The organism is Alistipes onderdonkii (genome assembly GCF_025145285.1).
In the GTDB taxonomy this organism is placed as follows: domain Bacteria; phylum Bacteroidota; class Bacteroidia; order Bacteroidales; family Rikenellaceae; genus Alistipes; species Alistipes onderdonkii.
The window spans coordinates 1,322,968-1,380,638 of record NZ_CP102251.1 but is presented as its reverse complement, the minus strand read 5'-3'; the positions used below and the strand labels follow the sequence as shown (position 1 = coordinate 1,380,638).

At 58.9% G+C, this 57,671-nt stretch carries 47 protein-coding genes and 1 tRNA gene (2 of these 48 only partly in view); 16 read left to right on the top strand and 32 right to left on the bottom strand.

Features of this window, described 5'->3' with window-relative positions:
- The 6 genes from NQ559_RS05860 to NQ559_RS05835 form a co-directional block, all read left to right on the top strand.
- Positions 1-544, top strand: the 3' portion of a protein-coding gene (locus NQ559_RS05860; RefSeq protein ID WP_018695759.1) for a GDSL-type esterase/lipase family protein. 176 nt of this gene lie to the left of the window's left edge; only the last 544 of its 720 coding nucleotides appear in the window; its start codon lies beyond the left edge, outside the window; its stop codon occupies positions 542-544.
- A gap of 12 nt (positions 545-556) precedes the next feature.
- Positions 557-2,536 carry a sialate O-acetylesterase gene (locus tag NQ559_RS05855; protein ID WP_018695760.1) on the top strand — a complete coding sequence of 660 codons (1,980 nt, stop codon included), beginning with the start codon at positions 557-559 and terminating at the stop codon, positions 2,534-2,536.
- A 226-nt stretch (positions 2,537-2,762) separates the two neighbouring features.
- Positions 2,763-3,548 carry a ligand-binding sensor domain-containing protein gene (locus NQ559_RS05850; protein ID WP_026318338.1) on the top strand — a complete coding sequence of 262 codons (786 nt, stop codon included), beginning with the start codon at positions 2,763-2,765 and terminating at the stop codon, positions 3,546-3,548.
- Positions 3,472-6,783, top strand: a complete 3,312-nt coding sequence (locus NQ559_RS05845; RefSeq protein ID WP_169342435.1) for a hybrid sensor histidine kinase/response regulator transcription factor — start codon at positions 3,472-3,474, stop codon at positions 6,781-6,783. The genes NQ559_RS05850 and NQ559_RS05845 overlap by 77 nt, the downstream gene beginning before the upstream one ends.
- Positions 6,784-6,891: 108 nt before the next feature.
- Positions 6,892-8,178 (top strand): MFS transporter, encoded by a 1,287-nt coding sequence (locus tag NQ559_RS05840; protein WP_018695761.1) that lies wholly within the window; start codon positions 6,892-6,894, stop codon positions 8,176-8,178.
- A 176-nt stretch (positions 8,179-8,354) separates the two neighbouring features.
- Positions 8,355-9,686: a sulfatase-like hydrolase/transferase gene (locus tag NQ559_RS05835; protein WP_026318341.1), complete on the top strand. Its 1,332-nt coding sequence runs from the start codon at positions 8,355-8,357 to the stop codon at positions 9,684-9,686.
- Positions 9,687-9,799: 113 nt separating this feature from the next.
- On the opposite strand, the gene NQ559_RS05830 is transcribed toward NQ559_RS05835, so the two are convergent.
- The 21 genes from NQ559_RS05830 to NQ559_RS05730 form a co-directional block, all read right to left on the bottom strand.
- On the bottom strand, positions 9,800-11,179 hold the full coding sequence (locus tag NQ559_RS05830) for an SGNH/GDSL hydrolase family protein (protein ID WP_026318342.1): 1,380 nt from the start codon (positions 11,177-11,179) through the stop codon (positions 9,800-9,802).
- A 34-nt stretch (positions 11,180-11,213) separates the two neighbouring features.
- Positions 11,214-13,373 (bottom strand): GH92 family glycosyl hydrolase, encoded by a 2,160-nt coding sequence (locus tag NQ559_RS05825; protein ID WP_018695764.1) that lies wholly within the window; start codon positions 13,371-13,373, stop codon positions 11,214-11,216.
- Positions 13,374-13,402: 29 nt separating this feature from the next.
- Positions 13,403-15,727, bottom strand: coding sequence for a GH92 family glycosyl hydrolase (locus NQ559_RS05820; protein ID WP_018695765.1), 2,325 nt, complete (start codon positions 15,725-15,727; stop codon positions 13,403-13,405).
- A gap of 50 nt (positions 15,728-15,777) precedes the next feature.
- On the bottom strand, positions 15,778-18,117 hold the full coding sequence (locus NQ559_RS05815; protein WP_026318344.1) for a GH92 family glycosyl hydrolase: 2,340 nt from the start codon (positions 18,115-18,117) through the stop codon (positions 15,778-15,780).
- Positions 18,118-18,141: 24 nt separating this feature from the next.
- The gene (locus tag NQ559_RS05810) at positions 18,142-20,721 is read right to left on the bottom strand and encodes a glycoside hydrolase family 38 C-terminal domain-containing protein (protein WP_154654025.1); all 2,580 of its coding nucleotides are present in this window, start codon (positions 20,719-20,721) and stop codon (positions 18,142-18,144) included.
- Positions 20,722-20,946: 225 nt separating this feature from the next.
- On the bottom strand, positions 20,947-21,195 hold the full coding sequence (locus NQ559_RS05805; RefSeq protein WP_018695768.1) for a hypothetical protein: 249 nt from the start codon (positions 21,193-21,195) through the stop codon (positions 20,947-20,949).
- Between the two features lie 1,098 nt (positions 21,196-22,293).
- The gene (locus tag NQ559_RS05800; protein ID WP_018695770.1) at positions 22,294-22,542 is read right to left on the bottom strand and encodes an HU family DNA-binding protein; all 249 of its coding nucleotides are present in this window, start codon (positions 22,540-22,542) and stop codon (positions 22,294-22,296) included.
- Positions 22,543-22,745: 203 nt separating this feature from the next.
- Positions 22,746-23,423 (bottom strand): aquaporin, encoded by a 678-nt coding sequence (locus NQ559_RS05795; RefSeq protein ID WP_026318346.1) that lies wholly within the window; start codon positions 23,421-23,423, stop codon positions 22,746-22,748.
- A 7-nt stretch (positions 23,424-23,430) separates the two neighbouring features.
- On the bottom strand, positions 23,431-23,595 hold the full coding sequence (locus tag NQ559_RS05790) for a hypothetical protein (RefSeq protein ID WP_154654017.1): 165 nt from the start codon (positions 23,593-23,595) through the stop codon (positions 23,431-23,433).
- 172 nt (positions 23,596-23,767) lie between these two features.
- The gene (locus NQ559_RS05785; protein ID WP_154654018.1) at positions 23,768-24,268 is read right to left on the bottom strand and encodes an META domain-containing protein; all 501 of its coding nucleotides are present in this window, start codon (positions 24,266-24,268) and stop codon (positions 23,768-23,770) included.
- A gap of 17 nt (positions 24,269-24,285) precedes the next feature.
- On the bottom strand, positions 24,286-24,810 hold the full coding sequence (locus NQ559_RS05780; protein WP_018695774.1) for an outer membrane beta-barrel protein: 525 nt from the start codon (positions 24,808-24,810) through the stop codon (positions 24,286-24,288).
- Between the two features lie 96 nt (positions 24,811-24,906).
- Positions 24,907-26,088: an OmpA family protein gene (locus NQ559_RS05775; protein WP_018695775.1), complete on the bottom strand. Its 1,182-nt coding sequence runs from the start codon at positions 26,086-26,088 to the stop codon at positions 24,907-24,909.
- Between the two features lie 51 nt (positions 26,089-26,139).
- Positions 26,140-26,370 (bottom strand): hypothetical protein, encoded by a 231-nt coding sequence (locus NQ559_RS05770; protein WP_018695776.1) that lies wholly within the window; start codon positions 26,368-26,370, stop codon positions 26,140-26,142.
- 4 nt (positions 26,371-26,374) lie between these two features.
- A complete protein-coding gene (locus NQ559_RS05765) occupies positions 26,375-26,689 on the bottom strand; it encodes a helix-turn-helix domain-containing protein (protein WP_018695777.1) in 315 nt (104 codons plus the stop codon).
- A 27-nt stretch (positions 26,690-26,716) separates the two neighbouring features.
- Positions 26,717-27,037 (bottom strand): HU family DNA-binding protein, encoded by a 321-nt coding sequence (locus NQ559_RS05760; protein ID WP_018695778.1) that lies wholly within the window; start codon positions 27,035-27,037, stop codon positions 26,717-26,719.
- A 385-nt stretch (positions 27,038-27,422) separates the two neighbouring features.
- Complete coding sequence (locus tag NQ559_RS05755; protein ID WP_244061944.1) at positions 27,423-28,634, bottom strand: clostripain-related cysteine peptidase; 1,212 nt, start codon at positions 28,632-28,634, stop codon at positions 27,423-27,425.
- Positions 28,635-28,687: 53 nt separating this feature from the next.
- Positions 28,688-31,825 carry a fimbrial protein gene (locus NQ559_RS05750; protein WP_018695781.1) on the bottom strand — a complete coding sequence of 1,046 codons (3,138 nt, stop codon included), beginning with the start codon at positions 31,823-31,825 and terminating at the stop codon, positions 28,688-28,690.
- Between the two features lie 22 nt (positions 31,826-31,847).
- A complete protein-coding gene (locus tag NQ559_RS05745; RefSeq protein WP_018695782.1) occupies positions 31,848-34,931 on the bottom strand; it encodes a fimbrial protein in 3,084 nt (1,027 codons plus the stop codon).
- 31 nt (positions 34,932-34,962) lie between these two features.
- Entirely contained in the window at positions 34,963-35,892 is a 930-nt protein-coding gene (locus tag NQ559_RS05740; protein WP_018695783.1) for a FimB/Mfa2 family fimbrial subunit, read from the bottom strand.
- Between the two features lie 69 nt (positions 35,893-35,961).
- Positions 35,962-37,065, bottom strand: a complete 1,104-nt coding sequence (locus tag NQ559_RS05735) for a hypothetical protein (RefSeq protein ID WP_154654019.1) — start codon at positions 37,063-37,065, stop codon at positions 35,962-35,964.
- Between the two features lie 65 nt (positions 37,066-37,130).
- Positions 37,131-38,069, bottom strand: a complete 939-nt coding sequence (locus tag NQ559_RS05730; RefSeq protein WP_154654020.1) for an OmpA family protein — start codon at positions 38,067-38,069, stop codon at positions 37,131-37,133.
- On the opposite strand from NQ559_RS05730, the gene NQ559_RS05725 reads away from it, so the two are divergent.
- On the top strand, positions 37,964-38,584 hold the full coding sequence (locus tag NQ559_RS05725; RefSeq protein ID WP_326929452.1) for a site-specific integrase: 621 nt from the start codon (positions 37,964-37,966) through the stop codon (positions 38,582-38,584). The two genes, NQ559_RS05730 and NQ559_RS05725, sit on opposite strands and share 106 nt — an antisense overlap.
- A 69-nt stretch (positions 38,585-38,653) precedes the next feature.
- Here NQ559_RS05725 and NQ559_RS05720 read toward each other — a convergent pair.
- The 11 genes from NQ559_RS05720 to NQ559_RS05670 form a co-directional block, all read right to left on the bottom strand.
- Positions 38,654-38,742 (bottom strand) — tRNA-Leu (locus NQ559_RS05720).
- 643 nt (positions 38,743-39,385) lie between these two features.
- The gene (locus NQ559_RS05715; RefSeq protein ID WP_018695788.1) at positions 39,386-41,212 is read right to left on the bottom strand and encodes a S41 family peptidase; all 1,827 of its coding nucleotides are present in this window, start codon (positions 41,210-41,212) and stop codon (positions 39,386-39,388) included.
- 54 nt (positions 41,213-41,266) lie between these two features.
- Positions 41,267-43,258: a S46 family peptidase gene (locus NQ559_RS05710; protein ID WP_018695789.1), complete on the bottom strand. Its 1,992-nt coding sequence runs from the start codon at positions 43,256-43,258 to the stop codon at positions 41,267-41,269.
- On the bottom strand, positions 43,259-43,852 hold the full coding sequence (locus NQ559_RS05705; protein ID WP_018695790.1) for a Maf family nucleotide pyrophosphatase: 594 nt from the start codon (positions 43,850-43,852) through the stop codon (positions 43,259-43,261).
- A 53-nt stretch (positions 43,853-43,905) separates the two neighbouring features.
- Positions 43,906-44,541, bottom strand: coding sequence for a fumarylacetoacetate hydrolase family protein (locus tag NQ559_RS05700; RefSeq protein ID WP_018695791.1), 636 nt, complete (start codon positions 44,539-44,541; stop codon positions 43,906-43,908).
- A gap of 20 nt (positions 44,542-44,561) precedes the next feature.
- Positions 44,562-44,873 (bottom strand): DUF3784 domain-containing protein, encoded by a 312-nt coding sequence (locus NQ559_RS05695; protein ID WP_018695792.1) that lies wholly within the window; start codon positions 44,871-44,873, stop codon positions 44,562-44,564.
- Positions 44,874-44,882: 9 nt separating this feature from the next.
- Entirely contained in the window at positions 44,883-46,022 is a 1,140-nt protein-coding gene (lpxB, locus tag NQ559_RS05690; protein WP_018695793.1) for a lipid-A-disaccharide synthase, read from the bottom strand.
- A complete protein-coding gene (locus NQ559_RS05685; RefSeq protein ID WP_018695794.1) occupies positions 46,019-47,050 on the bottom strand; it encodes a S8 family serine peptidase in 1,032 nt (343 codons plus the stop codon). The genes lpxB and NQ559_RS05685 overlap by 4 nt, the downstream gene beginning before the upstream one ends.
- 9 nt (positions 47,051-47,059) lie before the next feature.
- Positions 47,060-47,737, bottom strand: coding sequence for a tRNA (guanosine(37)-N1)-methyltransferase TrmD (gene trmD, locus NQ559_RS05680; RefSeq protein ID WP_018695795.1), 678 nt, complete (start codon positions 47,735-47,737; stop codon positions 47,060-47,062).
- Positions 47,727-48,458: an FkbM family methyltransferase gene (locus tag NQ559_RS05675; protein WP_018695796.1), complete on the bottom strand. Its 732-nt coding sequence runs from the start codon at positions 48,456-48,458 to the stop codon at positions 47,727-47,729. The genes trmD and NQ559_RS05675 overlap by 11 nt, the downstream gene beginning before the upstream one ends.
- A 110-nt stretch (positions 48,459-48,568) precedes the next feature.
- On the bottom strand, positions 48,569-49,237 hold the full coding sequence (locus NQ559_RS05670) for an MBL fold metallo-hydrolase (RefSeq protein WP_018695797.1): 669 nt from the start codon (positions 49,235-49,237) through the stop codon (positions 48,569-48,571).
- A 152-nt stretch (positions 49,238-49,389) separates the two neighbouring features.
- Between NQ559_RS05670 and NQ559_RS05665 the strand changes: the two genes are divergently transcribed.
- The 9 genes from NQ559_RS05665 to mnmL form a co-directional block, all read left to right on the top strand.
- Complete coding sequence (locus NQ559_RS05665; RefSeq protein ID WP_026318351.1) at positions 49,390-50,214, top strand: alpha/beta hydrolase; 825 nt, start codon at positions 49,390-49,392, stop codon at positions 50,212-50,214.
- Between the two features lie 17 nt (positions 50,215-50,231).
- Positions 50,232-51,377 carry a hypothetical protein gene (locus tag NQ559_RS05660; RefSeq protein ID WP_026318352.1) on the top strand — a complete coding sequence of 382 codons (1,146 nt, stop codon included), beginning with the start codon at positions 50,232-50,234 and terminating at the stop codon, positions 51,375-51,377.
- Positions 51,378-51,948: 571 nt separating this feature from the next.
- Positions 51,949-53,358 (top strand): 23S rRNA (uracil(1939)-C(5))-methyltransferase RlmD, encoded by a 1,410-nt coding sequence (gene rlmD / locus NQ559_RS05655; RefSeq protein ID WP_018696547.1) that lies wholly within the window; start codon positions 51,949-51,951, stop codon positions 53,356-53,358.
- 186 nt (positions 53,359-53,544) lie between these two features.
- A complete protein-coding gene (locus NQ559_RS05650; RefSeq protein WP_018696546.1) occupies positions 53,545-54,234 on the top strand; it encodes an SIMPL domain-containing protein in 690 nt (229 codons plus the stop codon).
- Between the two features lie 156 nt (positions 54,235-54,390).
- Positions 54,391-54,846: a cytidine deaminase gene (locus NQ559_RS05645; RefSeq protein ID WP_018696545.1), complete on the top strand. Its 456-nt coding sequence runs from the start codon at positions 54,391-54,393 to the stop codon at positions 54,844-54,846.
- Positions 54,847-54,876: 30 nt separating this feature from the next.
- The gene (locus NQ559_RS05640) at positions 54,877-55,563 is read left to right on the top strand and encodes an RluA family pseudouridine synthase (protein ID WP_018696544.1); all 687 of its coding nucleotides are present in this window, start codon (positions 54,877-54,879) and stop codon (positions 55,561-55,563) included.
- A 12-nt stretch (positions 55,564-55,575) separates the two neighbouring features.
- Positions 55,576-56,031 carry a D-aminoacyl-tRNA deacylase gene (gene dtd / locus NQ559_RS05635; RefSeq protein WP_018696543.1) on the top strand — a complete coding sequence of 152 codons (456 nt, stop codon included), beginning with the start codon at positions 55,576-55,578 and terminating at the stop codon, positions 56,029-56,031.
- Between the two features lie 12 nt (positions 56,032-56,043).
- On the top strand, positions 56,044-57,546 hold the full coding sequence (locus NQ559_RS05630; RefSeq protein WP_018696542.1) for a DNA/RNA non-specific endonuclease: 1,503 nt from the start codon (positions 56,044-56,046) through the stop codon (positions 57,544-57,546).
- A 2-nt stretch (positions 57,547-57,548) separates the two neighbouring features.
- Positions 57,549-57,671: the beginning of a tRNA modification radical SAM protein MnmL/YtqA gene (mnmL, locus tag NQ559_RS05625; protein ID WP_018696541.1), read on the top strand. Its footprint extends 834 nt past the window's final position; the window shows 123 of its 957 coding nt (coding positions 1-123); it begins with the start codon at positions 57,549-57,551; its stop codon lies off the right edge, out of view.

Sequence of the window (57,671 nt, the reverse complement as noted above, 5' to 3'; positions counted from 1 at the left end):
CGAGGGGTGGTTCAACCAGCACCCGGAGTTCTTCCAGAAAAACAACTTCCTGGGACGCGGCATCGGCGGGCAGACCTCGTCGGAAATGCTGGTGCGCTTCCGCCAGGACGTGATCGAATTGCACCCGCAGTGCGTGGCGATCATGGCCGGGACGAACGACATTGCGATGAATAACGGATACATCGCCCTGGAAAATACCTACCAGAACATCGTTTCGATGTGCGAGCTGGCGCGCTTCAACGGGATAAAGGTGCTGCTGTGCTCCGTCACGCCGTGCGTGCGCTACAACTGGCGGCCGCAGGTGGAGCCCGGGAAGATCATCCCTAAGCTCAACGCGATGCTCAGGAAGTATGCGGACTCGGCCGAGGGCGTGGAGTATGTCGACTATTTCTCGGCGATGGCCGACAAGGACAACGCCATGCTCCCGGAATATTCGCCCGAGGGATGCCATCCCAACGGCGAGGGCTATAAGGTCATGGAGAAGATCATCGTGCCGGCCATCAACAAGGTGAACGGTACCGACAAAAACTATTTCGTCTACTAATCCGAAGCTGTCATGAATCTCAAACGAACCCTTTTCCTGCTGGCGGCCGTGCTGCCCCTGCAGCTCTCCGCCAAGGTCACGCTCCCGGCGATCTTCACCGACAACATGGTGTTGCAGCAACAGAGCGATGTGAAAATCTGGGGCAGGGCCAAACCCGGCAAGGCCGTGAAAGTCACCACCTCGTGGGACGGCAAGACCTACGCGGCGACGGCCTCCGCATCGGGCGGCTGGGAGGTGCGCGTGTCGACCCCCGTGGCCGGCGGCCCCTATACCGTCACGGTTTCGGACGGCAAACCCGTCGAACTGAAAAACGTATTGATCGGCGAGGTCTGGCTCTGTTCGGGGCAGTCCAACATGGAGATGCGCGTTGCCGACCGGGTGCTGAACTACGAACAGGAGATGAAGGAGGCCGATGCCTACGGGAATATCCGCCTGCTGCATATCGACAACACCACCAGCCCGGTGCCGCTCGACGAGGCTTCGGTTCGCCACGGCGGCTGGCAGGTGTGCTCGGGCGAAAACATCGCCGACTTTTCGGCGACGGGTTACTTCTTCGGCAAGGAGCTCTATAAAAACCTGGGCATACCCATCGGATTGATCGAGTCGTGCTGGGGCGGGACGTACGCCGAGTCGTGGACGAGCGCCGAAGCGCTGTCCGAGATGCCCTATTTCCGTCCCCGTGTCGAGAAGGTGAAGCAGATCCCCGAATCCCGGGAAGCGCGTAACAAGATGTTCCACGACGACATGGACGAGTGGCGCCTCCGGATGATGCAGGCCGACAAGGCGTTCGAGGACGGCCGCGCGGTGTGGGCCGAGAGTTCGTTCGACGATTCGTCGTGGGGCGAGATCGCGGTTCCGGGGTTCGTGCAGGATCAGGGCCTCGACGGGTTCAGCGGCTTTATGTGGGTGCGCAGGGACGTCGAGATCCCGGCCGGCTGGGCCGGTAAGGAGCTGACGCTCACGCTTGCGGCTATAGACGACAACGATTTCACCTATTTCAACGGCGTCGAAGTGGGGCATACCGAGGGCTGCATGGCTTTCCGGAGCTATAAGATTCCCGCGTCGCTGGTCAAGGCCGGCAAGGCGACCGTAGCCGTGCGTGTGATGGATACGGGCGGCAAGGGCGGCATCTTCGGCGATGCGAACAGCATCGCCCTCGCCAAATCGGACTCGGAGAAACTCCCGCTGGCCGGGCAATGGAAATACAAGGTCTCGATGGGCCTGGGCGACGCCCCCGACATGCCGGTCAACACCGCCACCGAACCCAACTACCCGACGTTCCTCTTCAATGCGATGATCCACCCGCTCGTGGACTATGCCATCCGCGGCGCCATCTGGTACCAGGGCGAGGCCAACGTGGCGCGCGCGGCGCAGTACCGCGACCTGCTGCCGCTGATGATCCATGACTGGCGGCAGCACTGGGGGTATGCCTTCCCCTTCTATATCGTGCAGCTTCCCAACTACATGAAGGCACAGGAAGGCCCCGAGGAGTCGGAGTGGGCCGAGTTGCGCGAGGCGCAGAAACACGCGCTCCGCCTCGAGAACACGGGGCTGGCCGTGTGCATCGACGTCGGTGACGGCGACGACCTCCATCCGAAAAACAAACCGGCGGTCGGCCGGCGCCTCTCGCTCGTGGCACGGGCATTGACCTATGGTGAGCAGATTCCCTATTCGGGGCCCGTATACGAGGGTTACCGCATCGAGGGGAACACGATCCGCATCGACTTTTCGCACACGGACAAGGGGCTCAAGACCTCCGACGGCGGCCCCGTCAGGGGGTTCTATATCGCCGGCCCCGACCATAAGTTCCATGCCGCCAAGGCCGTCATCGAAGGCAATACGGTCGTCGTCTCTTCGGACGGGGTGCGTTTCCCTGTCGGGGTGCGCTATGCCTGGGCCAACAACCCGGTCTGCAACCTCAGCAACGGCGCCGGGCTTCCGGCCGGGCCGTTCCGCACCGACGACTGGACGGACGGCGCGAAACGCTATTAAGGAAACCGTCCGCCCCGTTTCCGGGCCGGATTCGGCCTGCAGGGAGGCGGACTGCGCGGACGGAACATCCGCAGGGTCATGGCAGGGCGCGCCCTGCCATGGCTTTCCCGTTCTGTGGCGGGGCGGATGATCCGCCCCGGCTTCCCGCTTTTTTCGGGAAACGGCCTGCCGCGTGATTTTGCGGTTCCGGATAAAAACATATCTTTGTAACAACATGCGAAGCGTTATGTCGAAAAAGTTGATTTTCCTGTTGCTGGCGGCGGTTTGGGTTGCCATGCCTTCCGCCGTGGCCTCCCTCAAGTACGATACGCTGACCAGCGCGGACGGGTTGTCGAACAGTTCGGTCAACTGCATCTATCAGGATTCGACCCTGATGATGTGGTTCGGGACATGGGACGGCCTGAATGCCTACAACGGTTACGGCTTCAGGACTTACAAGTTCGCGCCGGACAATGCGAATACGATTTCGAACAACGTCATCCGCAACATCGTCGAGGAGGCGAAGGGCATCCTCTGGGTCGCCACCGACTACGGGATCAACCGCATCGACGTGGAAAACGACCGCATCGAACGCTTCTACCCCGGCTACGAGGACAACGGCCCCACGGCCGAGCAGGTATTCTCGGTCGCGGCCGCGGCCGACGGCACAATTTTCTGCGCCGCCACGGGGTGGGGCATCGCCTGCTACGACAAGGCGCTGGGCCGGCTTTCGGCACTCAATGTCCCGCAGTTCAACTCTTCGGAGATACGTGCCGTTTACTACGGCGGACAGAATACCCTGTTGCTGCATACCGTGCAGGAGGAGCTGGTTCGGATTCGTTACGGGCTGTCCGCGGCGGGGAGCATGGAGGTGCGGGAAAAGGTCGGGCTCTTCCCCGAAGGCGGGGTCAAGTCGGTGTTCGACAGCCGGACGGCGCTCTACCTGGTTACGGCCGATGCGGAAATTTACCGCTACGAACGCCGCGACGGGGAGCTGGCGGCGGTGGGCAAATTCCCCCCCCCCGGCCCGTGAGATACGCGCTGTCGCCCAATACGGCGACGATTACCTGCTGATAGCGACCGGGGCGCCGGACATGTATGTCTGCGACATGCCCGGGCGGACGTTCCACCGGATGTCGCAAATGCCCGACATCAACATCCTTTCGCTCTGCTACGGCAGCCAGGACATCCTGTGGGTCGGCAGCGACGGGCAGGGCGTTTTCCAGGTATACAACGACGGCATCCAGTTCGACAAGATTCCCAACAGCCGGATTTTCGGCGACAGGAACTGCCCCGTGCGCGCCTTCTGCGAGGACAGCCGCGGGAACGTCTATGTCGCCACGAAAGGCAACGGGATCGGCATGTTGCGTCCCGACGGGAGCCGGGGCGCGGTCTACGACGTATCCGGGGGACTGGGTAATAATTCCGTCTACGCCCTCGCCGGGGGATTCGGCGACGACCTGTTCATCGGGCACGACGGCGCCGGGCTCGATGTGCTTTCGTGTGCCACGGGGCGCATCTCGTCCATCAAACCTGTCCCGGGCACCTATTTCGGTTCGGTGTATGCGATTTACCGCGATCCGTCGGACGGCTGCGTGTGGCTCGGGACGAACGGCTACGGGCTGATCGGGCTGCAGCTGGCCGAGTCGGGCGGGCGTTACGAAATCAGGCGGCAGCGGGTCTATGTCAACGACAAGAAGGACGCCACCTCGCTGAGCAACAATACGGTGTTCGCGATCGTCCCGGCCGGCGGCGGAAAGCTGTGGGTCGGAACGCGCGGCGGCGGATTGAACCTCTTCGACACCCGCAGCGGCAAGTTTACCCATTACACGACCTCCTCGGGCGATTATCCGATCAGCAGCAACGACATCCTGTCGCTCTACGCCGGGCGCGACTCGACGCTCTGGATCGGGACGAGCTACGGTCTGAACCGGCTCAGCCCCACCGCAGGGGGACGGGGCGGTTTCCGCTGGTATATCGAAAAGGACGGGCTGCCGAACAACACCATCCACGGTATCCTGGAGGACGACTCGGGCAACCTTTGGCTCAGCACCAACAAGGGGCTGGCGCAGCTGAACCCCGGCGACAACCGGATAATCAGCTATTACAACAACGAGGAGTTGCAGAGCAACGAATTTTCCGACGGTGCCTATTACCGTTCGCGCGACGGCAGGATGTACTTCGGCGGAGTGGCCGGGTTCAACCGGTTCGATCCCCGCGACATCCGCGTGCGGACGTACGCCCCGGCCGTGCAGCTCAACAATTTCCTGATCAAGCAGACGCCCGTGCCCGGATTCCGTGCCGACCGCGAGATCGTCCTGTCGCACAGCGAAAACTTTTTCAGCATCCAGTTCTCCGCGCTGGAATACATCCGCAACGGCAACTGCGAATACGCCTACATCCTCAAGGGGTTCAACGACGACTGGGTGAATATCGGCACCGACAACACGGCGGTCTTCACCAACGTGCCGCCCGGAGCCTATGAATTCTACGTGCGCTGTACCAACGGCGACAAAATCTGGAGCGGCAATACCGCTTCGCTGCATATCCGGGTGCGTCCGCCGTGGTGGAACACGGTGTGGGCCTATATGGTCTACCTGCTGCTCTCGTTCGTGGTGCTGTACGTCGTCTGGTTCGTGGTCAACGACCGGATCGAGCAGCGGCGCAGGCTGCTGATGGAGTCGATGAGCCGGCAGCAGCAGAGCGACAACTACGAGGCCAAACTCCGCTTTTTCACCAGCATCGCCCACGAGTTCTGCACCCCTTTGACGCTGATCTACGGTTCGGGCGAGCAGTTGCTCAACAGTTACAGCCTCGCGCCCGACGTCGCCAAGCATGTCCGCATCGTGAAGAACAATGCGGCGCGTATGCAGCGCCTGATCGGCGAGTTGATGGAGTTCCGGCGGGTCGAGACCGGGCATTACACGCCCCGGTACGTGCTGGTCAACGTCACGGAGCTGATTTCGACCATCACCGACAATTTCAACGAGGTCAACGAGCAGCGGCGCATCGACCTGCGCATCGACTTCCCGGCGCAGGAGGTCATCCTCGTGAGCGACCAGGGGGCGCTGGAGAAGATTCTTTACAACCTGGTTTCCAATGCCTATAAATATACGCCCGCAGGCGGATTCATCAGCATCGAGCTGCGGGTGGAGGCCGGCCGTACGACCGTGAGGGTCAGGAACTCGGGCAAGGGCATCAAGCCCGAGGACATCGGCAATGTCTTCAACCGCTTCGAGATACTCGACAATTTCGAACGGCAGGCCAACGAGGGCAAGGTCATGCGCAACGGCATCGGGCTGGCGCTCGCCAAGAGCCTGGCCGACATGCTGTCGGGAAATATCACGGTGAGCAGCAACCCCGGCGAATATACCACCTTCACCCTGTCGTTGCCCGAGGTGAGCCGCGACCTGGTGACCGAACCCGAACAGAAGAGCGTGCCCGATTATCCGCTGCCCGACGTCGAGGACATGCGGACGGGGCAGGCCCGAGAGTCGCGTGCCGCGGGGGCCTCGATCCTGGTGGTGGACGACGAAAAGCAGATCCGCGACCTGATCGCCGAGATACTCTCCGACGAATATTCCGTCATCCAGGCCGCCGACGGGACGGAGGCCATCGAGATACTCAAACACAAGCGCCCCGACCTGATTATCAGCGATGTCAGCATGCCGAACGTGGACGGGCTCGAATTGCTCAAATACCTCAAGGGCAACGAGATCACCAAATATATTCCGTTCGTGTTCCTCTCCTTCAAGAGCGACGTCGAACAGGAAATCCGTGGCTACGAACTGGGCGGCGACGCCTATATCTCCAAGCCGTTCCATCCCAAGCACCTGCTGGCCGTCGTACACCAGATACTCAACAACCGCCTCTCGCTGAGGGATTACTACAATTCCGTGATCTCCTCGTCGGACGTCTACGAGGGGAATACGATCGACGCCGACGACAAGAAGTTCATCGTACAGCTGGCCGGGATCATCGAGGAGAACATGACCGACGAGAACCTGTCGCTGAATTTCCTGTGCGACAAGATGTGCGTGAGCCGCATGAGCCTCTACCGCAAGATCCGCGAGATCACGCAGATGACGCCGAGCGAATATATCCGCTCGGTGAAGATCAGCCATGCGACGCACCTGCTCCGGACGACCAATATGACCATCCAGGAAATCATGTTCTGCTCGGGTTTCAACAACAAGTCCTACTTCTACCGCGAGTTCGCCAAAATATACCACATGTCGCCCAAGGAGATGCGCGAAAAAGAGCGCTGAGCGGGCAAAAGCGCCGTTTTCCCGCGTGAAGATACGTTTCGGTTACAATAGTATACCTTGCAACGCCCCCGGGGGCTTATTTTTGTAGGGCAATACTAAACTACTGACATGAAAGAAACAACCGTCTCGACCTCGGGCAACGGCATTTTCAGCAAGGCTTTCTCGGAAATCCGGCATTTCGGAACCTATCCGTTCAACATGCGGATACTCCTGCTGACGAACATGCTGTATGCGTTCGTCCTCCCCGTCGTGGAACTTTTCGTCGGCACCTACATCATGCGCAACAGCTCGGAGCTGGCGTATGTGGTGGGCTACCAGCTGGCCGTCTACACGGGCATCCCGCTCACCTTCCTGGTGAACGGCTTTCTCATGCGCCGCATCCGGATTTCGCACCTCTATTCGTTCGGGATGCTGCTGAGCGGCGTTTCGATGGCCGTGATGATGTCGCTCGAAACGCTCGACCTGGCCGGGATCGTCGTGGCGGGGCTTATCATGGGGCTTTCGTACGGATTTTTCTGGGCCAACCGCGATTTCCTCGCCCTGAATTCCACCGACGACGGCAACCGCAACTATTACTACGGTCTGGAAAGTTTTTTCAACACCGTCGCCGGGGTCGTCGTACCCGGTATGATCGGGGCGTTTCTGGGCGCCACGGCCGACCACAACTGGCTCGGGGGAAATATCAACCTGGCCTATAAACTGGTGACCCTCTTCGTTTTCGTGCTTACGATCATCGCCTCGGCCGTCGTATTCCGCGGCAGGTTCTCCAATCCCCCGAAGGAGCGGTTCATCTATCTGCGCTTCGATGTGCTGTGGAACAGGATGATGCGCCTTGCCGTCCTGAAGGGGATCGCCCAGGGATACATCGTCACGGCGCCGTCGATGCTGGTCATGACGCTCGTCGGGAACGAATCCACGCTCGGGACGCTGCAATCGGTCAGCGCCATCGTTTCGGCCGTGCTGCTCTACCTGCTGGGGCGCTTCGCTTCGGCCAGGCACCGGGTGCTGATCTTCTCCTCGGGCCTGCTGCTCTTCGCACTGGGCGGGGCGTTCAACGCCGTGCTCTATTCGGCGACGGGCGCGATCGTATTCATGCTGTGCCTGGTGATGGGGCGCCCGCTGATGGATCTGGGCTATTTCCCGATCCAGCTGCGGGTCATCGACTACGTGAGCCGGAAGGAGAACCGCAACTCCTACGCCTATATTTTCGTCCACGAATTCGCTCTCTACCTCGGCCGTTTCTTCGGATGCGGGCTGTTCATCGTCCTGACGATCTGCCTGTCGGATACCTTTGCGATCCGCTATGCGCTGCTCATCATCGGAATCATCCAGCTCGTCTCGATCGGGATCTCCCGGAACATCATCCGGGCGCTCGACAGGGCCGAGGCGGAATAGGATACCCGGCACGGGGGCAAGAGGGACAGCCCCGGGCCGGGACGATGCGGAGGGGCTCCGTCGCTGCCGGAGGGCACAGGCCGGGCCTGTGCCCCGGGTATGGCGGCCCCGCCCGTATCGGGAATGCTGCCGCCGCGGAGCGGCTCCGGTTTGCCTTACTTTAAAAATTGACCGATATGGATAGGAGACAACTCATGCTGGGTGCCGGCGGCCTGCTGCTGGCCGGTGCGGCTTCGGCGCAGGCAGCGGCGCCCAACGTCATCGTCATCTACACGGACGACCACGGTACGCTGGACGTGAACTGCTACGGGGCGCCCGACCTTTGTACGCCCAACATGGATGCGCTGGCCGCGAGCGGCGTGCGCTTCACGCAGTTCTACGCCGCGCCCGTGAGCTCCGCCTCGCGCGCCGGCCTGATGACCGGGCAGTTCGCCGCGCGCGCCGGCCTGACCGGCAATGCGGGCTGGACGGGCTTCCCGCCCGAAAAGGAGACCGTCGCCCAGCGCATGAAGGCCAACGGCTACCGGACGGCCTGCATCGGCAAGTGGCACCTGGGCTCCCGTCCCGAATATGCCCCCAACAACCGGGGCTTCGACTATTTCTGGGGATTCCTGGGCGGGTGCATCGACAGCTACTCGCATTTCTATTACTGGGGCGGCCCCAATGTCCACGACCTCTGGCGCAACGGAGAGGAGATCCACTACGAGGGGCGGTTCTTCACCGAGGAGACCCTGCGCGAAGTCAAGGAGTTCATCCGGGCGGGGGATCGCAGGCAGCCCTTCTTCCTCTACTGGGCGGTCAACATCCCGCACTACCCGCTGCAACCCAAGGAGAAGTGGTTGGATTACTACGCCGGACTGCCCGATCCGCGGCGCATGTACGCCGCGTTCGTCTCCACGTTCGACGACTACCTGGGCGAATTGCGCACGTTCCTCGATGCGCAGGGACTGACCGACGATACGATCATCGTCTTCCAGTCCGACAACGGGCACAGCACCGAGGTGCGGACTTTCGGCGGGGGCGGTTACTGCGGGGACTACCGGGGCGGCAAGTTTTCGCTTTTCGAGGGCGGAATCCGCGTGCCGGCCGTCATCAGCTGGCCGGGGCACCTTCCGGCAGGGGAAGTCCGGGATCAGGTGGCGATGAATATCGACTGGTTCCCGACGCTGCTCGACCTGTGCGGGCTGGATGCCTCGGGGATCGACGTGGACGGGGCGAGCATCGTGCCGCTGATCCGCGACGGTGCCGCAGCTTCGCCGCACGACGTGCTGCACTTCGATTTCGAGAGGCAGTGGGCCGTGCGCCGGGGCGATTGGAAGCTGATCTGCAATGCGATCGACGTGTTGCCCAACGACAGGAACAAGACGCTCGAAGGGCTGTACCTGACCAACCTGAAGATCGACCGCACCGAATCGGAGAACCTGATCGACAGGTATCCCGAAAAGGCGCAGGAGCTGCTCGCGCTGCGCAGGGCCTACGAGGCTTCGCTGGGGAAGGACAAGGAGTAAATCCCGCCCCGCCCTCGGTCGTGGGGCGGATGCACGCCGCCACCGGGAGCATCCGGATAAAACAAGGGGAGGCCGCATCGGCCTCCCCTTCACTTGTTTGCAGCCTGCCCGGATCAGTTCGGGCGCAGTACGACCTTGCGCGTCTGCGGCTTGTTGATCTCGTAGATGGTCTCCACGAGCAGTTCCATCTGCTGCGCGCGTGCCTCGCGGACATGCGGGAGCATGAGCTTGGCGTAGTTTTCGCGGTGGATCTGGAGCCAGATGTTCTTTCCTTTTTCCGCGTCGAGCACGCTCACGGCATGTGCGTCGTTGGCGTCGAGCAGCCCCTTGTTCTGGAAGAAATCGTACTGCACCCAGGCGTAGTCGCGGAAGTTGCGTTCGATTTCCCAGCGGTATTCGTTCAGGTGCATCACCTCCATCGCCTGCCGGTACTGCGGCGTCTGCTGCTCCGCGAGGTTGATGCCTTCGCCTAGCTGTTTGCCGCTCCAGGTGCCGATCCGCTCGCCGTCGATGTAAAGCGTGTAGTCGCCTTTCAGCCCCTTGACGGTCAGCATTTCGCGGTTCATCTCCTCGATGAAGGGAACCAGCTTCGTGGCCTCGGCCTGGCTGCGCTTGGATCCCATCCCGTGCGTCAGGGTGTCGAGCGGGTAGGGCAGGGCTTCGGCCAGGTAGTCGAACGAGATTTCGCGGCCGTTCCTGCGCAGGCCGGTGATCTCGCAGTTGCCAGCCTTGAGAACCTTCGCCTTCGCCGCGTCGATTTGCACGTCGGCCACCTCCCTGCCGGCAAAGCCCTGTGCCTTGAGGTAGAGGTAGGCCATCACCATGTGCCCGTCGTTGTCCGGGTGGATGCGGTCGCCCATCGACAGCGAGAACGAAGGTTGTCCGGCCTGCACGCGCCGGCCGATTTCGACCATCGGGGCGCTGAAATCCACGAACTCCCAGCCGTTGGCTGCAGCCGACTCCTTCTGGAACCCGACGACGCGATCCATCACGGCGTTCTTGCCCCGCAGCGGGGCGTTGTTCTCGATTTGGGCCGTTTCGTCGTAGGGCGAACCCCCGAGCATCACCACCCGCACGCCGTCGAGGGTTTGCAGGCGCTTCTCCATCTTCTTGAAGTTGTCGTAGCACTCCCGGTACTTCTTTTCGCCGAATGCCCCAGCATCGTCGCCGTTGTATTCCATGTAGCCCGTGTCGTTCATGCCGAAGGTCACGGTCAGCACCGTGGGGCGTTTGCTGAGAACGTCGCCGTCCAGGCGCTTGTACATGTCGCCTGCGGTCTCGCCGCCGATGCCGGCGTTCATCACCCGCAGATCCATGTACGGGAAGCGGGTCATGTAATAGAGCCAGATGTAGGAGTGGTAGTGGCCGCCGTCGGTGATGCTGTTGCCGAGGAATACGGCGCGGTCGCCGTCCTTGAACGGCGCTACGGTCTGCGCCGCGGCGGAAGCGCTCATGCAGAGCGCCGCCGCAAGGGATAGAAGGATTCTTTTCATGGTTATGCGGTTTGTTGTGTTTTGGTGAGCGGATTTATTCGTACGAGGGCGGCAGTTGTGTCCGGCCCCAGTTTCCGGACGGTTTGGCCGAGGTCGTATATTCCAGCGTCGCGCCGTTGCGGAGCGCATCCCAGCCGATCCATGTGCTGCCGTAGGGTTTTCCGTCGAGTTTGAGCGCCGTGGTGTAGATTTGTTTCTCCGAGCCCCCGGTGATGGTGATGTCGCCGTGCTTGAGGTGGATGACCACCTTGTCGAAGACCGGGGTGCTGAGCGTGAAGCCGCCTACGCCGGGGATCATGGGGTAGAGCCCCGTGCATGCGAAGACGTACCAGGCTCCCATCGTGCCCAGGTCGTCGTTGCCCGGCAGCCCGTCGGGGGCGCTCGTGTACTGCTCGTTGAGGATGCGGTTGATGACCTTCGAGGTCTTGTCCGGCCGTCCGAGCCAGTTGTAGACCCACGGGATATGGAAGCTCGGCTCGTTGCCCGAGGCGAACCACGGGTCGTTGTACCCCGCGTCGAGGCGCACGAAGAATTCGTCGAGCCGCTTTTCGGCCGCGGCCTTGCCGCCCATCGTTTCGATCAGCCCCGCCAGGTCGTAGGGCACCATCCAGAAATAGTTTTTATAGGTCGATTCGCGCCAGTCTTCGCCGAGCGGTTTCCACGACCCGTCGGCATTGCGCGACTGCAGCCAGCCGGTCTGGGGGTTGTAGAGGTTTTTCCACGAGCGGGCGTAGTGGAAATAGCGCCAGCTGGCGAATTCGTCGCCGCAGGCGTGCAGCGCGAACTGCCCGATGGCGAAGTCCGACGAGGTGTATTCGAGCTGCTCCGAAGCGTTGTAGTACCCTTTTTCGAGGTATTGTTTCAAGCCCGGGCGCTCTTCCACGTCCTGCGATTTGGCACCCGGCACCTCGGCGTTCCTGCGCATGATCTGGAACAGCGGGAAGGGGTCGTAGTCCTGTGCGCCGAACGCCCAGGCGTTTGCGATCAGGATCGGCGTGGGGTCGCCCTGCATGATGCCGGTCTCGATGTTGGCCATCACCCAGCGGGGAAAGGCGCCGCCCGACTGCTCGGCGAAATGCTGGTGCGAGAGTACCACGTCGGACGCCACGTCGGGCGCCAGCATCGAGAGCAGCTGGATCTGCGTGCGGTAGGTATCCCAGTTGCTGAACGAGGTGTACTGCTTCGAACGGCTTCGGTGCACCCGGAAATCGGCGCCCATGTACTCGCCGTTCACGTCGCTGCATACGTTGGGGTGGATCAATACGCGGTAGAGGTGCGTGTAGAACTGGGTCGTGCGGTCGGGGTTGGTGCCTTCGGCCTCGATCAGCCCCAGGTAGTCGTTCCACCTCCGTTCGGCGGCGTGCTGCACGGCCGCGAAATCCCACCCGGCGTTTTCGGCCGCGAGGTTTGCGCGGGCGTTCTCCACCGAGACGTACGAAACGCCGATCTTGTACTGTACGTTGCGGTTCTCGGTGAGGTCGAACGTGAAGTAGACGCCCGATTCGCTCCCCTCGGCGAAACGTCCGCCGGGGGTGAGCCGATCCTCTTTCCAGATGCCCGTCGTGACGGCCCGCGTGTCGAACTCGGCGACGAAGTAGACCTTGTACGGGGTGCGTACGCCGCAGAAGCTGCCGCCTTCGGCATAGCCCTCGCAGCTGTTGGGGCCGGTGATGACGACGGCGGCCTGTTCGATCGGCGTGGCGGCGATGCCCGCGCCGATGATCACGGTGCCGAACGCCTCTCCCGCGGGGTATTCATAGCGGGCCATGCCCGTGCGCTCGGTGACGGTGAGCCGCGCCTTGACCGCCTCCTGCACGGTGGCTTCGTAGTAGCCGGCATGGCCTTGTTCGCCGCAGATGCCGACCCGGTAGTCGAGGATGTTTTCGGGCGAAGAGTCGAGTTTCCCCGTCACGGGGAAGGTCGGGAAATTACCCATGTGACTGCACCCGCCGCCGCTCAACTGGTTGATGACGAACCCGCCCCGCTTGGCGAAATAGGTCGGCGTGAACTGTACCATGCCGAACGGGTAGGTCGCCCCGGGATAGAGGTAACCCGAGGTCAGCCCCACGCCCCGGGTGCCGATCAGGGTGTTGACCTTGTGCGCGTAGCTGTCGCTTTGCTGCCCGCAGGCGCTGCCGGCCCCGAGTAAGAGGGCCGCCAGCGACAGGGATACTGTTTTCAGGGATTTGAACATGTCCTTCGGAATTTCGGTTGTCGATCGGTTCATTCGGGTTTGGAAAGCGAGAAGGGAGCCGCATCCTTGCCCGTGCCGCGCTCCTTGTTGGGCTCGGGGCCCATTACCAGGCGCATGACGCCGCCGTCGGCGATGTCCTTGTAGGTGATGTAATTCTTGTCGAGCGGCTTGCCGTTGAGCGTCGCGGACTGGATATAGACGTTCTGCTGCGAGTTGCCGTCGGCCTCGATGACGAACTTCCGGCCGTCCTCCATCGTGATGGTCGCCTTGCGGAACACGGGGCTGCCCAATACGTACTGGTCGGTGCCGGGGCAGACGCTGTAAATGCCCAGCGAGCTCAAAATATACCACGAGGACATGCCGCCCTGGTCTTCGTCGCCCGGATAGCCGCGCTCCGAGGAGTTGTAGAGCCGCCCGGTAATCTGCCGCGACCAGTATTGGGTCTTCCACGGCTGGCCGGCGTAGCTGTACAGGTAGATCATATGCTGGATGGGCTGGTTGCCGTGGGCGTACTGCCCCATGCCGGCCAGTTCCATCTCCTTCATCTCGTGGATCATGCCGCCGTAGGTGCCCGGACGGATGACGTTCGGCACGGTGAATACCGAGTCGATCTTGGCGGTGAACGCCTCGTCGCTGCCGTAGAGGTTGATGAGCCCCTGCACGTCGTGGAATACCGACCAGTTGTAGTGCCAGGCGTTGCCTTCGCAGTAGGGGCCGCCCCACTCGTAGGGGTCGAAGGGTGCGAGCCAGCTGCCGTCCTTGAGGCGGCCGCGCATGAAGCCCGACTCCTTGTCGAAGACGTTGCGGTAGTTATACATCACGCGCGAGAAGATCTCCTCGTAGAACTTGTTGCCGGTCATGCGCGCCAGCTGGTAGCCGCAGAAATCGTCGTAGGCGTATTCGAGCGTCTGTGCCGTCGAGCCCATCGACTCGGGGTAGGAGACGTATCCCAGCTGCCAGTACTCCTTCCATCCCGCGCGGCCGTTGGCACCGCCCCACGGGCCTTTGTTCATCGCCTCCTTGGCGTAGGCTTCCAGCGCCTTTTGGGGGTCGAACGTGCGGATGCCTTTGGCCCATGCGTCGGTCAGCAGCGAAATGGCGTGGTTGCCGATCATGCCGCCCGTCTCGCCGGGCGCCGACCACGATGGCAGCCAGCCGCACTGCTCCTGTGCCGCCAGCAGGGCGTTCATGTAGCGTCCCTGCATCGTCGGGTGCAGGATGTTGGTCAGCGGGAACTGCGAACGGAACGTATCCCAGAAACCGTTGTCGGTATACATGTAGCCGGCGTGTACCTTGCCGTCGTAGGGGCTGTAATAGTAGGGGTTGCCCTCGGCGTCGCGTTCGTAAAACTTGCGCGAGAAGAGGTTGGCGCGGAACAGGCACGAATAGAAGGTGCGGATTTCCTCGTCGGTGCCGCCTTCGACCGCGATGCGGCCCAGCAGGGCGTTCCACGTCTCGGCGCCGCGTTTTTTGGTCGCTTCGAGGTTCTTGTCGGCGCCCAGTTCGCGGTCGAGCGTGAGCAGCGCCTGCTCGGGGCTGATGTAGGACGAGGCGGCCTTGGCCTGCACTTTGGTGCCGGCCTTGAAGCGCACGTAGGCCCCGTAGCCCTTGCCTTCGCCCTCGGTCATGCCCGGGAAGCGTTCGTCATGCTCGTTCTCCCAGAGCCCGTACTCCTCGAACGGCCGGTCGAACTGGATGACGAAATAGTTGCGGAAGGTTTCGGGGTGGTTGACGAAACGCTGGTTGTTCACCCACCCCGAGATCTGCCGTTTGGCGGGGTCGATCTTCATTTCGCTCATGGCGAAATAGCCGTCCAGCACCAGGTAGGCGTCGCCTTTCCGGGGATAGGTGAAGCGCAGGTGCACGCCGCGCGTGGTGGGTGCCATTTCGGTGGTGATGCCGTTGTCGAGCGTCACCCGGTAATAGTGCGGTTTGGCGATCTCGTTTGCGTGGCTGAATTTCGACGCACGCGCGTCCTCGTTTACGACCAGCTCCCCGACCTCGGGCATGAGCGAATAGACCGCATAGTCGCTCATCCACGGGCTGCACTGGTGCGCCTGTTGGAATCCGCGGATCTTGTCGACCGAGTACTGGTATTTCCAGCCTTCGCCGTTGGGGCCGGTCTGTGCGCCCCAGGTGTGCATCCCGTAGGGCATGCCGGTCGTGGCGTAAGTGTTGCCGTAGCTCAGTTCGAATTTCGAGTCGGTGCCCTGCAGCGTGTTCACGTATTGCACGTAGTCCTGTTTCTGCGCGAAGGCGGCCGACAGCGAGCAGAGGCCGAAGAGGCCTGCCGCGGCGATCCGCCTGAGCGATGACCGCAGCCGGCTGCGGTCTTTGTTGACGGTGTTTTCCATAGGTTTGTCGTCTATTTTTAGTGATATGATTAGGTTCGTCCTGTTGTTGCCTATATGCCCCACCGGGTGTTGGGGGTGTCGCCCATGTAGAGTTCGAGCGTCCCTCCGGCCGCAATGTCGGCGAAGTCGATGTGGGATGCCGTGTGCTCCCTGCCGTTGAGCACCGCCCGCTGGATGTAGACGTTCGAGGAGCTGTTCCCGTGCGCCACGACGGTGAATGTCCCGCCCGGCGCGTAGGCCGGGTCGAGGCGCAGTTCGATGCGGTCGAAGACGGGGCTGGTGATCTCCATCCGCGTGTCGCCCGGGCAGGCGGGATGCAGGCCCGCGGCCGCGAGCACGTACCAGGCCGACATCTGTCCGGCGTCCTCGTTGCCCACGATCCCCTCGACCTTGTCGGCGTAGGCCTTTTCGCAGATGTGGCGCGTCCATTTCTGGGTCTGCCACGGCTGCCCGAGCCGGTTGAAGAGGAACGGCACGAGGTGGACGGGTTCGTTGGCGTGGTTGTAGTAGTCGTTCCAGAGCATGTCCGACGGGGTTTTGTCGAAGAACTCCGTGAGGTCGCGCAGGACGGCTTCGCGCCCGCCCATGAGCGATACCATGCCCTCGACGTCGTGCGGCACGAACCATCCCTGCTGATAGGGGTTCGACTCGATGCAGCCGTACCACTCGGTGGTGCGGGCGTTCTCGGGCCACGGCTCCCACCCTCCGTCGGCGCGGCGCGGGCGGAACCACCCCTTCTCCCGGTCGAAGATATTGCGGTAGGCCTGCCCTTTGGCGGCGTAGAGGGCGGCGTCTTCCCGCTTGCCCAGCTGCGTGGCCAGGCGCGAGATGCACCAGTCGGTATAGGCGTATTCGAGCGTGTGCGAAATGCACAGTTCCGAGGGGGTGTAGCCCAGCGGGTCGTTGCCGAAACGCTTCGAGGAGTTCACGGCATAGCGGTAGGCCTTCTCGACGTCGTAGCTGCGGATGCCCTTGGCATAGGCGTCGGCCAGTACCGACAGCGCCGGGTTGCCCAGCATGCAGCCCGAGTAGGCGTTGACGATCTCCCAGCGCTCGAAATAGCCGCGCCCGCTCTCATCGGCCATCGTGACGAGCGAATTCACGAGGTCGCTGACCAGTTGCGGGTTGATGATGGTCTGCAACGGCATCTGGCTGCGGAACACGTCCCAGCCGCTGAAGATCGTGCGTTTGGTGAACCTGCCTCCCGTGGTATGGATTCTGCCGTCCGCCCCCGGGTAGCGCCCGTCGGCGTCGGTGTAGATACGGGGGTCGATCATCGTGTGGTAGAGCGCCGTGTAGAAGATCGTCTTTTGCCGGTCGCTGCCGCCGTCGATGCGGATGCGCGCCAGCTCCCGGTTCCACAGCTCGCGCGCCTCGCGGGCAACCTGGTCGAACGCCTTGCCGGCGATCTCCGCCTCGAAATTCTTCCGGGCGCCCTCCATGTCGACGAACGAGATGCCCGCGCGGAGGACGACCTGCTCGTCCTGCCGCGTCCCGAATTCGGTGTAGAAACCGATGTGCCTGCCTTCGATGCGGTCGATGCCCGTGACGACGGGCGCCGCGGCTACGCGCTGCAGGTAGGGGACGCTGACCACCTCGTCGCGCTTGCGTACCCAGTCGTCGGGGATGTCGGCGCTCCAGAACCCGTAGTTTTCCATCGGCTTGTCCACCTGCGCGTAGAAATAGACCGTATAGTCGGCCTGTCCCTCGCCATTGCCCCAGCCGCCCGTGGCGGGGGTGCATTTCATCCACCCGGCGATGGTGTGCTTGTCCACCACCTCGATGTATTGCCGCTCGGCCGTGCCGCCGACGCGGCGCGCCAGGTCGATCTGGATGCGCGACTGTTCGCCCTCGGGAAAGGTGAAGCGCAGGATGCCGCAGTGCGGGGTGGCCGAACTTTCGGCACGGATGCCGTAGTCGGTCAGCAGGGCGCTGTAATACCCCGCGCGCGCGGTTTCCGTGGCCTTGTCGTAATGGGAACGGTAACCCCCGATCGAGCCGTCCTCCCTGCCCGCGATCTTTTGCAGCGGGCCGGTCGTCGGCATGACCAGCAGGTTGCCCAGGTCGCCGAACCAGCCCACGCCGCTCATCTGCGTGAAGGCGAACCCTTCGATGGTCGTGTGCTCGTAGCTGTACCCGGGGCTGTTGTCCCCGCCGGTGATGGTGTTGGGGCTGACCTGTACCATACCGTAGGGAGTCGTCGCCCCGGGGAAGGTCTTGCCCAGCCCGTGGTAGACGCCCGCGGCGCTCGTGCTGGTGCTCGCCCCGATGAAGGGGTTCACGTAGTCGGCCGGCGAGAAGCTGCCCGTGTCGCCCTGCGCGGCCGTGGAGCAGCCGGTGAGCCCCATGGACGGGCAGCATAATAAGAGGAAGAGTAAGGTCTTGGGAATGTTGCGGTAGTGCATGGCTTGGTCTTATTTTGTCAGTCGAAGGGTTTTCAGTCCGAAGCGGGGCATCGCCACCTCGATTTCCGATACGCCGCCCCGCTTACGGATGGCGCAGGCGGCCGTCGCGTTCCCGTTCAGGTCGGTCTGCTCGACCTTCGAAAGCGGGAAGGCGAACCTGATTTTCTGCGGGGTGCCGTCGCCGTCGGCGTTGAACAGGCGCACGACGATCTGCTCCCCGTCGAGGTAGGCGGCCGAAATCTCATAGCCCGTGCCCGCCGCGTCGATCAGCGAGGCTTCGTCCGCGGCGGCCTGCGCCGCAAACGTGCAGAGCAGCGGTTCGTTCCAGCGCCGGTTCTCTTCCTGGATGCCTGCGGCGTCCCATGCCCTGCGGTGGGGTACGACGGCGAACCGGATGTGCGTCGGGCCGTCGATGGGGTAGTCGCGCCCCCAGAGCCCGTTGCCGGAGTATTGCACCGTAAGTCCCAGCGGGGCGTCTGCGCCGTAGGAATAGGAAGTCGTGTGGTCGGAGAGGAGCGCCAAGCCGTGGCCGCCGTCCCGCTCCGCGAGGTCTACCCAGTGCAGGATGACGTTGTGCTTGATGTTGTCCCAGGTGGTGAAGTGGGTGTTTTCCAGCGTGCTTTTGCAGACGTCGAAAGGTGCGTCCTTATACAGCGCGGGGGCGTCGAGGGAGACCGGGAAGAGGATGTTGAGGTTGAAACGGTCGTCGTAGAATGCCCTGTGGTTGTTGTTGAAGCCGTCCTTCTGGCGGAATGCCCCGATGCCGACGTTGTGCTGCCAGTCGATCTTCAGGTCGAAACCGATCTTCCGTTCGCCCTTGCGGAGCGTGATCGTCTGCGTGAAGGGGTGCGTGTCGATCCGGCCGCTGATGCGGACGCTTTTTTCCAGCTCGTTGTCGCAGAGTACGGTCACGGTGGCCGGGGACTGCGCCGAGGAGTGGAACTGCCCCTGGTCGTAGAAGAATCCCCGCAACTCGCCGAAGGCGAATTTGTGCTGCGGGTCGGCGAATTCCTTCCCGCCCTCCTTTTTTGCGACGAGGCTCGTGATGGTGCCTCCCCGTGCGGGGTCGATCACGATCCGGTACATGTCGTTCTCGAGGATGTGCCGGCCCGTCTGTGCCTGTGCCTGGCGGGGTGCGGCCGCGGCCGCGTTGCCGGATGTCTTTTTTACAGTGTAGGTCGTGTAACCGAATGCCGGGACGGAGGCTTCGAACAGGAGCTGCCGCCCGCCCTGCGCCGGGACGATGGCGTGCGGAACCCGTTTGCCTTTGGCGTTTGTCACTGCCAGCTCCCCGTCGCCGAGGTCTTCGGGCAGCGTCGCCGACACCGTTTCGCGGCGGGGGCTGCCGAGCGTGTTGCAGACGCGCAGGCGGATCTCTACGCCGCCGTCGCCCGGTGCCGCGAAGCTTTGCAGCGCATCGGCGATCACCCCGTCGCACAGCGAGTCGGTGGCGGCCGTCCAGCGGTGGATGTGCTGCGCCCATGTCCCCTGCCTGTTGAGCCCGTTGTAAGGTACGATCCACGAGTCGTGGTGCTGGGCGAGCATCAGCGTCCGCCAGCCCTCGTCGAGCGTTGCCTGCCCGTAGCGGTAGCCGTTCACGAGGTTGGCGATGACCCCCGCCTTTTCGGCCATGACGAGCTTGTTCTCCGATTCGCGCACCTGCTGCGCGATGCGCTGCAAGACCTGGCTGCCCCACATAAGGCTTACGCGGACGTCTTCCTGCGGCATGCGGTAGTCGTCGGAGCTCCTGCCGTCGGTCACCCGTTCGAAATACTCCCGCCACGTGACGTAGACCGAGTTGTTGCGGATGCTGTCGCCCGACCCGATCCAGGGGCCGTATTTCCATCCCGCATCCTGGTAGCACATCCCCACGGGGTGGGCGATGCCGTATGCGATGCAGGCGTCGAGGTACTCCTTCTCATTGCCCCATGCCGTGGTCTGCCACACCGAGTTTTTCTGGAGCTCTTCGCAGGCATGGCGCGGCGAAGTGAGGATCGAACTGCCGTCGGGGCCGATCCAGTTGACCAGTTCGCCGCCGTAGGGCGCCGTGTACCCGCCCCAGCAGGTATTCGGACACTTCAGGGATGCGTATTTGAACCCGTAGAGTTTCAGTATCTGCGGCAGGCAGCTGGTGAAGCACGGCTCCTCGACGGAGTAGGTGACGAACTCCACGTCGGGGAAATGGCTGCGGATCTTCCGCATGCCGTATCCGAACTGCCGGATGATGCTTTCGCCCGAGATGTTGTAGCAGTAGGGCTGGGCATAGGACGGGTTGGTGAATTCGACGCGCCTGTCGGCGGCGATCGCCTTGAACCGGGCGTAGTCGGCCGGCGTACGCACCTCGACGGTGTCCCATGTCTCGGGTTCGATCTCCAGCCCGATCCTCCATTCGGGGTGCGCGGCCAGCTGGTCGGTGATAAAGCGGGTTTTCCAGGCGACCGGGTAGTGGCCGTAGATGCCCCCGTGGTATCCGTCGACGAAATAAACCCGTTGCTGCGAGCGGACGGGGGTGCCCGATGCGAGCAGGAGCAGGGCCAGGCACAGCGCCGTTATGGATTTCTGCTTCCGGTGCGATGTGCCGCGCCGCATATCCCCTGTCCTTCCGAAGATCGTCCGGGCTGCCTTGCAGACGGATGCAAACCCGTTGTAAAATGAGTCCATGGTCGTATTTAAGTTTGGTTTGTAGGTTTCGGAACATTGCGTAATTCCACTTTTACAAAGTAAATTAATAAATATGTAACCCGGGATTATATCCCGGGTATGTTAGAGGCAAAGTAAATATACTTTTTGGGGAAGATGTTTGTAAACAGCAATTTATGCGTTTGAATCCCGGCCGTTTTGGTAAACCGGATTGAAACCCGCCGGCCGGCCTTCCGCCGTGGTTTTTGTCCGGTTTTGTGCCCGGGATGCTGTTCCGGCCTGTTTTATGCCCGTTTCGGTCGTGTTCGTGGAGCGCGAAACCCGGTTGTCCGGCGGTGCGGCAAATCCGCTTTGCGGGACGGTCTGTGATTTGCGGCAGCTCTCGTGCAAGACAGCAAACAAAAAAGACAACTGATTGATCATCAATTGTCTTTCAATTTGCTCATTTTATCATTAATTTTTGATAAGTTTTTTCTGGTTTTATCTGTCTCAAAGCGGAACCGCCCATGGGCTGATGTTGATGAACCGGCTATATCTCTGCACGGATATCCTGTTTCCGTGGGGTACCTCATTATTACGATTCTTAATCTTTCCCCGCCATTATAAAATACTCCAGGACTTCTCCTTGGTACAAAGCTAATAGCGTCAGCCTTGACAGAGCTTTCTTCGGTGCACTTCTTTGAAAAAATTAACCCCAGCAATTGTGACTACTCCGAAACAGAACCTCGTTACACTGTGGATTATGAATACTAACTTCAGCAATGTCGGCAGCCACCCGACGTTCCAACCCAAACAGTGACGGCCCTGAAGCAACGCTTCAGGGCCGTCGTCGTTTAGATATTTTTCTTCGGGGATGCTAAAATGCAAGTTGTGGCAGTTCAGTGTTGCCATTTTTACGTTTATATTGTGCAAGATATTGATTATCTGTAATCTGTCCAATATCTATCTTGCGATAGAAACGGACTGTGCTACCATGCTTCCATTTTTTTTATAATATGTTGTATTTTAGTTGTTTTTGTGTTTATTTTTTGCGAAAGTATAGTGCTGACTTAGTCTGATGTTTTTTTGTATAAAATTTTGCGATCTGCATGTTTTGGGGAAATAAAAAGTGTAAGCAGCCTGTCGGTTGTTTTGTCAGTTCGCTGCAACAGTACCTTGCATATGGTTTGGATCGCAGGCTGCGGCCCACGAAGCTGGCTTAATTTGATGTGCTGAGCATTCTCTTTGTCCCATGAGATATCATAGCGAGTCAGCATTAAGTTGTGATGATACATAGAAATACAGATTTCCTGCCGGGAAAGCAAGGCTACCACCCCGCAATATTTCCTTTCCGTCGCCGGTCGAAGCCCCCGTTGCCGTTCACACCGCGTTTATCCTCGCTTGAAATGATTCCCCGGTACAGTTTTAGCATTATGCATTTCGGATAATAAAGCCGAGGCAATAACTCTTTCAGAGTATGTTAGACCGGAGATGTTACTTCTCACAGCTCATGTCCCTCTTGTAACGCATATCGATCCGCTCCTACAAAGCAGGAGAGAACGTAAAGCGCACCAACTTGCCGGTCGGGACAACGATTGATTTATGCCGGTAAGCCTTACGCTCACGGAAATCTTGCAAACGGAACGATCCCAACGAGGATATGGTGACTTTCTGACCATCAAGGATCGAGGCCACTATGCAATCAAACAGAGCGTTGACAATCGGAACAACTTCGCGCATAGGTCGCTCTAACATTTTGGAAACTTGACGGATCAGCGCATATTTATTCATAACCGACGATATTATTTGCTACATGTAATTCTATGAGATAGGGCTACGCGTGTAGCCCTATCTTGTACGTTATATCCTGGAACCGTTGGTGGTGCTACATAACCGGTAAGCATTGTAGACATATATGAAACTGCCCGCCATGCTTTATCGATAGTAGCCTACTGTAAAATGATGCTGTATCAGAATATGAATATTTCAATGCGCTATTCTGGTTTGCCAGAGAAAGTTTTCCATGCAACCGAGGCTATGACCGCACCTACAAAAGGTCCAATAATGAATACCCAAAGCTGCTGGAGCGCTGCGCCGCCTTCAAAAAGAGCCGGAGCGATCGAACGGGCCGGATTGACCGACGTTCCCGTGATCGGAATGCAAACGATATGCACCAATACCAGCGTAAGTCCGATAGCCAGACCTGCTAAGTTCCCGGCACCGTGCTGCGGGTCTGTGGCACATAGAGCTACGAAAACGAAGATGAAAGAGAATGCCATCTCAGCGATCAATGCCGGGAGCAGATTCCCTGCAGCATAGCTGTTGGCACCGGTTGCCGTAGCGCCGAGCGGAAGGTCGCCGCCATGCACGAGGAGCCAAATAATCGCCGAACCGGTAATAGCTCCTACAACCTGTGCGCTCATGTAACCTACGGCTTCCGAGCCTTTCATACGTCCACAGAGCCATACGCCCAACGTAATGGCCGGATTGATATGGCAACCCGATACGGAACCGATGGCATAGGCCATGGCCACGACCGATAATCCGAACGCAAAAGCGATCGTCAATGTGGCGGCGACACTCGTGGCCCCACCGTTCATTACGGCTGCTCCGCAGCCCATAAGCACCAGCACCATCGTGCCGACACCTTCAGCAAGCAATTTTTTCTTCATAATTATATTATTGATATGCAACAAATAAAAGTCCTAGTATTCCAAGAGCCCCTAATGCAATTATACAAAAGGAAGCGATGAGGATCGCAGCTATCCGGCTTTGTTTTTGTGCCAGAATATAGTCTTCCCGACTGTCTTGGGGGAACAAATCTTCTGAACTTATCTTTTTCATATTGTTTCGTATATAAAAGTAGATTATTAGGTCAACGATAAAAATAAGGCCCCTATTCGCTACGCCTTCCTTGTGACGACAAAGAACCTTCGACAAATAGAGAGCCCGTGTGATCACTCGTCCGTGAGGTTTTGCGGAAGAACAATCATTTTTGATTGGCAGCCAGGCCCCGTCATCTGCCGATAAAGACTGCGAACTCCCGGTCATGGCAATCGTACAGGCGAAGCGTATCCGCATGAATGCAATATGATTTCACGCTGTCGAGCATCCGAAGGTAACGGTCTTCGGAGTCGAGTCTTGGACAGAACATCTGTGTACGCCCCTGTACGCGGATCGACAACATATTCAAATCACACCTATATTCACCGAAGAAACGGTTACCAGCACCACTGCCGGCCACGAGATTCGCCGAATCCGACAATACGAGGGTAAAGGCCGCACTGTCGGCTCCAAGCATTTCCCGCGTCTTACCGCCCATCTCCCGGAGATACCATTGGGTGCCGACAAGCGGCAGTGAAGAGCCTCGAGATGCCGTGGGCGCATCTGCGCTCGACAACTTGCGACCTTCAATACGGGAAACAAATAAAAGTCCGGTATGGACAACTAAAAAACCGCCACAAATCAGTAGAGATATGAAGAATTTTTCACCATTATCATAGATCCATCCAATCAACACCTGATATTTGCATATCAAAATGCGTAAAAGAAGCCAAATCTCAGGTCTGACGATTTCAGGTCGAAGCCGAAGCCATCTCCGCCGCCATTGTAGTAATTATGCTTGTAACCCAAGAATCCGATGGTCGTCAGCAGGCTAAAGCGATCCGAGATCTTGAAGGCTACCCCCGGCGTAAAACCGACTTTGACACCGTCACTGTCACCAACGGCAACGCCCAGTCCGCCGTCCACGAAGAGTGTGAACGATCCTTTGTTGAAATATTTGTACCGGGCGTAGGGTTCGATAACGAAGACATTGGCGCTCGTGCCGCCGACTTTCGCGTAGTCGAAGCCGAGAACACCGGCCACGCTCCACTTCGAATTGATATCGTAGCCGAATTCCGGAGCCAGTGCGAAACTGTTCGACGACACGCCGTCGATTTTGTTGTGCCAGTAGCCGATACGTCCGCCGAGCCACCAGCCGCTGTCTTGAGCTGAAACTTTTGGTGCAGATGCAAAACTCGCGGCAAAAACAAGCAGTAAAAAAATGATCTTTTTCATGATATTCAACTATTTTTCATTAGACATAATCAGATACAAAGGGCTCCGACTGGACATGACCGGCCGGAGCCCTGTCACCCCAAAGATTCTCTCCCGTTATTCCATGATGATCACCGTGCGGTTCAGTTCCGGTTCGGGGAAGCGGTTGTTGCGATCGCCCTCGGCCACCGTTTTCAGACGGTTCTTCGAAATGCCGTACTTGTTGACGAGCAGGTCGTAGACGTACTGCATACGCTTCTCACTCAACTTCTGGTTGAAGGCAGCCGTACCCGTCGCCTTGTCGGCACCGCCGTAAAGCGTGAAGGTCTTGTTCCTGTCGGCCTGAAGGGCATTCTTTACATAGAAATCCAGGTTCGTCAACTCCTTCTTGTCGAGCGTAGCCTTGCCGATCTGGAAGAACAATGCCACAGGCGTTGCCGACACCTTGCTTTCCCCGGCAACGGTGACCGTTTCAGGCTTGCGGTTACGCAGCGCCGTGTTTTCATCGGCAAGCGTCTTGTTCTTGCCGGCAAGTGTCGTATTGTCGCTCTCCAGCGCCTTGATACGACTCAGATAGGGCGTAACGTCCACCGGAGCTGCTGCGCGCTTGAAGTTGCGGCGGTTGAGCTTGAACGTAAGCCCCATCGTCACCGAAGTCATGCCCTCGCCTTTACTGCCGCTTGAAACGCCGTCGAAACGCTGGTTTACGAACATGTGGCGTGCTTCGAGCGTCAGATCCAGCAGATTACATAGACGGATGTTGTTCAGCAAGCCGATACTCATGGCGAACTCGTTATTATAGGCACCGTTGCCGTACGAGCGAGCCCAGCCGGCACCGAAGAACGGCACAAAGTTCCACGTACGGGTTTCCTTGTAGCCGCTCACAGCGTTGGAGAAATTCCATAGAAAATCCGTATGCAGGTATGAGACGCCGAATTTTTCGTTGTAAATATTGGCTTTTTTATCAAACACATCCTTGGCATAAACCGTTTGGCCCGACGTCCAGCCCTTAGCGTTGATGCCCGAATAGCCAATACGGGCACCGACCGAGGGGGTGAACCACTTGCCGACGTTCACGTCGAGCGCCGGGGCAAGACGTTTGCCGAACTTTCCATAAGAATCGTTCTCTCCATGATAGATATTCACACCGCCCGCGACGCCGATGAAGATGTTGTCGAAGAAACGGTTGGTTTCATAGGGCCCGCGCACAACCCGATTCTGTTCGTCGCGGTTGCCGTTTTCCTGTGCCATGACACCTGCTGCGACCAATGCCAGAGAGGCGGTCAGAAGACCTTTCATAAATTGAGTTTTCATGGTGTTAGTGTTTTATGAACCCTTGCCGGGTTCGGGTTAATGTTTTCTTTTGTAGGTATACTCCTTCACGGGGTTTTTCAGCCTTTTCAGACGCCGGGAGCGGAAGAGCACCACGACAATCATAACTGCAACGGCCACAGAGAAAACGGCCAGCAGGGTGGCCAAAAATTCCAGCAATTGCCCGGAAGGTTCCATTGCATTCGCTTCGGGAAGTTCTCCGGAGCGGAAAAGATCATAAAGAAATCCCGTTGTCAGAAAAACCAACATTGTATCAATCGGTTTTGTCATTCATTGCTCCGAGATCCGGCAGTGCAACCTTGGGCGTTGCATCTGGGAATTCTCCGCTCGAAGGCGGAAAGAGTTCCCGAATACCGATGTCCAACGTCAGGCAGAGGACACACAGCGTACGTAGTGTAGGGTTCGAACGTCCCGCTTCCAGGCGGCTCAGGTTCGAGCGCTCCATACCGCAACTATCGGCGACCTGCTGCACCGTAAGCCCCCGTTCGCATCGCAATAAGCGGATACGGGCCGTAACGTATGTTACGATTTCCGCAGTCCGTTGCTGCAAATCAGGGTTTTCCTCCATCTTCCTGCACTCCGGAGCCCGAAACCACTATTTCTTTTTTCCAGAACCTTGGATTTTCGCGACTCTGGGTTCTTTCGAAGTCTGTTCCCGGAGTTTAGCACCCACGCGGAACTTCACAGTCTTTCGGGCGGCAACTTTCAGTGGCTTCCCCGTCTGCGGATTGCGCATCGTACGGGCCGGGCGTTCCTGCGTATAGAACGAGCCGAAGCCAGGAAGCACGATCCGTTCGTCATGCGCCATGCATACGCCAATCACTTTCATCATCGCATCCATCACCCGGACGGTACTCGCAGCCGTCTCGCCACTCTCGGCGGCAACGGCCTTTGCAAATTGAGTTTTGTTCATCATAAAATAATTAAAGTGAATAATTCAGGACTCTTTGTCCTCCTGGATTTTTTCTGACTTAAATTCTCCTTTTGACGGGGTGCCGACCAGCAATCGGGCTGCATCGACTGATGGCAGCCATTGATAAAAAGGCCATAATTTTATCACCCGATTATACGCTTCCACTTCCCGAACGTAGTAGCGCGTAATGAGTATCGGCACCGTTTGGTTTTGTTGTATATAAGTTTCCCGGACAAAATCCCGATATAATAACATACGTCGTCGATAACGGCGGATATGCAATGCGCCCCAGATAAGATAACACAGGCACAATATGAAAATTACACCCAAAATCGACATAAGTTTCCCGAAAAATGTATGCCAGCATTCGAACTCCATTTCGCGTTTGTCAGTTGTTTCCTAATATCGCTTTATACCACGCCGTCGTGCGGTAATATGCATTCAAAGCAGGCAGCTCGGATCGTTCGGCATAGGTCGTAAGACCCGAATGATTCCGGATCTCGAAACCGTTTTGCGAGGGCAGGAAACGCTCGGTACTCGCCTTCATTCTCACTATGCGTTTCAACTGCTCCTCGAAAACGGTATATTGCTCCTGTGCCCCAATTCGCCGGGCCCAGTCGCCCAGATCGAAATAACGCGCTACGGCCGGGGAATCTCCATAGCTGCCCGGACGGTCAAAATGCTGCAAGTCGGAAATTATGTCAGGCCTATGAGAAAGACCAGCAAGCAGTTCTCGTGTCCGGGCAGCGAGAAGATCCAATTCTTTCGTTGCCACAAGACTCAGCGTCGCAGAACGGGAATCTCCGGAGAGTTTGTTGACATGGCTCATGTAAGACTCGCCAAAAGCCGCAAGGCTCGCCTCAACGCTTCTCGATGTGTCAAAAAGGTATCGCAGTGCCGACGGATAAATGGGCGTGAAGCCCGGAGAGACAATTTCGGCTGCCGAAGAGAGGATATAGTCCGTCTTCCCACGCAGTACATAGGCTACCTCGACACCTGCCATCAGGCATGCCTCGAAGACGATGAAGTCAAGTTGTCCGTCGGGAATTGCTGCGGCGAACTCTTCCAACTCCATTTCTGCATGGGGCATACTCCCCGGGGCATCTTCTCCGACACCGTCGTCCCACCCCAGCGAGCGTGTGCCCTGGGCGGAAGAGGCTGCCCGTACTGGCTCCCCCAGCCCGGAGAGCGACGCTCGGGACGGGTTCTGGAGCCTTCCCGCCGGGAGCCAACCGCTGCCGTGCGAGAAGAAAACGAGTCCATAGCCATCGGCCGGATAGTCGGACATGACTTCGCGGAGCACTCGCCCGAAAACTTCTGCCGAAGCGGAGTTCTCCCTACCGTACTCCCGCACGGTCTCGACATACGCTTCCGGAGTGACCTGACAACCTCCGCGCAGACGCAACAAGCGTGCTCCCTCGGGAGTATCGACATAGACCAGGCATTTGTTGCCCGTCCATTGCCAGCCCCGACGTAGCGCCTCGATCTTTTGCGCCGTCTCCCCCGAAAGCGAGTTATCCCCGGCCATATAGATCAGCACCGTACGCGAAGGAAAGGTAGGTTCGGAGTCCGTGTGATCATCTTTGATACACGAAGGCAAAACCGTCAATACCACCAGAAGACAACAAACAATAACCCGATTCATCATTAGTATTAATTTTCCCTCACAGGACGTATCGGAAAACCGAGGGCACGCTGATAGTTTACAGTCGCTTCAAGCGACGATTTAGCATATCTCGTCCCCCAGCTAACGCACGACCAGTAATAACAATATTCTTGGACACCATACGGCAGCCCCGTTGAACTGAAGCGACAACCCAAAGCCGGATAAAACAGCACTCCGCCTGTGAGGTCATAACTGCCTACGGCTTTCATACGATAGCAATAAAATACCCAGCCGTGGTTCTTCTGGAAATCAGCCTCGGAAGTATAAGGCGAATTAAATTTCGATCCGAAATAGTTGCCCGAAGCGTCACCGCCATTATAAGAGAACCCCTTAACTGCAGTTGGTGTCGGCAAGCAATAGCCCACGGGAGAGGGATCGTAGATCGTTTTAACGACTGACCCGCCGCCCGTCGAAGAAGTATTATTAGTACTCCACAAGTTAAAAAATGTACTTTTACCGGAAACCGTCCCGGCCGGGTTACACCAGTCGTGGGTATTCGAAGTGTTGTAATTATAGAACACATGCGGAGTCTGAATAGCTTGCCCGATGGGCACAGCCCCTTTGCCAGAAGCATTGAACGCATACCCATCGTTGGAATAACAATGCTTATCGATTATTTGATTGTCCTTAACTACTATTGGCAGCAATGGATCCTTACGTCCGTGTTGATAATAAGGCTGATTGCCCGATATGGCGACAGTATAATCCGTTTGTCCGACTGTTATTTTTCGAACGGCTCCGGTTAGGGCTTGTTTGAAAAGTACGCTCCCGCTGCGAGCATCGTAATTCAAAATTCCAGCATCGCACCAGCCAAGGTTGACTCCCATGAACCTGTATGCTTCATTACTGTTAAAGGTCACATATCTATCCTCCTGCTTCAGAGTTGGATCGTAATGATCTACCGGAGCCACATTCCCATCCAACCGGAAATCTGTCACCCAAATATGCCAACTCCACATGATTTTCTTATTCACATCTCGTACGGCGACAACGGCGTTGCCTTGACGAATTGAAGACGCCGGCACATTAAATGTCAATGTCTTTTTATCAGAAGCAAGTCGGACGTTAGTTACCAGATCCTTCTCATCCTCCCAGACCAGTATTGCATCTACAGGCGTGCACCCGGCATTATTGTAAATGTATGGGTCGGTAATGGACGCATTAAGGTGATTGACGAAAGTTTGCAGCACATTCGCTCCACTGGCTGTCGAGATATAGGCTGACGAATTAGTTTGCCCGTTCTTAATGGCATTGCCGTATACAAGCGGCAGGGAAAATTTTCCCGGTCTGTTGATGACATAGCAGTTGGCCGTATTCATGGCTCTCGTTCCTCCATTAGTTGAAAGATCGTAAAGGTCACTATCCTCGAATGCCGCCTGCAATACATCGTTATGCGGGTTGGAAATGTATCCTTTCTGTTCCTGGATAATGGCATTGACCGTACCGCTCACGCCGTTCTCGGGAAGCGAAACCCACGAAGAAACCTCGGCAACATTTTCGAACTCGCGCCTCCAGTTCAATTCAACCCGTTTCGTTCCGAACATGGCGTAGCTCTCCACCGTAAGAGGCAATGTCCCGCCTTTATAATCCGTTTCGGTCTTATCCGCCGTGACATTGAACGTAACGATACCGACGGGTACATAATGTCTGATATTGCCGTATTCGATTTTTACGTAGCATTGTTCCGAAGGCGCTGTCGTTCCGGCCTTATATTTCAATTGGTAACCTTCGTCGGGAATCGGAATCGCCTCACTGGTAAAATCTATAGCGCTGTAGGACGTTCCGTCCGTCGTGCAGAGTTGCAGCTGCTCGGAGGGCACCAGCGTGTTTTTGTCCTCGCCTACCAACGAGACCCGGCAGGTCTTGATCGATCCGGGCAGGTCATCACCCGGCTTCTGGCCGGCGTCTGGCATCTGAACCGCAAATTTTAACAGGTCGGCAGGTTCCGCGACGTTCTGCATAAGGAAACAACTGTCGCGGTCGGTTTTTACGGCATACTGTCCGTTACTGGAGATACTCTCCCATTCGCCATCTTCCACAGTCACCGTATATTCGATATTGCTACCGGGATTGGCCAATGCTTCCTCCTGGGTACGATAACCCCGTGACTTGATCTTTGTAATCAGGAAAACGTAATGCGTATTACGGCGGATATCCAGGAATTCGTTCGATGCTCCCTGGTCAAGTCCCGTCGAACGCAACTGGCGAGAGAAGTCAAGCCTATAATAGTTATCTCGGCTCTTGGCATCGAAATCCCGAAGCCTGAGAAACACGCAGGTTCTGCCGGCATCGAACTCCGTTATATCCACCTCCTGTTGCTTGGCATACTTCGCATTGGGATATTCGACCAGATAGCCCCGGTTCATCACACGCTCGTCCTGAGAGGAGGCATCATCGATTGTGTTCTGCGGCGTCCTGTCAGTGAAATCGGATTCCTTGATCCCGGGATTCAGCGCGATAGTACCCGTCGGCTGCCCGTAGACAAGCGCAGAGGTGACTAAAAGATAATTCCCGATTCCCCAACTGCTATTGTCGGTCGTAACGGCCTGACCGTCGAGGGTCAGCCCGTCGGCCAGACGCACCTGTACCTTGGCGACCGAATGGTAGAGCCGGCAGGTCACACCGCTATCGGAATAGGTCGTCTCTCCACTCATCGGCAACCCTTCGTCGAAAGGCATAAATTCGGAGTTGAAACTGCTTTTATAGACCGAATTGATATCCGCCGTTGTGGAGCTCCCCTCCGTAAGCGTCCCGTTCCGCACATAGTTGGCCACCACGACAAGCTTATCACCCTCCTCCGGAGTCAAATTCACCGCAAGGGTTCGCAATTTGTCTCCGTTCGATCCCGAAAGTTGCGTGCGAATATCAATCTCCTCGCTCTCTTTGAATTTACCCGTCGATTTGTCAAAGAGCAGTACCGAGAGTTTTGTGATGGTGCATTCCTTAGTCGAAACAGCGCTGCGCGTGACAATCTCTTCGTCCCGCATGTCGCCTATGGCCAGTATCAGCCGTATTCCGCCCGTTTGCGCCGCACCGCAGGGGCTCTGTGTATCGTCTTTCAGACAGCCCGTGAGGCATAATACCGCCAGCAATGCCGAAATACCGAATCTCGTTATTTTTTTCATGATTTCAAATTTCTATGAAAATTTATTTTTCTCGAACCGGACGCACCGAACAACCGAATGCCCGTCCCATCTCACTCATTGTCGGCGGTTGTTGAATGTAATTATTTACTCTGTCGTATTTACCCATCAATACATGTCCGAGTGAAGAGCCGTTAGGTAGAGCACTCCAGTAAGGCCCATCTTTCTCCTGTATAAAAGAGTCGCTGTTCGGCGCTCTCAGCCCCATGTATGGGAAGTAAATCGTACCTCCGCTCACATCGAATTTACCTTCTCCCGGCATCGGTCGGCAATAGAACCTCCAGCCTTTGTCCCTCCAGTAATCATCGGCCGAAGTATAGGGTGAATTGAATATAGTACCGTAACCAGCAATGCCAATATATGTATATCCCGTAGAGGTGAAACCGGAGAACGCACTCCTCGTAGGCATGCAAAAACCGACGGGGGAAGGATCATATATCGTTTTGACGACAGGGGCATTATCATCACCATACAGCGCCCCGTTCTGTGCACTCCATAAATTCAGGAACAAACAATCTGCATACCCGTTTATTATGAAAGTAAAAGGATTCGCAATGCACCACGCAATATTCGGCCTTGCGTACTGCGGGAGTTCGTTCATATTCGCAGTTGCTCCCACTTTGGGAGCATAAACGAATTTATTGTCCCCATAATAAGCCTTTTTGTTACCGCGGAATTCTCCATAAACATCGTAATCGGCAGGTAACATAGGGTCTTTACGCCCCCACTGGTAATAGGGGTTAGTGCTCTCAGCCATCAGGGTGTCGGGCTGCAACACCGAAATAATATGGGATGCACCGGTCTGTGGCTGAGTCAATTTCACCCACACCTCCCTAGCCGGGAACGTGAAAGGTTCGCCGTCGACCCATCCGAGATTCACGGGCATGAAGGAGAAGGTCTCTCCCTTTGAATTGGTTACCTCGATACAGTCGTTCAGTGAACTTTCTGTCACCCAGATATGCCAGCTCCAGATGAAACTACCGCCCGAATCGCGTATGCCAACAATTGCGTTGCCCTGTTGTATCGATTCCTTGGGCACGGAAAAGGTCAAGTTACGACCGTCGGCGGAGAGTTTGACATCGGAGATCAGTTCCTGCGCATCCTGCCAGACAAGACAGGCATTAGCCGCCGTGTACTTATTGTAGATATACGGATCAGTTATTGGCTGTTGCTTATAGTCGATAAACTGCTTCAATATATTCCCCTGATTCGCACCTCCAGATGGCTGCGCCGTCGAAGTGTAGGCCGAAGGGTTGGGATGTCCGTCCTTGATTCCGTTGCCATATACCAACGGAAGAGTATAGGTGCCGGGGGCGCTTACCACATAACAATTCGCCGTGTTCATTGCAGTTCTGCCGCCTTGAGTCGAAAGGTCGTAATTGCTGACGGGTGCGGCATCACGCAATGCGCTCGTATGGAAATTGGGCTGCTTCTGCCCGATCTGCTTGGAGACATTGACATTGAAAGATTCTTTACCGACAAGATTTCCGTTTCCGGCAGCTCCCGTAATCGTAAATCCATCCGGCAGACTCGATCCCCATGTTTGCCCACCGTCCCTTGAATATTCTGCCGTCCAAGGCATGGGAAGTTTCGTGTCATTCGAATCGCCGAAAGCAAGATAGCTCGTCACGGCAACATCCTTTTTACCTCCACGATAGTCGAAACGCAGGTTTTCGGCCTGCAAGACGGACGTGGCGTCAATTCGCAAGGGTACCGTGCGACGGATGTTTCCGGCCAGAACCGTCATGTTGTATTCTTTCCCTACGGGATATGCCACAGGCCCCGTAACCGGAATTTCGGCCTTACCGCCCGTGACGGGGAGTTCCAGAATTCCGGTTGAAACATCAGCTCCGCTCAGGGAGTAGCCTACCCGTGCGGCCGCATCAGAAAGTTTTACACGGACTGTTTCCGCAATAGTACTCACTGGGACACGCGTTTCATTGCCTGCCTTGACGAGCACCACCGAGTCTAGGCCCAGCGTGGAACCGCCGATACTACCGTCGATTTGCTTGTCGCTCCAATCCTGTATCTCGATATCGACATCGGAGGTGTGCCGTGTAAGGGTCGCATTGATTTTGTATATTTTGTTGGCTTCGATCGGAAGCGGTTTTGCGAGATCCGGTTTCCCATCGGTTCCCGTTTCACACAGATTAAGCTCATATACTACCTGCGAATTGTTCACCAATGCATTTAATGTTAACTGCTGATACCGATACGGATCATCTTGCTTCGGATATACTCCCGAATACATTTCGTAGGCCTCATTCGACTTCGACGCAGGTCTCAGTGGAGTATAATCGGCCGCAGAGATCTGTCCGACAACGACCGGGGTAGCAGTTCTTGCATAAATTTCGAGCGTGCTTTCGGGGTCTGCGGCCAGAAGCGTGGACTGCAAGCCGATATATGACCAATCCATGCTAAGTATCTTAACGTCGCTGTTCGCCAGTTCAGGAGCCTTGCGTACCGCCAGATCTATCCGGGCATAACGGCGAACGAGGGGAACCAGAACCGACTGGTTCTGGTTTGCCGCCGTTACCTTCACCGTCTTTTTACCACTCATCAATCCGGCAAAAAAGCCTGAAGTCTGATAATCAAAGTCATTATACCTCATGACATTTATATTTCCGGAGCCGCCGATCCATGGCATGCAGAATTTCGCCAGCTCATCCTTCGTCGGACGGCGTAACGCATCCGCCGCAACGATCGATGACGATCGGGGTTTGTCCGTCGAAGCCAATTTATCCGGGACATTGGCTATGACATAAATATCCTTTTGTCCTCCATAAACCTTCCACGAACCGTGAATGCGCCCCGTCGCATCAGTCAGCGAACCGTCTGTCGCAGGCTGCACCCGTGTATTGTCCGGGTTCTCCAACCGTCCGTCGGAACCATAAATAAAGACATACAGGTTATGAATCGCTTTCTCATGCTCCTTGGCATTCGAATCCTCGCCTGCATAGGTGTCAAGAGTCAATCCTAACGAAATCGGCTCGCCGACCTTTTCCGGGCTGGTCACATCCTTGGTGCATCCAACAAGCAGCGACAAATAGAGAACCAATAGCCATTGTGTAATAAAACATTTATTCATATAACTCTCTGTTTTTTCTCGTATATTCCCATCAGATTTCAGGATCGACATCCCCGCCTGTCCAGCCCGGGATAGTCACTGTAACTCCCAGATCGGTAAACTCGAAAAGCAGCCGAACCGTAGCCTCGTTCCGGCCGTCCACGGAGATATTGTTGTCGATCATATATTTTTCGAGATTCACTGTGGCCTTTGCTGTATTATCCGGTGCGGGCTCACGAACAGTTACCGTAATATCGTTTTTGTCGGAAAAGCGCAGTACGGAGAAGCGTGCCGCTGCGACGTTTTGTTCCGAATCCCATGCCACCGTCGGGTAGTAGGTGGCCTCGAACGGCTGTGCAGGGGTCATCCCCATATCATATTGGGGCATCAGTCCGCCCATCTCGACAACCGGCCACGTCACCGGTTTGTCCTTGTGTCCGAAACCTTTTGTGTAAATTTCAATATTGATGTGCGCGCTCCTGTGCGGAATGTCTCCCGTTACCTTTATGGCGTTGTTACCCGGCTGTATAGCGGTCGCCGGCACCGTTATGTCTAATTCCCCGTAATAGAGATGGTCGTTGGTCGCAATGCGCTTCCGAGCTGTGTACCCGGGCGCATGTACGCGTCCCTGCGACAAGGCTCCGTTTACGAGAATTTCCGTATTGTTCGCGGCATTGGCCCACGATACGATTCTGTAGTTGCCTTCGGGCAGGTAAAGCTGTGTGCCTTCGAAAAGTCGCAAGTCGGCTTCGCCTACGGTTTTCGTCAGGATGTGCTGTCCGCTTGCGCTATCGAAAACATAAAGCGACACGCGACCGATCATTTTCCGAAACATCGTCGGATCGTCCGTATCGCCCCGGTAGCTGAACGTAAGATACGTGTTCACCTCCGGCGGACAGCCGCTCATGTCTTCCTTAATACAACCCGCCGATACGGCTGTAATGCCCAGAAGAGTACAGAGTATTTTCAATAGTTTCATCATGATTTGGTTTTTGCAAAAAGGAAGGAGTGAGGAGGGGCGTTCACCCCTCGCTCCTTCAGTAATTCGGATTTAGATTTCAGGTGTTATCGTCGTTTCGGTCCACGGAGCCACCGTAACGGCCACAATCAAGTCGATCTTCTCCTTTTCGGGTTTATCGGTAATCTCTTCAGGTTTGATTTCGATACCGCTGTCCGTGAGCCCCATCTTGTAGATTTTATGTGCTTCGATAGTCGAAACGGTAGCACCGCTTTCCTTGAATCCTTTTACGGTAATATATTTGCCCGTGAAAGTACCTTCCGTACCGTCTGCAAGTTTATAACCGTCTTCCAACTCACCACCCACTTTGTAGATAATGTGCGGAACCATATCGCCGGCAAATACCTGATAAGCGTAAACCTTCGTGCCGTCCTGCGAGGTTACGTCCGCACTTACGTTATCCGTAGCCCATGCCGGCTCATAGGAGTCCGTCCAACCGCCTTCTGCAACTTCTTGTTTGGTCGTTTTACCATATTCTTTGTAGAAATAGTTGACATACACGGCCTCGACGGTCAGCGATTTAAGACCCGTACCGGCTTTTACCGTGCCGATCTCGAAACGCGACACGAGCGATTTAAGTTCTACGGCAGCTTTTTTCAGGGTATGACCATCGGTAGGGGTCTCGTCCGTGAAGGTCGTCTGCTCGCCGTAGAGCGTCACCTGCTGTGCCGAAATGTAATCACCTGTGGCATTGCCCTTGGCATCCTCGGCGGCAACATTGGCCTGCGCCTTATTCTGGTCAGCTACCGCGATCGTATTGAGCGCCGCCGTAAGGGCAGTCATCGTTGCCGACTGCGGCAACGTAGCTGCACCTTTATTTACTACGACGATCACCTTTTTAGGCAGTACGATTTGCTCGAAGCGCTTTGATTTGGCTTTGATATCCTCATCAGTCCATGTGTAAGCTGTGGCATTGTCGCCCGCGTCGACCAAATAAACCGTCACGTCGCTGTAAAGAGGCGTAATCTGACCCGCTACCTGCGGAGTCTCCACGGCGTAGGTGTCGATCGCTCCCGGAAGAGCTACTTCGAAATTGGTTTTTACGGCTCCAGTAGGAGTTTTCCTTGCTTCTTCCTTGTTGCAGGATGCCAATGCCATCGTTGCCAAAGCAGCGATAAAAAGAGATTTCATTCTCATAATAAATAAAATTTAGTTTGTAAAAAGGTTGTATGGTATGAATACCGAATAGTTCCAACAGATTGTCAGTGTTTTTTCATCTCAGCTTCACGAATACGGTCGAGGTTTTCACGTATGCGGGCCAGTTCTTCGAGGTTTTCTTTCGCAGCCTCAAGCCCGGTCTGCGCTGCAACCACGAAACACTGTTCTGCCCGGTCGTAATCTGCATCACGCATCATGATAAGAACCCCTATGGCGTTGTCGTATTCTGGAATCTGCATACGATTTCTGATATTTTTCAGATAGCGGTCAGCACTTACATAATCTTTGCGTCCGAGGGCTGCGATTGCCGCATTGAGATTTGCCGTCGGGTCTTCGGGAAACATCCGCACTGCTGTTTCGAACAGATCGCTAAACTCCCTTGAGCCGGGCTCATAGGTATTCGCTACGAGAAACATCTCATTCAGGCTCAGGTTTTGAGGACGGGTCTTCACGATTTCTTTGGCTTCTTCAATATTGAACTGCCGGACATTGTAATCCGCCTTGAAAGTCACACGGCGCAACTTCGGGAAAAGTTCCTTCAGCATCCACCGGTAGGGTTCACCGCCTTTCAATGCCATCAGGCGGGCCTCCCGATTCTGCTCCACGGGAACATTCGCAATCAGCTCGAGCACCTCCTGCTTATAGCGCATGTCGGAATTTTCAACCAATGCAGCAAGTCCCTCCCAATCCTCGCCGCCGAAACGGGTGCTGTAGAACGATTCAGGATAGTCGAACTTAGTCATCAAATATTTCTTGAGAGCAACGGCCCGTCCTTCGGACAACTGCCTGTTACGGGCTATGGAACCCTCGGGCGAGGCATAGCCGCAGAGCGAAACTCCCGTCAGGGTCACGTCGCCGTCATCCCCGACACTGGCAAATGCAGCAAGGATCTTCTCCAATTCCGAAGCGTTGTTCCCAAAGTCTGGCTGCAGGTCGGTACGTCCCACTGCGAAATCGAGGAATGCTTCGCTGGTCACCGACACTGGTACGGAACCGGTTTCTCATCGGGGCATTTTCGGGCATGAGGGTGTCTGACTTTAGTCGCTTCAGCGAATCTAATATTGTCGATGGAATGATTATGATGCGTACGCGTAAGACGGATACCCCTATTGCCATTCCCCTTCATCCCGTGATACAAAGAATCCTCGAGAGCGATTTTGACCTGTCAAAAACGATTTCTGACCAGAAAATGAATGTCTATATCAAAGTGGTGGCGAAAATGGCAGGGACCGACGAAAAAGTGACAATTTGCAAACATCGAGGAGGAGAGGTGAAGGAGATCCGGATTGAGAAGTATGCTTTGATCTCTACCCATACTGCCCGGCGATCTTTCGCCACGCATCTTCAGCGTTCCAAGGTTCCGCTTTCTTCGATCTCGATGGCGTTAGGGCATAAAAAGGTTACAACAACGATGCGGTATCTGCGATTAGGGGTGGATGAGAATGCTGCTATACTTGCGGGAAGCTCCTTTTTTAAGGACTTTGAAGAGGGCGAGTAGCTCATTTATCCTACATTTTATCCTGCAAAAAAATAAAGGAGCTGATTATCAGCTCCTTTATCCACAGCTTGGTGCCCAGGACAAGACTCGAACTTGCACGAACGTAATTGTTCACTACCCCCTCAAAGTAGCGTGTCTACCAATTTCACCACCTGGGCATTGCACGTATCCTTTCGGATTTCGGGTGTGCAAATATAGGGCATAAATTTTAATCCGCCAAATTTTTTCTCCATGTAATATGGATTATTCTTCCGGCAGCGGCGTCGTGGCGACGCAAACCGCCGTGCTCTACCTGCCGCGGGGGCGGTGTCGATGTCTGCGCAGGTGCCTGTGCTTGGTGGTAAAAGCGGCGGAAGCGGTTGGGGCGGAGACCTTAGCGGGTTCATTTGCCAGGCCGATACGGTGGCGGAGTTGTGGCCGAGGTCGTGGCGGAACCGGAGGCAGGGCCATTTACAGACAGAGACGGCCGCAGGGCAGTTGCGACGACAGTGGAGGCCGGGGCATTCGCCCGGCAGAGACGGTGGCAGAGCTGCGGCAGGACTGTGGCGGCTGGCAGAGACGGTGGCGGGGAAGTGGTAGGGCATTGGCGGCGGGGTAGTGTCCTGAGCTGGGGCGGCATCGATGACAGAGGCGGAACCGCCGGGCGTGTGTTACGTGCGCCGGTGCCAGGTTAAGAAAAGAGGGGCTGTCTAACAAGTCCCGAAAATCGAAAATCACCCCTGTCAGAATAAACTCCGGCAGGGGTGAAATCGTTAAAATTGGACTTGTTAGACAGCCCCCTCGATTTAGGACGGTCTTCCGTTACTCCTCCGCAGCCGGCAGGAATACGATCATGCCGCTCGGGCGGTTCGATAAGTCGGGCAATGCGATGTCCGTTGCCGGACGTACACCCGGCGCGGTGCTGCGCGTGCCCGATACGCTTGCCGATCTCTGCCCGGTGATCTGGCTCAGGGCCGCTGCCAGCATCGGCTCGCTCCGGTCGCCGTAATCCTTCAACTCCCCGTCCCATTCCTCGCACGCGGTGTCGACCGCCAGTCCGTTCTTGTCGACGGTCACCTGCTTGGCGTTGTAGCCCTGGAACGATATCGGGGCCAGTTCGTAGCTGTAATTGCCTACGGTGAATTTGCTGACCTCCATGCCGACGTTCTTGCCGTTGGTCTTTTCGCCGATGAGCTTCACCGTGAAGCCTTCCAACCCGCGCAGCGTATTGATGACGGCTTCGCTCGACGAGGCCGTGTTGCCCGTAACGAGCACGTACAGCCGGGTCATGTTCAGCGCGTAGTTCCGCAGGTCGACGCCGTAATAGTCGCCGTAATAGAATTCGTCGAAGAATTTTTTTGCCGCCGTGTCGTACTCCTTGCCGGTCTCCCTCGCCGTTTTTTCGACCGTGGCCATGCGGCTGTCGTTGTACCGGTAATATTCGTAGACCTTGCCCTGGCAGGCTGCGCCGGCGATGCAGGTGGAAAGCATGTTCGACGAGATGACGTGCCCGCCGCCGTTGTTGCGCAGGTCGAGCACCATGTCGGTAATGTTCCCGTCCTTGAGTTTCTTGACGGCCACGAGCAGTTCGTCGTCATAGGCCGCGTCGAAGCTGTCGTAGACCAGGTAGCCGATCCTATGCGCACCGGAGGTGATTACTTCGCTGTGGATTACCGGATTGGGGTATATTTCGCGTGCTGTGAGCGATACGGGCTGCGCGCCCTGCTTGTTTTCGGTGAGCTTGACCGTGCTTGCGCCTCCCGGGGCTATTAACGTGCCGTAGACCGAATTCAGGTTTGCGGCAGTGATGGCCGCGCCGTTGTACTGGGCGAAGAACGTGCCCCGCCGGAACCCTGCTTCCGATGCCGGGGAGTCCGGGTAGACCGACGTGACGACCAGCCCGTATTCTCCCGTAGGTTGGTTGTTGCCGTCCACAAACCTCACGCCCATCAGGCCCGCGATGCCGAAGCCGTACTCCTTCTTCTTTGCGACCTCGTGGTTGACCTCGGGCTTCGTCCCGTCGACGGCCTTTGTGAGGGGCGTCCGCAGCAGGTAGGAGTAAACCGAGTAGCTGCCGTTGCTCTGCCGTTTTTTGTCGAGGTCGTTGGTCGTCATCTCCAGCAGCGTGCGTTTCAGGAAATTGTCGCTGGAACTGATGTAATCCAGCGAGAGGTCGCGCGACATTTGCCGGTATTCGCCGTTCCACAGGTAGTAATACTCCAGGATCTTGTCTACCTGTTTGTTGAGCTCGGTGTCTGCGCCCGTGCCGCCGCTGCTGCTTCCGAGCTGGGTGATGGCGAACTGTGCCGCCCTCGCGTAGCCGCTCACCTGTACGGTGATGTTCGCGCTGCGCGTGCTGCCGGTCTCGTTGGCTTCGACGGTGATGTTGAGCTGCCGGTCGCTGCCCTTGTCGCCCGACGAGGTGAGTATCTTGCACCATTCCGGCTTGTCGCTCTGCGCCACCCAGTTGGCGGAGGCCTTGAACGTGTATTTCTTGGTCGTGCGGTCGGCGCCCACCGTCTCCGATGCTTTCCACGACGAGCCGGTTATGCCCGTCGTGTCGTTGTTCTTTGTGTCGTCATCGCCGCAGGATACTGCCGCCATGCCGAACAGGAGGACGGCGAACCATGTGTAAAGGATTGTTTTCATAGAGGCTGATTTTGTTATGCGGGCTAAATATAGTGTTTTTTTCGTGAACCGCTTCTATTTGCGGCGGCTGAAATCCATTTCGCCGAACAGGTATCCCGCCCCGCCGATGCGGTCGATGACGAACAGCACGTAGCGGACGTCTACGGCGATGTTGCGGCAGATCGTTTCGTCGAACGCCACGTCGCTCATCGTCGAGCGCCATGTGCGGTCGAAATTCAGCCCCACCAGTTCGCCCCGGCCGTTGATGATCGGCGAACCGGAGTTGCCGCCCGTCGTGTGGTTGGTGGCCAGGAAGCAGACGGGTACCGTCCTGCGGCCGTCGATCGTCGTCGCCCAGCGTCCGTAGTCCTTCGTGGCATAGAGCTCGCGCAGCGCCTGCGGGATGTCGTAGTCGTAAATCTCGGGGTTGTCCTTGGCGATGATGCCGTCGAGGGTGGTCTGCGGTTTGTGGTATTCGCCGTCGGCATATTCGTAGCCCCCGACATGGCCGTAGGCCACGCGCAGCGTGAGGTTGGCATCGGGGTAGAAGGCCCGCAGGGTGTCCCACTCGCGCAGCCCCTTGATGTAGGTCGTGTAGAGTTCGTTGAGGCGTCCGCTGTTGAGGTTGCGCAGCGACTTGGTGCCCAGCATCCAGTCGATGTGGCCGAGTATGCGTTCGGTGTCCTTGTGCAGGGCGTGCACCGCCGTGGTGTCGGCGCCCTCCCGCCACAGCGTGTCGAATACCTCGCCGGCGTAGGCTTCGGGCGACCCGCTGGCGGCGACGCCGGCCAGGAATGCCGGAATCTGGTACTGCACGGGGCAGCGGCGGGCATACTGGCCGAAAAGCCATTCGAAGAGTGCCCGTTCCGTCTGCTCGCGCCGTGCGAAGGCGGCTTCGGCACGCTCTTCGGGGGTGTAGCGCTCGGGCAGCGCGCCGAGCGTTTCGCGTGTGATCTCGCGGGCGAAATAGGCGTCCGCGATGCGGGCGTATTCGGCTTTGAGGTCGGCGACGACGCTGCGGTATTCGGGTTTGTCCTGCGCCCAGGCGGCGAATTCCTGCTCATAGGCGCGTTTCGAGGCCACGGTGCCCAGGCGGCCGATGCCCAGCGCCTCGCCCTGCCATTTCTTCCATGCGTTGGCGATCGAGGCGTGTTTGGCGGCGTAATGGATGCGCAGCGCCGGGTCGCTCTCCTGTGCCGCGGAGATGATGTCGAGGCGCCCCGTGCGGATGGCGATCTTGGCCGGGTCGGAGCGCTCGGCGATGTAAGCCACGGCGTCCGAGAGGATGTACTCCTGCGTATTGCCGGGGAAGCCGTAGATCATCGTGAAATCCCCCTCTTCGACCCCGGCGGTCGAGATGGTGAAATGCCGCTTGGGGCGGTAGGGAACATTCTCGGGCGAGTAGGCGGCGGGCTTGTTGTCCTTGCCGGCGTAGATGCGGAAGAGCGAGAAGTCGCCCGTGTGGCGGGGCCATATCCAGTTGTCGGTGTCGCCGCCGAACTTGCCGATCGACGAGGGCGGCGCGCCGACCAGGCGTACGTCGTCGAACTGCTCGTAGATGAACAGGAACTGCTGGTTGCCGTAGTACATCTGCTCGACCGAGGCCTTGTAGCCCTTGCCTTCGGCCTCGGCCCGGCGGATGATTTCGGCCTTCGTTTCGCCCGCAGCGATGCGGTCGGTGACCTCTTCCATGCGGACGAGGAAGCGTACGTTGAGCTCCTTGTTGGGCAGTTCCTCCCGGCGCGACATGGCCCAGAAGCCGTTGGTCAGGTAGTCGTGTTCGACGCTCGAATGCGCCTGTATGGCGTCGTAGCCGCAGTGGTGGTTGGTGAGCAGCAGCCCTTCGGACGAAATCAGTTCGCCCGTGCAGCCGCCGTTGAACAGCACCACGGCATCCTTCATCGAGGCTTTGTTGATCGAGTAGATGTCTTCGGCCGTGAGGCGGAATCCTTTGGCGCGCATGTCGTCGATGCGCTGCGAGATGAGGCTCGGGAGCCACATGCCCTCGTCGGCGGAGGCCGCCAGCGCGAGGAGCGTACAGAACAGGGTAAGTAGCGTGCGTTTCATTTATTTGAGGAATTTGTCGAGTTCGGTGTATACTTTCTGGATCGGGAGCCCCATCACGTTGTAGAACGAGCCGTTGATCTTTTCGATGGCGGCGTAGCCGATCCACTCCTGGATGCCGTACGAGCCGGCCTTGTCGTAGGGACGGCAGGCGTCGAGGTAATAGGCGATCTCCTCGTCCGCGAGCGGGCGGAACCACACGCTGCTCTTGGCGGCGAAGGTGTGCGTCCGCCCGGGGGTGCGCAGCGTGACGCCCGAGACCACCGTGTGCCGGCGCCCCGAGAGGCGGCGGAGCATCTGCGCGGCCTCTTCGCGGCCGAGGGGCTTGCCGAGCACCTCGCCGTCGGAGACCACCACCGTGTCGGCCGTCAGCAGGATTTCATTCGGGGCCAGCGCCGCCGGGTAGGCTTCGCTTTTGAGCCGCGAGAGGTAGAGCGGCACCTCTTCGCCGGGCATGCCGGCGGGGTAGACCTCCTCGCATTCGTATTTGGGGGCGAGTTCGTACGGGAGCCCGCAGCCCGTCATCAGTTCCCGTCGGCGCGGCGACTGCGATGCCAGCAGCAGGCGGTAAGGCTTGAGTTTGTCTTTGAGCAACATGGTTATAGCGTGTTTTTAGTTTTCATGTGTCTTCGTTCCCGTTCCGCCCCGGGTCAGCGGATGTCGAAGTTGAGCAGTTCGCGGCCTTCGAGCACGGCGCGCAGGTTGTCGCCCGGGCGTACGGGCCCCACGCCGGCCGGCGTGCCCGTGTAGAGCAGGTCGCCCATGCGCAGCGTCATGTACTGCGACACCGAGGCGATGATCCGGTCGACAGAGAAGAGCATCCCGGATGTGTCGCCCCGCTGGCGCGTCTGCCCGTTTACCTCCAGCGTGAAGTGCAGGGACTGCACGTCGCCGCCCAGCTCCTGCAAAGGTACGAATCGGGGCGAGAGGGCCGCCGAGCGGTCGAACGCCTTGCAGCGCTCCCACGGCAGCCCCTCGGCGATGGCCTGCCGTTGCAGGTCGCGGGCCGTGAAGTCGATGCCCAGTCCCACCTGGTCGTAATAGCGGTGCGCGAAACGTTCGGCGATGCCCTTGCCTACGCGGTTGATGCGTACGACCAGCTCGCATTCGTAGTGTACCTCCTGCGAGAAGGCGGGGATGTAGAACGGGTCGTTGTTGCGCAGCAGCGCCGTGTCGGGCTTGAGGAACCAGGTAGGCTCCGGCGGGCACGGCGTGCCGCCGCCGACTTGGCGGTCGAGCTCCTCGGCGTGTGCGGCGTAGTTGCGTGCTATGCAGATGATTTTCATGGCGTTGTCTTTCGTTATTTTCAGTTGTGGTCGTACCGTTGTGCCCGAACGAGCATCCAAACGACGTAAGGCAGCAGGTAAATTACGTAAATCACTGCCAGCGTGTCCGTCTGGTCGGTTAGTTCCAGGACGACCGTAAATAGGATCCATAAAGCTCCCATAATCACGAGGTGGCGCCGCATGAACGAAGACAAGCCCCCGATGTCGACGTTTTTCTTCTTTGCGGGCGGCATGGTGTTGTAGCCCGCGATCAGCATCGGGAACCGCTTTACCAGCAGGCCGACGACGATCAGCAGTACGCCGCCGAGCAGGAGTATCGTGAAATCGTCCATAACTTTTGGTTATTTCGTTTCCGGTGCGCGCAATTCCGCGACCATCCGGGCGGCGAAACGGTCGCTGGCGCCCGGGCCCCCGATAACCGTACGTAATTCGGCGAAGTCGGCGAGCATCCGTCCGCGTTTCTCCCCGCCCGCGACGATCGCCCGCAGCTCGCGTTCGGCGCGCGTGGTGTCGAGGTCGGACTGAATGACCTCGGCGACCGCCTCGCGCCCGAGGTTGAGGTTCACGAGCGACACCCAGGGTACTTTCAGTACATAGGGCCGGAGCCTGACCTGGAACCAGAGCGTGCGGTAGACCACCACTTCGGGGATGCCGAGCAGCGCCGTTTCGAGCGTTGCCGTCCCGGACGTTACCACGGCGGCTTCGGCCGCGGCGAGCGTCTCGTAGGTCTGGTCGCAGACGTAACGGATGCCGCTGCCGGCCATATACTGTTCGTAGAGCGCGCGGTCGAGCCATGCTACGCCCGCCACGACGAACTGGTGCTCCGGGAATTTGCGCGACAGGTCGGCCATCAGCGGCAGGTTGTCGCGGATCTCGCCCCGGCGGCTGCCGGCCAGCAGGGCGATGATCGGCCTGCGGTCGAGCCCGTGCCGGCGGCGGAACTCGTCGGGCGAGGGGAGCGAGGTGCGCCGGGCCTCGATGGCGTCTACGAGCGGGTTGCCTTCGAAAATCGGTTCGACGCCGTGCCTGGGGAAGTAGCCGCATTCGAAGGGGAAGATGACGAACAGCCTGTCGACATAGCGGCGGATGGCCTTCACGCGCCACTCGCGCCATGCCCAGACCTTCGGGGCGATGTAATAGAAGGTGCGGATGCCGTGCTCTTTGGCCCAGCGCGCCATCTTTATGTTGAAGCCGGGGTAGTCGACCAGGATCAGCACGTCGGGGGCGAATGCCGCGACGTCGGCCCGGCATTCGCGCATCTGCCGTTTGATCGTCCGCAGGTTTTTCAGCACCTGCACGATGCCGAAGAATGAGGTTTCGCGGTAGTGCTTGGCCAGGTTCGCCTCGCCGCCCGCCGCGGCCATCAGGTCGCCGCCCCAGAAGCGCAGCCGTGCTTCGGGATCGGCTTTGAGGAGTCCTTTTATCAGATTCGAGCCGTGCAGGTCGCCCGAGGGCTCGCCGGCGATGAGGTAGTATTTCATTGCGTTGCGTTTAGCGGTAGGGTTTGTAATTCAGCGGGGGTATCCAGGAATCCGAGCAGGGTGTCGCACTGCGGGATGCCGTAGCCCGTTTCGAGGTCGGGCGCTGCGCTGCGGGTGCCCGAAGCGTGCAGCAGGCGGATCAGCTCGCGGCGTTTCATCGGCCTGTACCCCATGAGGGCGGCACACAGCCCCGTGACCACGGGCGTCGAGAACGACGTGCCGTTCGGGGAGTCGTACACCACCAGGTCAGGCTTGACGGGGTGCGGGTAGTAGCCGGTGCCGCTCTTGCCCGAACGCCCCGTGCCTTCGGAGTCGGCCGCGCCGACCGTGACGGCCTCGGCGACATCCCCGGGGAACGAGATGTGGCGCCATTTGTTTTTCCCCTCGTTGCCGGCGCTTTGTACGACGACCATGCGCGGGTGTGCATCGAGCAGGCTGTCGAGAAAACGCGAGCAGAGCGCCGTGCGGCCGTCGAGCATCTGCGGCGTATAGCCGTCGAAATCGTCGAATACGGTATAGCCCAGCGAGATGTTGACCACGTCGACCTGCCGCTGTGCGAGCCAGGCCAGGGCCCGGCACAGGCGGCGTTCGTCCTCGCGCGGCTCGCCGTGCTCGAGGTCGGATTTCACCAGGTAGTAGTCGGCTTTGCAGGCCAGCCCCAGCAGGGTGTCGTTGGAGAAGCCCCCGATGTTCCGTGTGACCCGGGTGCCGTGGTCGCAGTCGTCGCGGAAGAATCCCGTCGTGTCGCCGTCCGTCAGGTCGAGGTAGTCCGCGACCCGGAGACGGCGCGTGAAGCGGTCGTCGCGCAGCCCGCCGAAACCGGCGTCGACCACCCCGATGCGGATGCCCTCGCCCCGGGGTGTGAGCGAATCGAACCGCGGCCCCATCATCTGCCCGATGGCATGCGAATAGGTGTGTGCGTAGCAGGAAGTATAGCTGCGCCTGACCTCCCGTACGAGGTCGTAGATGCCGTAGGCGGCGAGCAGCAGGACGGCACCCCAGACGATGAGCGAAGTCTTCCGTTTCATGGCATTCGCTTATTCGCCCAGCAGGTCGGGCCGCAGCTGCCGGGTGCGTTCGAGGGACTGTTCGTCCTGCCACCGGGCGATCTGGGCGAAGTTGCCCGAGAGCAGCACGTCGGGAACCCTCCAGCCGCGGAACTCGGCCGGGCGCGTGTAGACCGGCGGCGCCAGCAGGTTGTCCTGGAACGAGTCGGTGAGCGCCGAGGCTTCGTCGCCGATGGCGCCCGGGATGATCCGCACGACCGAGTCGGCGATGATGCAGGCCGCCAGTTCGCCGCCCGTGAGCACGTAGTCGCCGATCGAGATTTCGCGCGTGACGAGGTGTTCGCGGATGCGGTGGTCGATGCCCTTGTAGTGGCCGCAGAGGATGATGATGTTTTCGAGCGTCGAGAGGCGGTTGGCCTCGTGCTGGTCGTAGCGTATGCCGTCGGGCGAGGTGTAGATGATCTCGTCGTAGTGTCTCTCGGACTGGAGTTTCTCGACCAGCTCGAAAACCGGTTCGCACTTCAGAACCATGCCCGCCTCGCCGCCGAAGGGGTAGTCGTCGGTGGTCTTGCGGCGGTCGTGGGCGTAGTCGTGGAGGTTGTGGACGACGATCCGGACGAGCCCCTTCTCCTGCGCACGGTGCAGGATCGACTCGTTGAGGGGCGAGGTCAGCAGTTCGGGTACGACGGTGAGGATGTCAATGCGCATGTCTGAATATGATGTCTTTGGTCGTGTCGGGTGTAAGGGGTATTTCGCGGCCCCGGTCGAGGGTGAAGCCCGCGTAGCCGAGCGTCGTGAAGAGCGCGACGATCTGCGGGCGGTTTTCACCGCCGGTCTCGATCAGCACCGTGGGGCGGAAGCGTTCGAGCAGCGGGCGCAGTTCGTTCATCACCACGACCTCGTACCCCTCGATGTCGCACTTGATGAAATCGAGGCGTTCCAGGCCGGCGAAGAGTTCGCTGCCCCGGCGCATCCGGGCCGGGAACTCCGCGGCGGCGGATGTGCCGCCGTCGTTCACGAAGTTCTGCCCCGTGCCGAAGTAGCCCGTCGCGCGCGCCGAATCGTTGGCCATCGTAACGGCCTTGTCCTCGGTGCCGAGGGCGTAGGGGAGGATCTCGACGTTGCGACAGCGGCGCAGGTTGCGGCGCAGCACGGAGAGGATCGGCGGCACGGGCTCCACGGCGTAGACCCTGCCCGCGCCGCCCGCCTGGCGGGAGAGCGTGCGGGCGTAGTAGCCGAGGTTGGCGCCGATGTCGATGGCCGTGTCGCCCGCGTGCACGAGCTGCGGCAGGTGGTAGACGTATTCCGTGGCAGGGGCGTAGCGCCCGATGCCGAGCCGCTGCCAGAGGAAGAACATGCGGCTCACGGCGCGCAGGTATCCTTCGAGCGGCAGGGTTTTATAGAGGATTTTATGGAGCAGTGTCTTCACGTTTCGCGTTTTTACCGGTGCGGGAGGCGCGGGGCGGGCCGGGGCTGCCCTGCGGGGCAGGGCGGGCGGGGCGTAACCCGCGGCGGAGGGGTGCGGCCGCCGTCGCGGCCTCAGTTCCTGTAGTTCACCTCCTGGTTGAGCACCTCGACGATGAAGGGGTTGTAGAGCACTTCGTGGCCGATGGTCGACTCGGGCCCGTGGCCGGGGTAGACGTGCACTTCGTCGCCCAGCGGGAGCAGGGTGTCGAGGATCGAGCGCATGATCCACGAATAGTCGCCTCCGGGCAGGTCGGTGCGCCCGATCGACTCGCGGAAGAGCGTGTCGCCCGTGAAGAGCGACTTGGATTCCGGTTCGTAGAGCGCGACATGGCCGGGCGTATGGCCGGGCGTGCGGAGCACGCGCAGGACGGTGTGCCCGAAACGGATTTCGGGCGTCGTGTCGAGGTCGGTGTCCACCGAGGGCATCTCGCCGACGGGCACGCCGAAGATGCTGCCGCTCGTCGAGGCGTTGTCCAGCAGGAAGGCGTCCTTGAGCGACATGGCGAACGGGATGCCGTAGCGTTTTTTGAGGTGGGCGACGCCCAGCGTGTGGTCGAAGTGGCCGTGGGTGTTGGCCGCCAGGACGGGCCGGAGTCCGTGTTCGGCGATGAAATTGTCGAGCGCGGCGTCCTCGCGCGGGTTGCTGTTGCCGGCGTCGATGACGACGGCTTCGAGCGTGTCGTCCCAGACGACATAGGTGTTTTCCTGGATAGGATTGAATTGAAGGCAGGCTATTTTCATGGTGCTGGCGTTTTTTTGCGGTTCCTGTTTCCGGAAAGACAGTGCGGGCCGGATGCCGGCTGTCTGCCTGTCTGGGCGGAGTATATTTCCTGCAAATATAGTGCTTTTTGCCGGATTTTACCTATCTTTATGACCCGAATAAACTCTCTTGGATGAAACGATTGGTTACTTTGTTCTTCGTGCTGGCCGTGTGCGGCACGGGGGCGGTGGCGCAGGAAGGCGCCTATAAGACGGTGAAGGATATTGCCTACCGCGATGCCGCGGGCGATGGGAACATCGACACGATGTGCCGGCTGGATATTTATTATCCGGTCGGGAAAACCGGCTTTTCGACCGTGGTGTGGTACCACGGCGGCGGGCTGACGGGCGGACGGCGCGAGATCCCCGAGGCATTGAAAGACAAGGGCCTGGCCGTGGTGGGCGTGGAGTACCGCCTCTCGCCGACGGTGAAGGTCGCCGACTGTGTCGACGATGCGGCCGCAGCGGCGGCATGGGTGGTGAAGCACATCGCCTCGTACGGCGGCGACCCCGGGCGGGTGTTCGTGGCCGGGCATTCGGCAGGGGGTTACCTCACGTCGATGATCGGGCTGGACAAGCGCTGGCTGGAGCCTTACGGCATCGACCCCGATACGGCGTTTGTGGCGCTGATCCCCTACAGCGGGCAGGTGGTGACGCATTTCGAACGGCGCCGTGAACTGGGGCTGCCCGATACGCAGCCGCTGGTGGACGACATGGCGCCGCTGAGCTACGTGCGCCCCGACTGCCGCCCGATGCTGATCCTTTCGGGCGACCGCGAGCGGGAGATGCTGGGGCGCTACGAGGAGAACGCCTACTTCTGGCGCATGATGCGCGTGGCGGGGCATCCCGACGTGCGGATCTGCGAGTTCGACGGCTTCGACCACGGCAACATGCCGCAGGCCGGGCATTTCGTCGCGGTGCGTTATATCCGGGAAATGGAGCGGAGAATGGATCGGTAGTTGCGGGGAGGACGGGCATGAAAATGAACAGACATACGCTTTGCATGGCCGCGGCAGCCTTGCTCGCCGCATTCGCGCTCACGGGGTGTTCGTTGCTGAAGGTGGCCGTGGCGACGGGGGATCCGCTGTCGAAGGAGGAGATGAATATCCGCACCATGACGCGCGGTTTCTATTACGACATGGCCTCGGAGGTGTCGCGTACGGCCGACTCGATCGCCGCCGCGGCGCCCGACATCGCGACGCGTGCGGCGGCCGTGAGGTGGAAGATACGTGCCACACGGGCCGGGGTTTCGGCCGCCATGCAGGGTATTCCCGACGTGGCGCTGGCCGACATGTGGATACTCTGCCGGCGCATGGACGAGCGTTTTGCGGCTGCGCCCGACTCACTGCTGTTCGGGGCGCAGAGCGACCTGGCACGCGATGCCGCCGCACGGCTCGACCGCCGGGCGGCACGGTTGGCGCGGCAGGTGCTGGCGGCCGACCGCTACGGCCTGATGGAACGGTTCGTGGCGGATTATGTACGCGAGAACCCCGCCGACGGGGAGATGGAGGGTTCGAATACGACCCTCGCATGGATCGAATTCCTGCGTGCGAACGGCATCGAGCATGCCTATGCCACGGGGTCGATCGCCGAGGTGCTCTCCGACGTCAACGACCGCGTGAGCGGCCAGACGCAGCAGCTGGCCAACAGCGTCGGCTGGTCGAAGGATCTGATCGCGATGCAGTTGCAGCAGGACAGTATGCGCATGGAGGTGGGGGCCCGCCTCGACTCGCTGGAACGCAATTTCACCCGGATCGTGGTCGTCGCGGAGCACCTGCCCGAAATTTCGGACAAGGTGCTGGAGGAGCTCAACGAGCAGGTCACACAACTGATATATACGATGAATTACAGCCTCGACAATGCCTTCGCCAACTTCGACCGCCAGCGCGACGAGCTGCAGCGGTATGTGACCGCCGAGCGGCAGGCGTTGGTCGACCAGCTGCGCGAGTCGGCCGACGGCGTGGTGCAGAGGACACTCGACGCCGTGCCGGGACTGGTCGGCAAAGTGCTGCTGTATGTGGTGCTGGCGCTCGTGGTGCTCGTCGGCGGGCCGTTCGCCCTGGGGTTCTGGCTGGGCGGCGTGCGCGAGCGGGCACGCAGGAAGAGGGAAAAGAGCGCGTGACGGCGTGTTTCCCGCGCTGGATTGCTTATCTCTGCGGCAAAAGGATTTCGGCTCAGGCAGGCGGCACACGGGCATATTGCAGGCAGAGCTTGCATCTGCACCCGGCTTGCACTATCTTTGCCTCAAAAGGAATTTCGGCTCAGACAGGCGGCGCCTCGGCATATTGCAAGCAGAGCTTGCATCTGCGCTCGGCTTGCACTATCTTTGCCTCAAAAGGAATTTCGGCTTAGACAGGCGGCGCCTCGGCATATTGCAAGCAGAGCTTGCATCTGCGCTCGGCTTGCACTATCTTTGCCTCAAAAGGAATTTCGGCTTAGACAGGCGGCGCCTCGGCATATTGCAAGCAGAGCTTGCATCTGCGCTCGGCTTGCACTATCTTTGCCTCAAAAGGAATTTCGGCTTAGACAGGCGGCGCCTCGGCATATTGCAAGCAGAGCTTGCATCTGCGCTCGGCTTGCACTATCTTTGCCTCAAAAGGAATTTCGGCTCAGACAGGCGGCGCCTCGGCATATTGCAAGCAGAGCTTGCATCTGCGCTCGGCTTGCACTATCTTTGCGGCAAAATCAGGATTATGGCACGAAAAAAAGCAAATTACCCCCTGATCGAGGGGCTCGAAATAACGACGCTCGCCGCCGAAGGCAAGGCGATGGGACGCTGGAACGACGTGGTGGTGTTCGTGCCGCTGACCGTGCCGGGCGACGTGGTGGATGTGCAGATACGCTCCAAACGCCGCCGGTTCATGGAGGGGTTCGTCGTCCGCTATGTGAAGAAATCGCCCCTGCGCGCCGAGGCCTTCTGTGAGCATTTCGGCGTCTGCGGCGGCTGCAAGTGGCAGAACCTTCCCTACGAGGAGCAGCTGCGCTTCAAAACCGGGCAGGTGCACGACCAGCTGGCCCGCATCGGCAAGATCGCCCTGCCCGAAATCGCCCCGTGCCTGGGGTCGGCCCGGACGCAGTTCTACCGCAACAAACTCGAGTTCACCTTCGCCGACCGCCGCTGGCTGACGCGCGAGGAGGTCGAGGGCGGTGCGGATATCGGCGCCGCGCCCGCGCTGGGGTTCCATATCCCCGGCATGTTCGACAAGGTGCTCGACATCCGCAAATGCTGGCTGCAGCCCGACCCGTCGAACGACATCCGGATGGAGACCAAACGTTTCTGCGTCGAGAACGGCTATACGTTCCACAATGCCCGCGAGCATACGGGGCTGATGCGCAACATGATCGTCCGCACGGCCTCGACGGGCGAAGTGATGGTGACCGTGGTCTTCGGCGCGGACGACTGCGAACGGATCGCGGCGCTGCTCGACCATCTGGCGGCCGCATTCCCGCAGATCACCTCGCTGTGCTACGTCGTCAATACGAAGCTCAACGATTCGGTGGGCGACCTCGACCCGGTGTGCTACAAAGGCAAAGACCATATCGTCGAGGAGATGGAGGGGCTGCGTTTCAAGGTGGGCCCCAAGTCGTTCTACCAGACCAATTCCGAACAGGCCTACGAGCTCTACAAGGTGGCGCGCGAGTTCGCAGACCTGAAACCCGAAGACGTGCTCTACGACCTTTATACCGGTACGGGCACCATCGCCAATTTCTGCGCCGCGCACTGCCGCCGCGTGGTGGGCATCGAGTATGTGCCCGAGGCGATCGCCGACGCGAAAATCAATTCCGAAATCAACGGCATCGGCAATACGGTCTTTTATGCGGGCGACATGAAGCAGGTGCTCAGCGACGAATTCGTGGCTGCCAACGGCCGCCCCGACGTCATTATCCTCGACCCGCCGCGGGCGGGCGTCGACGAACCGGTCATCGGGGTGATCCTGCGTGCCGCGCCCGAGAGGATCGTCTATGTGAGCTGCAACCCGGCTACGCAGGCGCGCGACCTGGCGCTGCTCGACGCCGATTATCGCGTCGAGGCCGTGCAGCCCGTGGACATGTTCCCCCATACGCACCATGTCGAGAACGTGGTGAAGCTGGTGAGGCGGTGACACGAAAGTCGCTTCCGGGGCCTTTTTTGTCCGGGCGGAGAAACCGAAATGGCAATAAAAGCAGGCGTGCGGCGTTTTTATCAATGCCGCGCAGGGAGCCGCGTCCGGAAAAACAGACCGGGGCGATGCAGTATCCTGCGGTTTTGGCGTTTTATTTGTAAGACAGTTACCTAAAAAACGGAAAACATGAAAAAACTGATTTTAATTGCGGCGGTGGCGCTGATGGCACTTCCCGCGGCGGCACAGGTGCAGGAGGCATTCCCCAGCTATATTCAGGTCAACGGGCGCGCCGAGAAGGAGATCACGCCCGACGAGTTCTACCTCTCGGTCATCATCAACGAACGCGACTCGAAAGGCAAGATTTCGGTCGAGAGCCAGCAGCGCGACATGATCGCGGCGCTCAAGCGGCTCGGCGTGAACGTCGAGAAGCAGCTCAAGGTGGCAAACCTGTCGAGCGAGTTCTTCAAGAAGAAGACTTCGGTGGCGACGGCCAAATACCAGTTGCAGCTGGGGTCGGCGGCCGAGGTCTCGAAGGTGTGGCAGGCGTTGGACAACCTGGGGATTTCGAACGTCTCGATCCTGAAGGTGTCGCATTCGAAGATCGACCAATACAAGGAACAGGTGCGCGTGGAGGCCATGCAGAACGCCAAGCAGAGCGCGCAGACGCTGGCCCAGGCCATCGGGCAGAATGTCGGCAAATGCTTCTACATCTACGATTCGAACAACAATGTGATGCCGGTCTTTTACGACAACATGGCCGTGATGCGCAGCGCCAAGGCGGCCGGTATGGCCGAGGACGCCGCAGCGGACGAGCCGCTCGACTTCAAGACGATCAAGCTGCAGTACAACGTCCAGGCGAAATTCGTGCTGGAATAGCCGTCCGGCAGCGTATGTCGAAGAGGGTGTCCCGAGGGGCATCCTCTTCGTCGTCCCCGGAGGTGCGCTTCGCGGCGGGAAAAACGCCCCGGTTGTTGGACGGTAGCGAAATTTATATTACCTTTGTTTACTTTGCCCCTAAAAACAGGAGGAGTTATGGAAAAGCAGTTCTGTTTCAACTATGAGCATTATGCGGCCCTCGAAGGGCTCCCGGATGCCGACCGCAAACTGGTCGCGGAGGCCCAGCGGGCCACGGCGAACGCCCACGCGCCCTATTCGCATTTCCAGGTCGGGGCGGCGGCGCGCCTGCGCAGCGGGAAGATCCTCTACGGAAGCAATTTCGAGAGCGAGGTGTATCCGGCCGGACTTTGCGCCGAACGTTCGCTGATGTTCTACGCGCAGGCCAATTATGCCGACGACCCGATCGAGACGCTGGCCATCGCTTCGAATCCCTCCGCGCGCGAGTGCTACCCCTGCGGCCAGTGCCGGCAGGTGATGGTCGATGTCGAACGCCGCCAGGGCTCGCCCATGCGGGTCATCATGAGCGGAAACGGTACGGCCACCGTCGTGGATACGGCGGCACGGCTGCTGCCCTTCACGTTCGTGCTGTGACCGGGAACCGTCAGACTCAATACCCCGAACATGTTTACACCGGAAGATATTCTCTACGAAGACAACCACCTGCTGGTGGTCAACAAACACTGCGGAGACTTGGTGCAGCCCGACCCGTCGGGCGGGAGTGCCCTCGAAGACCAGATCAAAGCCTTTATCAAACGCCGCGATGCGAAGCCCGGCGAGGTGTTCCTCGGCGTGGTGCACCGGATCGACCGTCCGGTGAGCGGCGCGGTGCTCTTCGCCAAGACCTCGAAGGCCCTCACGCGGCTCAACGAGATGATCCGCGAAGGACGCATCCGTAAGATATACTGGGCGCTGACCGAGCAGGCCCCCGATCCGCTGAGCGGCGAATTGTGCCACTACATCCTGCGTGACGGACGTGCCAACCGTTCGCGCGCCTGCGATGCGCCGAAGGCCGACGCCAAGCAGGCGCGGCTGCGCTATGCGACGCTGGGCGCGGGGACGCACTATACGCTCGTGGAGGTGGAGCTGCTGACGGGGCGCCACCACCAGATACGCGCCCAGCTGTCGAAGATCGGGTGCCCGATCCGCGGCGACTTGAAATACGGCGCGCGGCGTTCGCTGCCCGGGGGCGGCATCTCGCTCCACTCGCGGAGCGTCGAATTCGAGCATCCCGTGCGCCATGAGCCCGTGGCGGTCACGGCGCCCGTGCCTGCGGACGACAACCTGTGGGCCTATTTTGAAAACCGTTGATTGCCTGGGGGTATGCGCATACTGATACAACGTGTGAAGAGCGCTTCCGTCACGATCGGCGGCCAGTTGCGGTCGCAGATCGGGGCAGGGCTGCTGGTGCTGCTCGGCGTGGGCGCGGACGATACGGACGAGGATGTCGAATACCTGGCGGGCAAGCTCGTCCGCCTGCGGATCTTCGACGACGCACAGGGGGTGATGAACCTCGATGTGAGGCAGGTCGGCGGCCTGGTGCTGGTCGTGAGCCAGTTCACCCTGCTGGCCTCGACGCGCAAGGGCAACCGCCCGTCCTATATCAAGGCGGCGCCCGAGGCGGTTTCGCGCCCGATGTACGGACGTTTCACGGCACGTGTGGCGGAGCTCCTGGGGCGGGAGGTGATGACGGGAGAATTCGGCGCCGACATGCAGGTGGCGCTGGTGAACGACGGCCCGGTGACCATCTGGGTCGATTCGAAAATGAGGGATTGTTAACCGAAAAATAGCATGAAGAGATTTTTAGTAGTCCTGTTTGCCGGGGTGGCGGCGGTTTTGGCCTCCTGCAACGACGAAGAGACAGGAAAGGAGAACAAATGGTTCTACGCACCCGAGGCCGAGGTTTCGGGGACGACCGTGGAGGTGTCGTGCCGGACGAAATTCGGCGACGGCGTGCTTTCCTCGGCGCAGGCGGGATTCGCCTATGCGCCGATCCGCTCCGACGATACGGGGAGTTTCACGGAGACGACCGACGTGACGGTCGACGGGCAGGTGATGTCCTGCCGCCTGACGGGGCTCGATGCCGAGACGTCGTACCTGATCTACGCCTATGTGGACATGGGGAGCGGAGGCCGGATGCAGAGCAAGCCGGTCGTCGTCAAAACGGGGGAGAACCCGGTGCTGCCGGACGACCCGAGGTTCGGGGTGCCGGAGTGTTCGCAGGTGACGGCCTCTTCGGCGACTGTCTCCTGCACGTTCGAATATACGGGCGGCAAGGAGGTGTCCGAGGCTTATTTCCTCTACGGGACGACCTCGGACGACGGGCAGCGCGTGGCGGTCGCGACCGAACTCGGCGCCAAGAGCGCCCGGCTTACGGGCCTGAGCGCTTCGACGGAGTACAAATTCCGGCTGTGCGTCGTGGTCGGCGGAACGACCTTCGGAAGCACCGTCGGGACATTCGCCACATCCGCGGCCGGCGGCGGGGACGGCAGGACGAAATACGCGGGCTGGGCGGAGCTGCCGGTCGAGGCGGACAACGGCGATTATCATTATGCCTACCATATTTGCCCCGATTTTAAAGTCGACGGGCATGAGGCCCGGAACTTTACGGTATGTTACAGTGCCGAGCACCACAGTCCGGTATGGGTGGCGGCTCCTGTCCATAATTGTTATGTCGGCAGTTCGGGCAACCGCAATTACGGCCCCGATCCGGTTATCCCGTCCTCTATCCAGCCTTCGGGCTCGAAGGCTTCGATGGGCTCGCCCTACAACCGCGGGCATATGCTGGGCAACTACGAGCGTTCGCGGACGAGCGGCATGAACAAGCAGGTGTCGTATTACACCAATATCGCGGCGCAGCACGGCTCGACGTTCAACACCGGCGACGGTGCGTGGAACAACCTCGAGGACAAGATCGACGACTACTGGTGTGCCGATACGCTCTATGTGGTGGTCGGAGCTTATTATGACAAGTGGACGGATTCCTACGGGAACAGCGCCCCGCAGCGCAGCACGAGTTTCGGGAACATCACCACCGATGTGCCGACGATGTTCTATACGCTTTGCCTGCGCACCAAGAAGGGGAATACGAATAAATCCGTGCTGAACTGTGCCGCCGACGAATTGCAGTGTGCGGCTTTCGTGATGAGCCATGCCATGGGGAAAGGGCACGACCCGCAGGCCGGGGACATGCGGTCGGTGAAGGAGATCGAAGAGCTTACCGGGTTTACCTTCTTCGCCAACGTGCCCAATGCGCCGAAGGATACCTATAACGCTTCCGACTGGGGGTTGTAGGCATGTATGCGTGGGGCGACCACAGGCGGTTCAACTCCTATTCGGGGTATTTCCGCCGCACGTTCGGCGGGCGGGTGCAGAAAATCTCGGTCGATGCCGGGTTCACGTGTCCCAACCGCGACGGG

Coding starts and splice junctions, on each gene's coding strand:
- NQ559_RS05825 (WP_018695764.1), bottom strand. CDS start 13,373: ATGTTCAAATCCCTGAAAACAGTATCCCTGTCGCTGGCGGCCCTCTTA.
- NQ559_RS05745 (WP_018695782.1), bottom strand. CDS start 34,931: ATGAATAAATGTTTTATTACACAATGGCTATTGGTTCTCTATTTGTCG.
- NQ559_RS05715 (WP_018695788.1), bottom strand. CDS start 41,212: ATGAAAACAATCCTTTACACATGGTTCGCCGTCCTCCTGTTCGGCATG.
- rlmD (WP_018696547.1), top strand. CDS start 51,949: ATGGCACGAAAAAAAGCAAATTACCCCCTGATCGAGGGGCTCGAAATA.
- NQ559_RS05740 (WP_018695783.1), bottom strand. CDS start 35,892: ATGATGAAACTATTGAAAATACTCTGTACTCTTCTGGGCATTACAGCC.
- NQ559_RS05660 (WP_026318352.1), top strand. CDS start 50,232: ATGAAAATGAACAGACATACGCTTTGCATGGCCGCGGCAGCCTTGCTC.
- NQ559_RS05650 (WP_018696546.1), top strand. CDS start 53,545: ATGAAAAAACTGATTTTAATTGCGGCGGTGGCGCTGATGGCACTTCCC.
- NQ559_RS05780 (WP_018695774.1), bottom strand. CDS start 24,810: ATGAAAAAGATCATTTTTTTACTGCTTGTTTTTGCCGCGAGTTTTGCA.
- NQ559_RS05630 (WP_018696542.1), top strand. CDS start 56,044: ATGAAGAGATTTTTAGTAGTCCTGTTTGCCGGGGTGGCGGCGGTTTTG.
- NQ559_RS05645 (WP_018696545.1), top strand. CDS start 54,391: ATGGAAAAGCAGTTCTGTTTCAACTATGAGCATTATGCGGCCCTCGAA.
- NQ559_RS05850 (WP_026318338.1), top strand. CDS start 2,763: ATGTCGAAAAAGTTGATTTTCCTGTTGCTGGCGGCGGTTTGGGTTGCC.
- NQ559_RS05670 (WP_018695797.1), bottom strand. CDS start 49,237: ATGAAAATAGCCTGCCTTCAATTCAATCCTATCCAGGAAAACACCTAT.
- NQ559_RS05795 (WP_026318346.1), bottom strand. CDS start 23,423: ATGAAGAAAAAATTGCTTGCTGAAGGTGTCGGCACGATGGTGCTGGTG.
- dtd (WP_018696543.1), top strand. CDS start 55,576: ATGCGCATACTGATACAACGTGTGAAGAGCGCTTCCGTCACGATCGGC.
- NQ559_RS05760 (WP_018695778.1), bottom strand. CDS start 27,037: ATGATGAACAAAACTCAATTTGCAAAGGCCGTTGCCGCCGAGAGTGGC.
- NQ559_RS05735 (WP_154654019.1), bottom strand. CDS start 37,065: ATGAGAATGAAATCTCTTTTTATCGCTGCTTTGGCAACGATGGCATTG.
- NQ559_RS05695 (WP_018695792.1), bottom strand. CDS start 44,873: ATGGACGATTTCACGATACTCCTGCTCGGCGGCGTACTGCTGATCGTC.
- NQ559_RS05800 (WP_018695770.1), bottom strand. CDS start 22,542: ATGAATAAATATGCGCTGATCCGTCAAGTTTCCAAAATGTTAGAGCGA.
- NQ559_RS05665 (WP_026318351.1), top strand. CDS start 49,390: ATGAAACGATTGGTTACTTTGTTCTTCGTGCTGGCCGTGTGCGGCACG.
- NQ559_RS05725 (WP_326929452.1), top strand. CDS start 37,964: ATGCAGCAAGGATCTTCTCCAATTCCGAAGCGTTGTTCCCAAAGTCTG.
- NQ559_RS05790 (WP_154654017.1), bottom strand. CDS start 23,595: ATGAAAAAGATAAGTTCAGAAGATTTGTTCCCCCAAGACAGTCGGGAA.
- NQ559_RS05685 (WP_018695794.1), bottom strand. CDS start 47,050: ATGAAACGGAAGACTTCGCTCATCGTCTGGGGTGCCGTCCTGCTGCTC.
- NQ559_RS05770 (WP_018695776.1), bottom strand. CDS start 26,370: ATGTTGGTTTTTCTGACAACGGGATTTCTTTATGATCTTTTCCGCTCC.
- NQ559_RS05775 (WP_018695775.1), bottom strand. CDS start 26,088: ATGAAAGGTCTTCTGACCGCCTCTCTGGCATTGGTCGCAGCAGGTGTC.
- NQ559_RS05830 (WP_026318342.1), bottom strand. CDS start 11,179: ATGAAAAGAATCCTTCTATCCCTTGCGGCGGCGCTCTGCATGAGCGCT.
- trmD (WP_018695795.1), bottom strand. CDS start 47,737: ATGCGCATTGACATCCTCACCGTCGTACCCGAACTGCTGACCTCGCCC.
- NQ559_RS05640 (WP_018696544.1), top strand. CDS start 54,877: ATGTTTACACCGGAAGATATTCTCTACGAAGACAACCACCTGCTGGTG.
- lpxB (WP_018695793.1), bottom strand. CDS start 46,022: ATGAAATACTACCTCATCGCCGGCGAGCCCTCGGGCGACCTGCACGGC.
- NQ559_RS05805 (WP_018695768.1), bottom strand. CDS start 21,195: ATGATCAATCAGTTGTCTTTTTTGTTTGCTGTCTTGCACGAGAGCTGC.
- NQ559_RS05820 (WP_018695765.1), bottom strand. CDS start 15,727: ATGGAAAACACCGTCAACAAAGACCGCAGCCGGCTGCGGTCATCGCTC.
- NQ559_RS05835 (WP_026318341.1), top strand. CDS start 8,355: ATGGATAGGAGACAACTCATGCTGGGTGCCGGCGGCCTGCTGCTGGCC.
- NQ559_RS05705 (WP_018695790.1), bottom strand. CDS start 43,852: ATGTTGCTCAAAGACAAACTCAAGCCTTACCGCCTGCTGCTGGCATCG.
- NQ559_RS05810 (WP_154654025.1), bottom strand. CDS start 20,721: ATGCGGCGCGGCACATCGCACCGGAAGCAGAAATCCATAACGGCGCTG.
- NQ559_RS05700 (WP_018695791.1), bottom strand. CDS start 44,541: ATGAAAATCATCTGCATAGCACGCAACTACGCCGCACACGCCGAGGAG.
- NQ559_RS05840 (WP_018695761.1), top strand. CDS start 6,892: ATGAAAGAAACAACCGTCTCGACCTCGGGCAACGGCATTTTCAGCAAG.
- NQ559_RS05710 (WP_018695789.1), bottom strand. CDS start 43,258: ATGAAACGCACGCTACTTACCCTGTTCTGTACGCTCCTCGCGCTGGCG.
- NQ559_RS05765 (WP_018695777.1), bottom strand. CDS start 26,689: ATGGAGGAAAACCCTGATTTGCAGCAACGGACTGCGGAAATCGTAACA.
- NQ559_RS05845 (WP_169342435.1), top strand. CDS start 3,472: ATGCGGAAATTTACCGCTACGAACGCCGCGACGGGGAGCTGGCGGCGG.
- NQ559_RS05750 (WP_018695781.1), bottom strand. CDS start 31,825: ATGAAAAAAATAACGAGATTCGGTATTTCGGCATTGCTGGCGGTATTA.
- NQ559_RS05855 (WP_018695760.1), top strand. CDS start 557: ATGAATCTCAAACGAACCCTTTTCCTGCTGGCGGCCGTGCTGCCCCTG.